General features: G+C 70.2%; 40 protein-coding genes, 1 rRNA gene and 1 pseudogene. 30 read left to right on the forward strand and 12 right to left on the reverse strand.

The features are described from left to right. Window positions 1-90 precede the first annotated feature (90 nt). Both ribH and VGB75_03875 read left to right on the forward strand, forming a co-directional pair. Window positions 91-567 (forward strand): 6,7-dimethyl-8-ribityllumazine synthase, encoded by a 477-nt coding sequence (ribH, locus tag VGB75_03870; protein ID HEY0166160.1) that lies wholly within the window; start codon window positions 91-93, stop codon window positions 565-567. Window positions 568-571: 4 nt separating this feature from the next. Continuing rightward, window positions 572-1,189, forward strand: coding sequence for a nucleotidyltransferase family protein (locus VGB75_03875; protein ID HEY0166161.1), 618 nt, complete (start codon window positions 572-574; stop codon window positions 1,187-1,189). Here the strand turns inward: VGB75_03875 and VGB75_03880 are convergent. Further along, window positions 1,168-2,580, reverse strand: coding sequence for a DUF1116 domain-containing protein (locus VGB75_03880; protein HEY0166162.1), 1,413 nt, complete (start codon window positions 2,578-2,580; stop codon window positions 1,168-1,170). The genes VGB75_03875 and VGB75_03880 overlap by 22 nt on opposite strands. Further along, entirely contained in the window at window positions 2,577-4,049 is a 1,473-nt protein-coding gene (locus tag VGB75_03885) for a hypothetical protein (GenBank protein ID HEY0166163.1), read from the reverse strand. The genes VGB75_03880 and VGB75_03885 overlap by 4 nt, the downstream gene beginning before the upstream one ends. Window positions 4,050-4,199: 150 nt before the next feature. Between VGB75_03885 and VGB75_03890 the strand changes: the two genes are divergently transcribed. Next, on the forward strand, window positions 4,200-5,891 hold the full coding sequence (locus VGB75_03890) for a PucR family transcriptional regulator ligand-binding domain-containing protein (GenBank protein HEY0166164.1): 1,692 nt from the start codon (window positions 4,200-4,202) through the stop codon (window positions 5,889-5,891). A 104-nt stretch (window positions 5,892-5,995) separates the two neighbouring features. On the opposite strand, the gene VGB75_03895 is transcribed toward VGB75_03890, so the two are convergent. Then, window positions 5,996-6,865 carry a hypothetical protein gene (locus tag VGB75_03895; GenBank protein ID HEY0166165.1) on the reverse strand — a complete coding sequence of 290 codons (870 nt, stop codon included), beginning with the start codon at window positions 6,863-6,865 and terminating at the stop codon, window positions 5,996-5,998. A gap of 186 nt (window positions 6,866-7,051) precedes the next feature. Between VGB75_03895 and VGB75_03900 the strand changes: the two genes are divergently transcribed. The 11 genes from VGB75_03900 (at window position 7,052) to VGB75_03950 (ending at window position 17,276) form a co-directional block, all read left to right on the forward strand. After that, the gene (locus VGB75_03900; GenBank protein ID HEY0166166.1) at window positions 7,052-7,435 is read left to right on the forward strand and encodes a metalloregulator ArsR/SmtB family transcription factor; all 384 of its coding nucleotides are present in this window, start codon (window positions 7,052-7,054) and stop codon (window positions 7,433-7,435) included. Then, window positions 7,416-7,904, forward strand: coding sequence for an SRPBCC family protein (locus tag VGB75_03905; protein HEY0166167.1), 489 nt, complete (start codon window positions 7,416-7,418; stop codon window positions 7,902-7,904). Before VGB75_03900 ends, VGB75_03905 begins: the two co-directional genes overlap by 20 nt. 10 nt (window positions 7,905-7,914) lie before the next feature. Further along, window positions 7,915-8,514, forward strand: coding sequence for a TIGR00725 family protein (locus tag VGB75_03910; GenBank protein ID HEY0166168.1), 600 nt, complete (start codon window positions 7,915-7,917; stop codon window positions 8,512-8,514). Window positions 8,515-8,649: 135 nt separating this feature from the next. After that, window positions 8,650-9,768, forward strand: a complete 1,119-nt coding sequence (gene speB / locus VGB75_03915) for an agmatinase (protein HEY0166169.1) — start codon at window positions 8,650-8,652, stop codon at window positions 9,766-9,768. A 140-nt stretch (window positions 9,769-9,908) separates the two neighbouring features. Continuing rightward, window positions 9,909-10,085, forward strand: a complete 177-nt coding sequence (locus VGB75_03920) for a hypothetical protein (protein ID HEY0166170.1) — start codon at window positions 9,909-9,911, stop codon at window positions 10,083-10,085. Between the two features lie 253 nt (window positions 10,086-10,338). Beyond that, a complete protein-coding gene (locus tag VGB75_03925; GenBank protein HEY0166171.1) occupies window positions 10,339-11,754 on the forward strand; it encodes a solute carrier family 23 protein in 1,416 nt (471 codons plus the stop codon). A gap of 6 nt (window positions 11,755-11,760) precedes the next feature. Continuing rightward, window positions 11,761-12,645, forward strand: a complete 885-nt coding sequence (locus VGB75_03930; GenBank protein ID HEY0166172.1) for an FAD binding domain-containing protein — start codon at window positions 11,761-11,763, stop codon at window positions 12,643-12,645. Beyond that, the gene (locus tag VGB75_03935; protein HEY0166173.1) at window positions 12,642-13,274 is read left to right on the forward strand and encodes a (2Fe-2S)-binding protein; all 633 of its coding nucleotides are present in this window, start codon (window positions 12,642-12,644) and stop codon (window positions 13,272-13,274) included. The genes VGB75_03930 and VGB75_03935 overlap by 4 nt, the downstream gene beginning before the upstream one ends. Then, window positions 13,271-15,673, forward strand: a complete 2,403-nt coding sequence (cutA, locus tag VGB75_03940; GenBank protein ID HEY0166174.1) for an aerobic carbon-monoxide dehydrogenase large subunit — start codon at window positions 13,271-13,273, stop codon at window positions 15,671-15,673. The genes VGB75_03935 and cutA overlap by 4 nt, the downstream gene beginning before the upstream one ends. Then, window positions 15,670-16,377, forward strand: a complete 708-nt coding sequence (locus tag VGB75_03945; GenBank protein HEY0166175.1) for a carbon monoxide dehydrogenase subunit G — start codon at window positions 15,670-15,672, stop codon at window positions 16,375-16,377. Before cutA ends, VGB75_03945 begins: the two co-directional genes overlap by 4 nt. Next, on the forward strand, window positions 16,377-17,276 hold the full coding sequence (locus tag VGB75_03950; protein ID HEY0166176.1) for a carbon-nitrogen hydrolase family protein: 900 nt from the start codon (window positions 16,377-16,379) through the stop codon (window positions 17,274-17,276). Before VGB75_03945 ends, VGB75_03950 begins: the two co-directional genes overlap by 1 nt. 75 nt (window positions 17,277-17,351) lie before the next feature. Here VGB75_03950 and VGB75_03955 read toward each other — a convergent pair whose 3' ends face one another. The 4 genes from VGB75_03955 to VGB75_03970 all read right to left on the reverse strand — a co-directional run bounded on the left by VGB75_03955 (window position 17,352) and on the right by VGB75_03970 (window position 23,991). Continuing rightward, window positions 17,352-18,575, reverse strand: a complete 1,224-nt coding sequence (locus tag VGB75_03955) for a beta-ketoacyl-[acyl-carrier-protein] synthase family protein (GenBank protein ID HEY0166177.1) — start codon at window positions 18,573-18,575, stop codon at window positions 17,352-17,354. Further along, window positions 18,572-18,823 (reverse strand): acyl carrier protein, encoded by a 252-nt coding sequence (locus VGB75_03960; GenBank protein ID HEY0166178.1) that lies wholly within the window; start codon window positions 18,821-18,823, stop codon window positions 18,572-18,574. The genes VGB75_03955 and VGB75_03960 overlap by 4 nt, the downstream gene beginning before the upstream one ends. A 66-nt stretch (window positions 18,824-18,889) precedes the next feature. Next, window positions 18,890-19,888, reverse strand: a complete 999-nt coding sequence (locus tag VGB75_03965; protein HEY0166179.1) for a beta-ketoacyl-ACP synthase III — start codon at window positions 19,886-19,888, stop codon at window positions 18,890-18,892. 323 nt (window positions 19,889-20,211) lie between these two features. Beyond that, the gene (locus tag VGB75_03970; protein HEY0166180.1) at window positions 20,212-23,991 is read right to left on the reverse strand and encodes a LysM peptidoglycan-binding domain-containing protein; all 3,780 of its coding nucleotides are present in this window, start codon (window positions 23,989-23,991) and stop codon (window positions 20,212-20,214) included. 142 nt (window positions 23,992-24,133) lie between these two features. Between VGB75_03970 and VGB75_03975 the strand changes: the two genes are divergently transcribed. Beyond that, window positions 24,134-25,243, forward strand: coding sequence for a TerD family protein (locus VGB75_03975; protein ID HEY0166181.1), 1,110 nt, complete (start codon window positions 24,134-24,136; stop codon window positions 25,241-25,243). 76 nt (window positions 25,244-25,319) lie between these two features. Here VGB75_03975 and VGB75_03980 read toward each other — a convergent pair whose 3' ends face one another. Beyond that, the gene (locus tag VGB75_03980) at window positions 25,320-26,408 is read right to left on the reverse strand and encodes a hypothetical protein (protein HEY0166182.1); all 1,089 of its coding nucleotides are present in this window, start codon (window positions 26,406-26,408) and stop codon (window positions 25,320-25,322) included. A gap of 143 nt (window positions 26,409-26,551) precedes the next feature. Here VGB75_03980 and VGB75_03985 point away from each other — a divergent pair, with 143 nt between their 5' ends. From VGB75_03985 to VGB75_04000, 4 genes are all read left to right on the forward strand, one after another. Further along, window positions 26,552-26,779: a hypothetical protein gene (locus tag VGB75_03985; protein ID HEY0166183.1), complete on the forward strand. Its 228-nt coding sequence runs from the start codon at window positions 26,552-26,554 to the stop codon at window positions 26,777-26,779. A gap of 38 nt (window positions 26,780-26,817) precedes the next feature. Beyond that, window positions 26,818-27,291: a hypothetical protein gene (locus tag VGB75_03990; protein HEY0166184.1), complete on the forward strand. Its 474-nt coding sequence runs from the start codon at window positions 26,818-26,820 to the stop codon at window positions 27,289-27,291. Between the two features lie 202 nt (window positions 27,292-27,493). Further along, entirely contained in the window at window positions 27,494-29,662 is a 2,169-nt protein-coding gene (locus tag VGB75_03995) for a hydantoinase/oxoprolinase family protein (GenBank protein HEY0166185.1), read from the forward strand. Between the two features lie 19 nt (window positions 29,663-29,681). Then, window positions 29,682-31,652, forward strand: coding sequence for a hydantoinase B/oxoprolinase family protein (locus VGB75_04000; GenBank protein ID HEY0166186.1), 1,971 nt, complete (start codon window positions 29,682-29,684; stop codon window positions 31,650-31,652). 4 nt (window positions 31,653-31,656) lie between these two features. Here VGB75_04000 and VGB75_04005 read toward each other — a convergent pair whose 3' ends face one another. The 4 genes and pseudogenes from VGB75_04005 to VGB75_04020 form a co-directional block, all read right to left on the reverse strand. After that, complete coding sequence (locus tag VGB75_04005; protein ID HEY0166187.1) at window positions 31,657-32,232, reverse strand: hypothetical protein; 576 nt, start codon at window positions 32,230-32,232, stop codon at window positions 31,657-31,659. A gap of 44 nt (window positions 32,233-32,276) precedes the next feature. Continuing rightward, window positions 32,277-32,501 (reverse strand): TfoX/Sxy family protein, encoded by a 225-nt coding sequence (locus VGB75_04010; GenBank protein HEY0166188.1) that lies wholly within the window; start codon window positions 32,499-32,501, stop codon window positions 32,277-32,279. Window positions 32,502-32,531: 30 nt separating this feature from the next. Then, window positions 32,532-33,737: a TerD family protein gene (locus VGB75_04015; GenBank protein ID HEY0166189.1), complete on the reverse strand. Its 1,206-nt coding sequence runs from the start codon at window positions 33,735-33,737 to the stop codon at window positions 32,532-32,534. A 28-nt stretch (window positions 33,738-33,765) separates the two neighbouring features. Continuing rightward, window positions 33,766-33,975, reverse strand: a pseudogene (locus VGB75_04020) (DUF664 domain-containing protein). Between the two features lie 182 nt (window positions 33,976-34,157). On the opposite strand from VGB75_04020, the gene argC reads away from it, so the two are divergent. The 11 genes from argC to VGB75_04075 all read left to right on the forward strand — a co-directional run. Then, window positions 34,158-35,174, forward strand: coding sequence for an N-acetyl-gamma-glutamyl-phosphate reductase (argC, locus tag VGB75_04025; GenBank protein HEY0166190.1), 1,017 nt, complete (start codon window positions 34,158-34,160; stop codon window positions 35,172-35,174). Beyond that, window positions 35,171-36,322 (forward strand): bifunctional glutamate N-acetyltransferase/amino-acid acetyltransferase ArgJ, encoded by a 1,152-nt coding sequence (gene argJ, locus VGB75_04030; protein HEY0166191.1) that lies wholly within the window; start codon window positions 35,171-35,173, stop codon window positions 36,320-36,322. Before argC ends, argJ begins: the two co-directional genes overlap by 4 nt. Next, a complete protein-coding gene (argB, locus tag VGB75_04035) occupies window positions 36,319-37,275 on the forward strand; it encodes an acetylglutamate kinase (GenBank protein ID HEY0166192.1) in 957 nt (318 codons plus the stop codon). The genes argJ and argB overlap by 4 nt, the downstream gene beginning before the upstream one ends. Further along, the gene (locus tag VGB75_04040; protein ID HEY0166193.1) at window positions 37,272-38,531 is read left to right on the forward strand and encodes an acetylornithine transaminase; all 1,260 of its coding nucleotides are present in this window, start codon (window positions 37,272-37,274) and stop codon (window positions 38,529-38,531) included. The genes argB and VGB75_04040 overlap by 4 nt, the downstream gene beginning before the upstream one ends. After that, complete coding sequence (gene argF, locus VGB75_04045; GenBank protein HEY0166194.1) at window positions 38,528-39,448, forward strand: ornithine carbamoyltransferase; 921 nt, start codon at window positions 38,528-38,530, stop codon at window positions 39,446-39,448. Before VGB75_04040 ends, argF begins: the two co-directional genes overlap by 4 nt. Continuing rightward, the gene (locus VGB75_04050; protein HEY0166195.1) at window positions 39,448-39,990 is read left to right on the forward strand and encodes an arginine repressor; all 543 of its coding nucleotides are present in this window, start codon (window positions 39,448-39,450) and stop codon (window positions 39,988-39,990) included. The genes argF and VGB75_04050 overlap by 1 nt, the downstream gene beginning before the upstream one ends. Window positions 39,991-40,015: 25 nt before the next feature. Continuing rightward, window positions 40,016-41,218 (forward strand): argininosuccinate synthase, encoded by a 1,203-nt coding sequence (locus VGB75_04055; protein ID HEY0166196.1) that lies wholly within the window; start codon window positions 40,016-40,018, stop codon window positions 41,216-41,218. Then, entirely contained in the window at window positions 41,215-42,648 is a 1,434-nt protein-coding gene (gene argH / locus VGB75_04060; GenBank protein HEY0166197.1) for an argininosuccinate lyase, read from the forward strand. The genes VGB75_04055 and argH overlap by 4 nt, the downstream gene beginning before the upstream one ends. Before the next feature lie 23 nt (window positions 42,649-42,671). Continuing rightward, window positions 42,672-43,301, forward strand: coding sequence for a DNA-3-methyladenine glycosylase (locus VGB75_04065; GenBank protein HEY0166198.1), 630 nt, complete (start codon window positions 42,672-42,674; stop codon window positions 43,299-43,301). Continuing rightward, on the forward strand, window positions 43,298-44,560 hold the full coding sequence (gene tyrS / locus VGB75_04070; protein HEY0166199.1) for a tyrosine--tRNA ligase: 1,263 nt from the start codon (window positions 43,298-43,300) through the stop codon (window positions 44,558-44,560). The genes VGB75_04065 and tyrS overlap by 4 nt, the downstream gene beginning before the upstream one ends. A 494-nt stretch (window positions 44,561-45,054) precedes the next feature. Then, window positions 45,055-45,183: ribosomal RNA gene (locus VGB75_04075) — 16S ribosomal RNA — on the forward strand; the annotation flags it as partial.

The raw sequence follows: 45,183 nt of genomic DNA on the forward strand, positions 1-45,183 counted from the left end.
CATCGAGCCCGAGACCGAGGCCGGTCCGGCCGACACCCCGGCCACCGTGCCGGGCACCGACGTGCCCCTCGGGCAGAGGGAGCAGCGGTTGTGAGTGGTTCGGGAGCGCCGGTCGTCGAGCCGGTCGACGCCGCCGGGCTGCGGCTGGGCATCGTCGCCACCACCTGGCACGCGGAGATCACCGACCAGCTGCTGGCCCGCGCCGTCGAGGCCGCGAAGGCCAGCGGCGTCGCCGACCCGACGGTCGTCCGCGCCCCGGGCGCCGTGGAGCTGCCGGTCGTCGTCCAGGCGCTGGCCGAGCGGCACGACGCCGTCGTCGCCCTGGGCGTGGTCATCCGGGGCGGCACGCCGCACTTCGAGTACGTCTGCGGCGCCGCCACCGACGGGCTGACCCAGGTGTCGGTCGGCTCCGGCGTCCCGATCGGTTTCGGGCTGCTCACCTGCGAGAACGACGAGCAGGCCCTGGACCGGGCCGGGCTGCCGGGCTCCAAGGAGGACAAGGGCTACGAGGCGGCCCAGGCCGCGCTGGCCACGGCGGTCGCGCTGGCCGGCTACCCGCGCCGCTGAGGTCATGACGGCCGAGACGCTGCCAGCGGTCACCGGCGTCGTGCTCGCCGCCGGGGCGGGGCGCCGGCTCGGCCGTCCCAAGGCCGATGTCGAGCTCGGCGGGCAACGGCTGGTCGAGCGAGCGGTCTCCACGCTGCTCGCCGGCGGCTGCGCCGAGGTGCTGGCGGTGTTGCGTCCCGAGCAGGCCGGCGCCGCCGGCGCCCGGACGGTCGTCAACCCCGATCCGGACCGGGGGATGGGCTCGTCGCTGCGGTGCGCGCTGGCAGAGCTGGTCTGCGATCAGCAGTCCCACGCCTGCGTGGTGCTGCTGGTGGACCTGGTGGGCGTGCGTCCGGCGGAGGTGGCGGCGGTGATCGAGCGACACCGGGCAGGCGCCTCGATCGTCGCGGTCCGCCGGGCCGGTCAGCGTTCCCACCCGGTTCTGGTGAGCCGCCGCTGGTACCCCGAGCTCGCCGCCGCCGCGGTGGGCGACCAGGGCGGCCGGGACTTCTTCGCCCGGCGGATTGCCGACACCAGCTTCCTCGATTACCCCGATCCGCTCGATGACATCGACACCGCCGATGACCTGCGCCGCGCGCTGGCCGCGCAGCCGTCGACGGGTCAGGCCGGCGGCGCCAGCTGAGCCAGCCGGGCCAGCGCCTTGGGAAAGATCTCGGCCGGCGGGGTGACCAGGCCGGCGCCGACCTGCCCGACCCCGGCCAGCCGACCGGCCATGCCGGTGTTGATCTGAGGCAGGATCTCGGTCCGCACCACCTTGGTGACGTCGATCCCGGTCGGCGAGCCACGGAAGTCCAGCACCGGGATCGAGTACATCGGATGCTCGCCGACGGTGATCTCATACATCCGCCGCGACGCCGCCAGCGCGTCGGACACCTCGCCGCCGACGAACCGGACGATCGCCGGGGCGGCCGCCATCGAGAAACCGCCGAGGCCGGCCGTCTCGGTGATAGCCGAGTCGCCGATGTCGGGGTTGGCGTCGGCTGGGCCGAAGCTGCCCAGGAACAACCCGTCGGCCAGCTGGGCGGGCCCGGTGAACCACTGGTCGCCTGCGCCGGAGACCTGGATGCCGAAGTCGGTCCCGTTGCGCGCCATCGCCACCACCACCGTCGAGCCGGGGATGTCGCGGGCGGCGTCCAGCGTCAGCTTGCAGGCAGGCATCGCGAGGTTGAGGAAGAAGTGGTCGTTGCCGGCCATGAACCGGACCGCCTCGGCGACGTCGGCCGACGGCGCCCCGGAGTCGATCAGCTCGGGCAGCAACTCGCGCAGCAGCATCAGGGTGCCGGCCCGGTTGCGGTTGTGGGCCTCATCGCCCATCTGCAGCATCTGGGCCAGGATCGCCTTGAGGTCGACCGGGCCGTGCCGGCGCACCGCGGTCTGCAGCAGCGGGGCAAGCACCCGCGACATCCAGCGCAGCCGGGTCAGCACCTCCGGTGAGTAGGCGCCGTAGCGAAGCACCTTGCCCAGGCCCTCGTTGAGGGTGCAGTACGTCCGCCGGCCGGTGGCCGGGTCCTCGACCACGAACACCCACATCGAGGCCGACACCACGCCTGCCATCGGGCCGACCGCCGAGTGATGGTGGCACGGGTCCAGGGAGTGCCCCGCGCCGGAGGCGAACAGCTCCTCGGCGTCCTCCGGGCGCTCGACGACCCCTTCCAGCGCGGCGGCGCCCATCAGCGCCCCGCGCAGCGGGCCGGACGCGCGCGACCACTCGATCGGCGGGCCGGCGTGCAGGAAGTCCCGGTCGGCCAGGCCCAGCGTGGCGCCGGCGGGCAGCACGTCCACCAGGTGGGCCTCGGTGGCGAAGATCCGGCTCAGCGCCTCGGCGTTGGCCGGCCGGCGGCGAGGATCGGCCATCACCCGCGCCAGATCGGCCTCGGTGCCTGGCATCGGCGGCCGCCAGTCGACCTGGCTGACTCCGCCGCCCTGGGCGGCCACCGAGTCGGCGAACAGGCCGACTCCAGCGGCGACGACCTGCGGCGCGGAGCCGGTGAACCGGTGGGTGTCGGTGCTCATGGCCGGCCTCCAGTGGCGATCAGGCTGAGTGCGTGCCGGGTGGCGGCGGCGTTCGAGGTGAACACCGACGCTCCGGCCTGGTGCAACCGTCGCGCCGAGGCCTCCAGCGACTGGGGGTCGCGGCGGGCGCCGATCAGGCTCACCACCACTGGCGTCGTCGTGCCGGCCAGCAGCGGCAGCAATTCGGCCACCGGATCAGGGTGGCTGCCATGCCCGAGCACGACGTCGAGCAGCACCACCGCGGTGTCGGGGTCCTCCAGCAGCTCGGCCAGGCGGCGGTCGCGTAGCGACGGGTCGATCATCGGGTGCGCCCGGCCCTGGGTGAGCGCGTCGTCGCCGAAGTCGATCATCAGATGCCCGGGCCAGCGCAAGGTGGCATCCAGCGCCCAGTCCGGGCGCAGCGGGATGTTCGAACGCACCTCGCCCAGTTCGGCGCTGGCGATCAGCATCGCCTCGTCGCACAGGGTGCCGCCGCAGAACAGCCCGCGCAGGGCGCCGGACCGGGCTTGGCCGCTCCCGGGAGGCTGCGCCACCCACGACGGCCAGGTCGGCGCCGGGGCGCCCAGCTCGGCCAGGACGGTCTCGGTCGCCTGGGTCAGGTCGGGCTGGCCGGGCCCCAGCAGCGCGAACCGGACCGGGGTGGCCAAGCCGTCGGCGACCTGCCGGACCCGCTCGGCCACCGAGGCCGCCGGAGGCTTGGACACCACCAGGATCAGCTCGGTGCCCGGGTCGGCGTCCAGCATTCGCAGCGCGGCCAGGGTAGAGCGCCCGGCGACCTCGGCGGACAGGTCCCGCCCGCCGACCCCGAGCGCGGCGCTGACCCCGACCCCGGCCGCGTCCAGCAGGCACAGCACCTGCTGCGCTCCGGTTCCCGAGGCCGCGACCAGCCCGACCGGGCCACGCTCAAGGGTGTGGGAGAACCCCAGGCCCAGGCCGCCGATGACCGCGGTGCCGCAGTCGGGCCCCATCACCAGCAGCCCTCGCTCGGCCGCGGCGTCCTTGAGCTGGATCTCCTGGGCGAGGCTGACATTGTCGGAGAACACCAGCACGTCACAGCCGGCTTCCAGGGCGTCCATCGCCTCGGTGAAGGCGTGCTGGCCAGGCACCGAGATGAGCGCCAGCCCGGCGCCGGTGGAGGCCGCGGCCGAGCCGATGGTGCGCGGCGGCTGCTCGGCGGCGGCAGCGCCGGTGGACCGGCTGGGTGCGCTGAGCAGCCGCTCGGCCAGCTGCGCGGCGTCCTCGACGGCCTGCTGGTCGCCGGCCCGGACGGCGATGAACAGCTCGTTCGGGGACTGGCTGGCGGGCGGCTCAAACCCCATCCCGGCCAACATCTCGAGGTTGAGCTCGGTGGCCATGCCGACCAGGGCGGCCTGAACCCCGGCGGCCTGGCCCACCTGGCGGCTGACCTGCAGCAGGGTCACCGAGTCGGCGTAGAGCCCCCGGCGCAGCAGTACCTGTTCCGAACTCATGCGCGGCCTCCAGCCGGTGTCGGGTGCCCACTGCATGCGGCCCTGGCTGGAACGTAATCAGTGAGCTACCTTCTGCCGATGGTTACAGTTGCCAACCATCAAGCTCACAACCTACGCAATCTGCCAGCAGACGGCACGGACGGGCTCAGCGTGGCGGAGCTGCTGGAGGCGCCGAGGCTGGCCGGCGCCACGGTGCTGGCGGGTGGGTCGGGCCTGAATCGGGTGGTGCGAGGGGTCGGCGTGCTGGAAGTGCCCGACATCCTGCCGGGGGTCAAGGCCCACCAGCTGCTGCTCAGCACGGCTTTCGCCCTGGACCCGGCCTCGGCCGCGGCAGCCGGCTTGGCGACCGACGCAGCCGGCGGCTTGGCGACCGACGCAGCCGCCGGTCAGCGCAGGCAGCTGCTGCGGCTGATCGAGGATCTCAACGCCCGGCAGCTGTCGGGTATCGCGGTCGAGTTGGGCGCGGCGCAGCTGCCCGCGCAGGTGATCGAGCTGGCGGACGAGCTCGGCTTTCCGGTGCTGCGGCTGGGCGACGGCGTGGTCTTCGACGAGGTGCTCACCGAGGTCTACGAGCTGTTGCTGGAGCGGCAGAGCCAGGTGCTGACCCAGTCCGACGCGCTGCACGCGGCCATCTCCAGCATCGTGCTCAACGGCGGCGGACTGCCCCAGATCGCCGACGAGGTGTCCCAGCTGCTGGACTGCGCGCTGCTGATCACCACACCGGACGGCCGGGTGCAGGCCGACGAGGGCGGCGCTGGGCATCGTCAGGCGGTCGAGGCGGCCGGGCTGTGGGACAGCAGCGGCCGGTTGCTGGTGGAGCGGCTGCGCATCGGGCTGCTGGCGGCGGAGGAGGACGAGTACGGCGGGCAGGCCGCGATGACCTCGATCGTGGCCGGCGGCCTCGATCATGGCCGGATCGTGGCCTACCGGCAGCAGCCGCTGCCGCCGGGGACCGTGCAAGCGCTGGAGCGGGTGGCGATCGTGGCGGCGCTGACCATCACCAAGGAGCTGGCAGTCTCGGCGGTCGAGGGAAAGTTCCGGGGCGACTACCTGCGCGACGTGCTGACCGGCCAGGTCGCGGTGGACGAGCCGGTCGTGCAGCACTGCCGCTCACTGGGCTGGGACATCGACCGCCCGATGGTGGTGCTGGTGGCGGAGTTGGACGCGGCCGAACCCAGCAAGCCGGGGGCGGCGCCGGCCGGGTCGGCGGTGGTGCAGCGGTCCCAGCACGAGCGCTTCGTCTCGGCCTGGCAGCAGGTGCTGCGGGCTCGTGACAAGACCGTGCCGGTGGTGGGCTTCAGCCACGAGGTCGTCGCGCTGCTTCCGGCGCGCTCCGGCGAGCAGGCTCGGATGGTGGCCGAGCTGATCGCCGCGGTGTCCGGGGACCGTGGCGGGGGCCGGCAGTCCTTCAGCGCCGGGGTGTCGCGCCGGGTGCTCGAGCCGTCTGAGATCGCCACCGGTTACGCCCAGGCCCGCAAGGCGGTCTCGGTCGGGCGGCGGGTGCACGGTCACGGCAGCGTGTCGCATTTCGACTCCCTAGGCGTGCACCGGTTGCTGTCGCTGGTGCCCGACACCGCTGAGTTGAAGTCCTTCGCCACTGAGGTGCTCGGCGTGCTGGCCTCAGACGCCGCCGACGCGGCCGATCTGCGGATGACCCTGCAGACGTTGCTCGACACCAACCTCAACGTGGCTGAGACGGCCCGGCTGCTGCACTTTCACTACAACACGCTGCGGTACCGGATCAGCAAGCTGGAACGGATCGTGGGGCCGTTCACCACCGACCCGCATCTGCGGCTAGACGTCGCGCTGGCGCTGCAGGTCGTGCAGATGCGGGGCATCTGAGGCGTTGCATCATCAGGCTTCGTTCTACCTCGGATCAGTGGCCGCTGAGCAGGGTCCATACGGCGTGTCGCCGCTGCCGCGCGGCCAACGACGGGGACGTCGAGTCACTCAGTAAACGGCGTTGGAACTGCCCTATTCGAGGCTTGGGCTAAGCGGACGATAAGCGCGCCCACAACGTGGACCATCAACCATGCGTCGGAAAGGTCCGACTCGGTGTAGTGATGTGCTTCGCCTTCGTTCCGCTCAGCCGCCGCCCATTGGGCGAATGCCGCGATTGCATCAGTCAGTCGGCTGTCGCGGGCGCTGAACAGTCCGCGACGTTTTGCGCTCGCAATCAACGGACCCAGGGTGCGGCCCTCACAGCCTAACGCTTCCAGCGTCTCTTGTAGGGCCGTTGCTGCGTCCGTAATGGCGTCACCGGCGTCGCCTACGCGAATTTCTTGGAGGGCCTTCATGTAGGCCTTCTCGCCGCTGGCGAATTCTGCATGGCCGTGTAGCAAGTACAGCGCGGGGAACACAACGGCAGCGTTCATCTCAAAAGATTCGACTGGAATAATCTGTCCTTCGACCAGGCGGAATGCCACTCGGTGAGCCTCGAAGATGCGGTTAACCTCGCTGCGGAAGAACTGCTGAGCGCTGTCGCCTTCGAGCAACCCCTCTTCGTCAAACGCCATGTCCATCGCTTCAAGCACTGAGAGGACTTCAGGCGTGCTGTTGGCGAAGCGCAGGCGCGAGCCCGCATCGTCGAGACCATTGCTCTCTAGACCGAGCGACACTTCTAGGGCTTCCGCTATCAATGTGTTCGCGGAGGTGCCGTATTGGTTGGTGGGTATCACGTCTACGCAAGCGTTCTTCCACGCTCGCTTGAGCTTGACCAGGGCCTCGGGTGGTATCTCAGCGGTCCACAGCGACTCACCACGCGCCTCGGCATCCGCCTGGGCCGCCAGCCGTAGTCGCTCTGCGTACAGCTCCATCCGCACAGTTTCGCATCACGCTCTGCGGGTTGCAGGGATGCTCAGTGATGGAGAGGGTGGACACCGTTCGTTGCGGGCAGGGGAGATCGTATCGAGGGGTGGGATCCCGAGCCGATACTTGGGGGTGAACCTGCGGAAGGTTTGAAGGCATCTTGACATATTCCCATATAGGAATATGATTTCGGCATGGCGAGAGCGGCGACGACGGCGGACGCGTTCAACGCGATAGCCGAAGCGCGCCGCCGCGAGATCCTAGACGTGCTCGCCGACGGTGAGCGCGGCGTCAACGACCTCGTCACGCTGCTGGGCCTGGCTCAGCCACTGGTGTCCAAGCACCTTCGGGTGCTGCGCGAGGTCGGCTTGGTCGACGTGCGTGAGGACGGCCGCCAGCGGGTGTACCGGCTCAATGCCCGGTCGCTCAAACCCGTACACGACTGGGTCAGCGGCTACGAGCGGTTGTGGTCTGAGCGGCTGGACCGCCTCGACGCCGTGGTGCGGGAGCTCAAGGAACTCGAAGAACAGCAGGACATCACTGAGGAGGAGCACGGAGATGACAGCAGGAACCAGTAGCGGCGCCGCCGTGATGACGCTGCCGAGCGACACCCAGATCCTGATCACCCGGGAGTTCAACGCCCCCAGGGCCCTGGTCTACCGGGCCTGGACGACGCCAGAGCTCATCAAGCGCTGGTGGGGCGCCGAGCGGGGCGAGGTCACCGAAGTCGAGGTCGACCTCCGGGTCGGCGGCCGCTGGCGCTACGTGTCGGTCACCCACGCCGGGTTCGAGTTCGCCTTCAGCGGGGAGTACCGCGAGATCGTGGAGAACGAGCGGCTGGTGTGGACCGAGGTCTATGAGCAGATGCCCGAGCACGAGGCGCTGAACACCCTCACCCTGACCGAGCAGGGGGGACGCGCCACGCTCACTATCCTGGTCGAGCACGCCAGCAAGGAGTCCCGGGACGCCCACCTCGACTCCGGCATGGAACCCGGCATGCAGGACGCGCTGAGGCTGCTCGAGCAAGTCGCGGCGTCGCTGAGGTGAACCGCACGCCATGAGCGCCGCGGACGAGGGGACCGCCGCACCGGCCGGCTCCGCGCCGGCCGGCTCCGCACCGGCTGGCTCCCTACCGGCTGGCTCCGTACCGGCTGGCTCGGCGCCGCGTGAGCAGGACCGCTACGTCGCGGTGATCGGGCCGCGGACGGCCGACGCAAGGCTCTACCAGCTGGCCTACGAGGTCGGGGCCGAGCTCGCCGGCCGGCACGCCGTCCTGCTCTGCGGCGGGCTCACCGGGGTGATGGAGGCGGCGGCCCGTGGCGCGCGTGAGGCGTCGCCGCCGGGACGTTCGATCGGCCTGCTGCCGGGAACCGACCGGCAGGAGGGCAACCCGTTCCTGGACTACACGCTGGCCACCGGCCTGGCCGAGGCCAGGGACGGGGCGCTGGTCACCAGCGCCGACGCCGTGATCGCGGTGGGCTGCAATCCGGGGACGCTGATCGAGATCGGCTATGCGCTCAAACGCCAACGCCCGCTGGCGGTGTTGGCCGGCTGGGCGGTGCTGGACGAGTCCGGCCAGCCGGTTCCCGGGTTCCGGGTGGCCCGGACTGCCGCCGAGGCGGTCACCATGGTGCTCGGCCAAGCCGGCGATGGCTGAGCCCGTCTTGCTTCCGGTGCGTCATGCTCTCAGGTGGCCATGACCACCTGAGAGCATGACGCTGACGCCCGACCACCTGAGAGCATGACGCTGACCTGGCGAGGGCTGAGCCGTGGCCGGGGCGATACTGGGTCAATGGCCACTGACGTTCCCGCTGCTGAGGATGACCGCGCCGCCGGCGCGAGCCCCTCAGCCGCCGGCGCGAGCCCCTCAGCCAGCGGCGCGAGCCCCTCAGCCGCCGGCGCGAGCCCCTCAGCCGCCGGCGCGAGCCCCTCAGCCAGCGGCGCGAGCCCCTCAGCCGCCGACGCTGCTGAAGTCAGCTCTGCGCCGGTCGGCCCGCTCGACGGCGCGGTGATCCCCAGGTACGCCGGGCTGCCGACCTTTGCGCGGCTGCCCCGCATCGAGGACGTGCCGCGATTCGACGTCGCCGTCCTAGGGATTCCCTTCGACAGCGGCGTGAGCTACCGCCCGGGCGCGCGGTTCGGCCCGGCGCACATCAGGCAGAGCTCACGGCTGCTGCGCCCGTACAACCCGGCGCTGGAGGTGGCGCCGTTCGGCGTCCAGCAGGTCGTCGACGCCGGCGACCTGGTCGTCAACCCGTTCGACATCGGCCAGGCCATCGGCCAGATCGAGGCCGGCGCCCGCCAGCTCAGCCAGAGCGGCAAGCTGCTCGTGCTGGGTGGTGACCACACGATCGCCCTGCCGGTGCTGCGGGCGATGCACGCGTTGCACGGCGAGATCGCGGTGCTGCACTTCGACGCGCATCTGGACACCTGGGACACCTATTTCGGCGAGCCCTACACGCACGGCACGCCGTTTCGCCGGGCGTCGGAGGAGGGTTTGCTGGACCGCGAGCACTGCCTGCACATCGGCATCCGCGGGCCGCTGTATGACCCCGCCGACCTGACCGACTCCTTCGACCTGGGTTTCGCCACCATTCACTGCGTGGAGCTGGAGACCCTTGGCGTGGCCGGCGTGATCGAGCGGATGCGCGCCCGGCTGGGGGACCGGCCGGTCTATGTCTCGATCGACATCGACGTGCTGGACCCGGCCCACGCGCCCGGCACCGGAACGCCCGAAGCCGGCGGGATGAGCTCCCGCGAGCTGCTCGCCGTGCTGCGCGGCCTGATGGGCGCCAACATCGTCTCCGCCGACATCGTCGAGGTGTCACCGGCCTATGACCACGCCGAGATCACCGGCATCGCGGCGGCCCATGTCGGCTTCGAGCTGCTCTCGGTGCTCGCCCTCGGCTGAGCGGGGGCCACCGGGCGAAGGCTGGTCACGCGGGGGTGACAGCTGCCGGCCAGGCATGGTTTTCACCGCCGCACCGGCCTACCGTTGAATCCAACGGCACGGCTGAGACGGGGTCCAGACGCCGGCCGGGGGGAGTCGTCATGACAGTCCATCAATGTCCCAAGTGCGAGCTGCGGTTCACCTGGAAGACCGAACTCGACGATCACTGCAACAACGACCATCCGCAGTTCCGGCACGAGTACCCGGCGCGAAAGTCGACGTCGGCGCGTCAGCAGCCGGCTGAGGACGCCAGCGCGAAGAGCCCGACCCGGCCGTAGCCCATCGCGGCGCTGCTCCTGGCGCCGAGTCAGCCGAGTCACTCGCGCCATAACGCCTCGACATCGAGGCCGCATACCTCGCATACGTCGCCCCGGCAGGCAACTGGGCTCTGCCGCCCCAGCCGCCGCGCGCTGCCGCCGCCGTGCTGCGGCGTGTCACAGCCGCCTGCCCGGCCTTTGGCTCAACACTGCACCGTGTAACGGGGCGCCGTGCGGTAATGCCGCGCGGCCGACGAAGCGCCTGGGAGGCCAGATGTCTGCGTTCGGATGGAAGACGGTCTACGACGGCAAGACCCCGCCGCCGGGCGCGGTGGTGCGCCCGGGTGAGCGATTGTCCTGGCTGCGGATGGGCGGCCTGGGCGCCCAGCACGTGGTGGCGATGTTCGGCGCCACCTTCGTCTTCCCGGCGATCATGGGGCTGAACCCGAACCTCGCGGTGATGATGTCCGGCGTCGCCACGATCCTCTTCCTGCTGATCGTCAAGGGCAAGGTGCCCTCCTACCTGGGCACCTCGGCGTCGTTCGTGGCCGCGGTCGCGGCGATCCGGCAGCAGGGCGGGGACTCGGCCCAGGTCACCGGGGCGATCCTGATCGCCGGGCTGATGCTGGCCGCGATCGGCGTGCTGGTGCACTTCGGCGGCAGCCGTTACGTCCGGGCGGTGCTGCCGCCTGCGGTGACCGGCGCCGTGGTGATGCTGATCGGCTTCAACCTGGCCGGTGTCGCCACCAGCACCTACTTCCCGTCGGGGCAGTGGATCGGCCTGCTCACCGCGGCGTTCGTGCTGGTCACCTCGGTGCTGATGCGCGGCTTCATCAGCCGGATCGCGATCTTCCTGGCGCTGATCTTCGGCTACCTCATCAGCTGGATCGCCGACCGGGTCAACGACGTGCCGGTCTGCTCCAAGACCGTCCTCGCCGGCTGCACCGCGACCGGCCACCGGATCGACTGGAGCGGGGTGCGCAGCGCCGACTGGATCGGCCTGCCCCAGGACATCGTCAGCCCCACCTTCGGAGAGCTGACCGGCCCGCACCTGCCCGGCTTCAACATCACCTTCATCCTGCTGGTGATCCCGTCGGTGATCGCGTTGCTGGCCGAGAACGCCGGGCACGTCAAGGCTGTCTCGGAGATGACCGGCGATGACCTGGACCCCTACCTCGGCCGGGCCTTCATCGGCGACGGCGTGGGCACGGCGGTGGCCTCCTTCGTCGGCGGCTCGCCCACCACCACCTACGCCGAGAACATCGGGGTGATGGCCGCGACCCGGATCTACTCGACGCTGGCCTACTACATCGCCGCGGTGGTGGCGATCCTGTTCGGGTTCTGCCCCAAGTTCGGGGCCGTGGTGGCAGCCACCCCGGGCGGGGTGCTCGGGGGCATCACGCTGGTGCTCTACGGCATGATCGGCCTGCTCGGCGCCAAGATCTGGGTCGAGAACCGCGTCGACTTCGGCAACCCGATCAACCTGGTCCCGCTGGCCGCTGGCATCATCGCCGGTATCGGCAATCTGAACATCAAGTTCAGCGACACCTTCTCCATCACCGGAATCGCGGCCGGCACGTTGATTGTGCTGATCGGCTACCACTTGGTGCATATCCTGGGACCCAGGTTCGGCGCCCTTCCGGTGACCGAAGCGACTGAGTCATCAGAGCGAGTCAAGCGGAGGTTCTAGGACACGGTGAAGCCGTCAGCGTTCGACTACAGCCGTCCGGAGTCCCTCGACGAGGCGTTGGGCCTGCTCGCCGAGTCCGGCCCGGACGCCAAAGTGCTCGCTGGCGGCCAGAGCCTGCTGCCGCTGCTGTCGATGCGGCTGATCGCGCCCGCCCGGTTGGTCGACGTGAATCGACTGGCCGAGCTGGCCTACATACGCTCCGGCCCGGACGGTGTCCGGGTCGGAGCCCTGGCACGGCACACCGCGGTGTTGCGCGACGCCGCCGCCAGGGACCGCCAGCCGCTGCTGGCCGAGGCGCTCGAGGTGGTCGCCCACCCGAGCATCCGCAACCGGGGGACCTCCGTCGGCAGCCTGGTGCACGCCGACCCCTCGGCTGAGCTGCCTGCCGTGCTGTGCCTGCTCAACGGGTCGGTGACCCTGGCCTCGGCCACCGGCCGACGCAGCGTGCCGGCGGCGCAGTTCTTCATCGGGCCGCTGGAATCGGCCGTCCGGCCGGACGAGCTGGCGATCGAGGCCACCTTTCCGGTGCTGCCGGCGGGCTCGGGTAGCGCGTTCACCGAGGTCTCCCGCCGGCACGGCGACTACGCGGTGTGCGGCGTCGCCGTGATGGTGCAGCTCGATGAGGATCTGCGGATCACCTCCGCCCGGGCCGGCTACCTCTCGGTCTCGGCCACGCCGCTGGTGCTCGACCTGAGCGAGGCGGTCGCCGGCCGCGGGCACGACGCCGACCTGTCGGCTGCGGCCGCTTTCGCCCGCGCCGCGGTGGACCCCGAGCCTGACATCCACGCCAGCGCGCAGTACCGCCGGCAGCTGGTCGGCGTCCTGACCGGACGGGCCCTGAGCCTGGCCGCGCGCCGGGCGGCTGCGAACCTCGCCGGGGTCGCCGCGTGAGAAAGGCTGCCCACTCCGAGACCCACTCCGAGACCCACCCCGAGGCTCACTTCGAGACCCACCCCGAGGCTCACTTTGAGACCCACCCCGAGGCTGACTTCGAGACCCACCCCGAGGCTCATCTTGAGACCAATCTTGAGACTCAGCACCAGATCGCCCTGACCGTCAACGGCGTCGAGCGGCGCGCGGAGGTGCCGGCCCGCCGGCTGCTGTCGGACTGCCTGCGCCATGACCTGGGTCTGACCGGCACCCACGTCGGGTGCGAGCACGGGGTGTGCGGCGCCTGCACGGTGCTGGTCGGCGGCGTGCCGATGCGGTCCTGCCTGCTGCTGGCAGTCAGCGTGGACGGCGAGCAGATCACCACCGTCGAAGGACTGGCCGGTCCCGACGGCGAGCTGTCACCGGTCCAGCAGGGCTTCGCCGACTGCCACGGCCTGCAGTGCGGGTTCTGCACGCCCGGTTTCCTCACCACCATCACCGCCGGCCTGGCCGACAACCCGGACCCGACGCCGCAGCAGGCCCGCGAGCTGATCAGCGGCAACCTGTGCCGGTGCACCGGCTACCAGAACATCGTGGCGGCGGTGCTGCGAGCCGCCGAGCTCACCCGGCAGGCCGGTGAGCAGCGATGACCACGCGGATGGTGGGCGAGCCGGTCCAGCGGGTCGAGGACCGCCGGTTGCTGCTCGGGGGCGGGCGTTACCTCGACGACCTGGGCGCCGACGCGGTCGAGGTGGCGCTGCTGCGCTCGCCGCACGCCCACGCGCGGATCCTCGACATCGACGTGACCGGCGCGTTGGAGGTCCCGGGCCTGCTGGCGATCTACACCTATGAGGACCTGACCGGCCCGCTGGCCGATCCGCTGCCGCTGTTGATCCCGCATCCGGCGCTGACCCACGGGCGCACCCAGTACCCGCTGGCCCGCGACGAGGTCAACTACGTCGGCGAGGCGGTGGCGATGGTGGTCGCCGAGAACCGCTACCTGGCCGAGGACGCCGTCGAGCGCATCGTGGTGACCTACCAGGCGCTGCCGCCGGTGGTGGGGATCGCCGCGGCCCGCGCCGCCGAGCAGCTGGTGCACCCGGACGTGCCCGGCAACGTGGCCGCCCACTTCGTCCAGGAGGTCGGCGACGCCGCCGCCGCGATCGCCGCCGCCCCGCACCGGCTGGAGCTGGAGCTGGACATCGAGCGTTCGGCCAGCACGCCGCTGGAGGGCCGGGGTGTGCTGGCCCGCTGGGACACCGACGCGCAGCGGCTGCGGATGTGGACCTCCACCCAGACCTCGACCGGGGTCCGGGCCGTCGTCGCGGTGAAGCTGGGCCTGGACCTGGGCAGCGTGGAGGTGATCACCCCGGACGTCGGCGGCGGCTTCGGCGTCAAGATCATGCACCCGTGGCCCGAAGAGGTCCTGGTGCCGATGGCGGCCCGGGCGCTGGGCCGTCCGGTGAAGTTCACCGAGGACCGCCGCGAGCATTTCATCTCATCGGCGCACGAGCGCGCCCAGCAGCAGCGGATCGAGGTCGGCTTCGACTCCGAGGGCCGGCTGCTGGGGTTGTCGGTGCGGTTCTGGCATGACCACGGCGCCTACATCCCGTACGGCTTGATCGTGCCCATCATCACCTCGACCCAGCTGCTCGGGCCGTACAAGCCCGGCGCCTACCGGGTCGAGTTCGAGTCCCTCTACACCAACACCGTGATCGTCACGCCCTACCGCGGCGCCGGCCGGCCGCAGGGCGTCTTCGCGATGGAGCGGACGATGGACGCGATCGCGGCCGAGCTGGGCCTGGACCGGGCCGAGGTGCGTGCGCGCAACTTCATCCAGCCCGAGGAGATGCCCTATGACCACGGCCTGACCTTTCAGGACGGCCGGCCGTTGATCTATGACTCCGGTGACTTCCCGGCCTCGCTGGAGAAGCTGAAGAAGCTCGTCGGCTGGGACGAGTGGTCTGCCTACCAGGCCAACGCGCGGGCCGAGGGACGCCAGGTCGGTATCGGGCTGGCCTGCTACGTCGAAGGAACCGGGGTCGGCCCCTACGAGGGCGGTCACGTCCAGGTCGAGACCACCGGCAAGGTGAAGGTCGCCACCGGCTTGACCTCCCAAGGCCAGGGCCACCAGACCGCGTTCGCCCAGATCGTCGCCGACGAGCTCGGGGTGCCGATGTCTGACATCGAGGTGGTCACCGGCGACACCCGGCGTTTTCCTTACGCCGTCGGCACATTCGCCTCCCGCGCGGCGGTGATGAGCGGGTCGGCGATCGCGCTGGCAGCCCGCGCGGCCCGCGCCAAGATCCTCAAGGTGGCGGCCGAGGCGTTGGAGGCCGAGGCCGGGGACCTGGAGATCGTCGAGGGAAAGGTGCGGGTCAAGGGCAGCCCCGGCGCGGAGATCTCGCTGGGCACCGTCGCGGTGCTGTCCAATCCGCTGCGCTACGCCTTCGACGAGGCGTCCAAGGCGGCGACCCAGTTCGCGGTGGGCCATCCGGAGCTGGCGCCGGTCGCCGAGGACGACGAGCCGGGGATCGAAGGCCGCGACTACTACTCGCCGCTGCGCTCCACCTTCGCCAACGGCATGCACGCGGTGATCGTGGAGACCGACCCCGACACCGCTGAGATCAAGATCCTGCGCTACTGCGTCGTGCACGACTGCGGCACCCTGATCAACCCGATGATCGTGGCCGGCCAGGTGCACGGCGGTGTCGCCCAGGGCATCGGCGGCGCGCTCTACGAGCGGATGGCCTATGACGAGACCGGGCAGCTGCAGAACGCCTCGTTCATGGACTTCTTGATGCCCTACGCCTCCGAGATGCCCGACGAGATCGAGATCGACCACCTGCAGACTCCGTCGCCGTTGAACCCGCTGGGCATCAAGGGCGCCGGCGAGGCAGGGGTGATTCCCGGCGCGGCGGTGTTCGCCGCGGCCATCTCCGACGCCGAGGGCTTCGAGATCACCGCGATGCCGATCTCACCCAGCGAGCTGTTCGAACTCCGGTCGGCGCGCCGCGCCGCCGGCCAGCAGAGAGGGGACCGGCCATGAAGCTGACAGGCGAGGCGGTGCTGCACGCGCCGGTGGACCGGGTGTGGGCGGCGCTGCGCGATCCGGCGGTCCTGGTGGCGACCATCCCGGGCTGCGAGCGGCTGGTCGCCACCGGCCCGGACAGCTATGACATGACGGTCACCGCGGGAGTCGCCTCGATCAAGGGCAGCTACGCCGGCACCGTGTCGCTGACCGACCTGCCCGAGCCGCACACCTTCCTGATGAAGGCATCCGGCGCCGGCTCTCCCGGCACGGTCAGCGCCGACGTCCGGGTGAGCCTGGCCGAAGCAGGTGACGCCGGTGAGGGAACCCGGCTCTGTTATGACGCCGACGCCGTTATCGGCGGGGTGATCGGCGGCGTCGGGCAGCGAATGCTGATCGGGGTGGCCAAGAAGCTGGCCGGTGAGTTCTTCAGCGGGGTGGATGACGTGCTGACCGGCGCCCGGCCGGCCGGCCCAGCCGCGGGCCGGCAGGTTCCTGGCCAGCGGGTGCCTGTCCTGGCCGCCGGTCAGGCGCCCGTCCTGGCCGCCGGTCAGCCCGGCCCGGCGGTCTTCACCGCGGCCGGCGCGGGTTCCAAGCCGGTCACCGAATCGTTCTTCGCCGGCGCGCTGTTCGGGGCGGTCACCGCCCTGCTCGGCGTGCTGGTGGGCGCCCGCACGGCGCGCGCCTCGCAGAACAGCCGAATTCCGAGGAGAATGGGCTGATGCGTGAATTCGTAGCCGCCGCCGTCCAACTGGCGCCCAGTCCAGGCCCGCTGACCGCCGCCAGCATGGCTGCCAACACCGCTCGTGCGATCGAGCTGACCAGGCAATGCCATGGCGCCACCGGCGCGGAGCTGATCGTGTTGCCCGAGTCGGTCACCACCGGCTTCACCCCCGGAATCGACACCGCTGCGCTGTGGGATCTGGTCAGCGAGCTGCCGGGCCCGGTGCTGCAGCCGTTCGCCGACCTGGCTGCCGAGCTGGGCGTCCACCTGGTGCTGGGCACCTACGAGCGCGGTCCCGAGCGCGGCGTGGTCTACAACGCGGCGGTCGTGCTGGACTCGGCCGGTGAGCTGCTGGGCGTCTACCGAAAGACCCATCCGTTCGGCGGCGAGCGGGCCGACCGGGGCGGCTGGGTGACCCCTGGTGAGGACGTCCTGGTGGTCGACACCTCGCTGGGCCGGATCGGGGTGATCATCTGTTTCGACGGCGACTACCCGGAGCTGTCCCGGATCACCGCGCTGGCCGGGGCCGAGCTGATCTGCCGGCCCTCGGCGCTGCTGCGTTCGGCTGACATCTGGGAGCTGACCAACCGGGCCCGGGCCTATGACAACCACGTCTACGTCGTCGGCTCGAACGCCACCGGCGTCGATCCTGGCGGGGTGATCTACTTCGGCAACTCGATGATCGTCACACCGATCGCCGAGGTGATCGCCCGCGCCTCGTCGCACGAGTGCTGGGTCTCGGCCAGGCTTGATCCCGACACCGCGATGCGCTCACTGACCCCGGGCTCGTCGGTGCCCCAGTCCTTCGATCACCTGGCCGACCGCAACCTGGCGCTGATCCGCAAGAACGCCGAGCTGCTGATGAGCGAGGCTCGGACGTCGTTCAAGCTCGGCTGAGCTCGCGCGAGGCCGCCCCCGCCGCCGGCTGTCCTGGCGGGGGGGCGGCGCTCGCTCCGAGCGCTGCCGCAGCGGTCAGGCAGCGCTGAAGACCAGCACCGAGTTCTGGCCGCCGAAGCCGAACGAGGTGCTCACGGCGACGTCGATCCGCTGGCTCCGGGGCGCCCCGCTGACGACGTCGAGGTCGATGGAGGGGTCCTGGTTCTCCAGGTTGGCAGTCGGCGGAATCGTCGCGTGGCACATCGACAGCACCGTCAGCGCGGCCTCGACCGCTCCGGTCGCGCCCAGACTGTGGCCCAGCACGCCCTTGGTCGAGGTGACCGTGATGCCGCTGCCCAGCACCTTGTGCAGGATCCGCGCCTCGGCCGCGTCGTTGAGCGGCGTGGAGGTGCCGTGGGCGTTGACGTGGTCCACTTCGCCGGCGCTCACACCCGCGTCAACGAGTGCGGAGTCCAGGGCCTTCAGCACCCCCGCGCCGTCCGGGTCCGGCGCCGTCATGTGATGAGCGTCCGCTGATGCCCCGTGGCCTGCCAGTCGGGCAAGCACGGTGGCGCCTCGGGCGTGGGCGTGTGACTCGCGTTCGAGCACCAGGATGCCGCTGCCTTCGCCGATGACGAAACCGTCCCTGGCCAGATCGAAGGGACGTGATGCGGCCGCCGGCTCGTCCAGCCGTCTGGAAAGCGCTCCCATCTGCGCGAACCCGGTGACGATCAGCGGAGTGACGCCCGCTTCGCTGCCACCGGCTATCACGATGTCGCAGGTTCCGTTGCGCAGTAGCTCTGAGGCGCTGGTGATGGCGGTGGCGCCGGAGGCGCAGGCGGTCGCGGTGACGAAGTTCGGGCCGGTCGCGCCGAACTCCATCGCCAGATGCCCGGCCACCATGTTCGGCACCAGCATCGGGATCAGCAACGCCGACACCGCGGTCGGCCCCTTCTCACGCATGACGTTGTGCTGACGCTCCCAGGTGGTCACCCCGCCCAGGCCGCACCCGATGACCACGCCCACCCGCGCGCCGTCCCAGCTGCGCGGGTCGAGCCCGGCGTTGGCGACCGCTTCTCGCGCGGCCACGATCGCCAGCTGCACGAACCGGTCGTGGACGAGATTGCTGCGCCGTCCGACGTGCGTGGCGGGATGGAAATCAGGCACGGTGCAGGAGATGTCCACCGGCAGGCCGGCGAGTGTGGGGTCGCGCCGTGCCGTCGACACGCCGGCGCACACGCCGTCCCAGGTCTGCTGAACTCCGATTCCCGCCGGAGTGACCAAACCCAGGCCGGTGACGACCACCCCGTGGGAACTCATGAGGGCGCTGCCGCGGCGGCCACTTGCTTGTCGATCGACTCGGCCGCGTGGCCGATGGTGTCCCCGGGAGCGGCGACGTCCTCGCTGATCTGCACACCGAGTTCGGTCTGCAAGATCAACAGCATCTCCACCATGAAGAGGGAGTCCACGCCCAGGTCGTCGAAGGTGACGTCCGGGCTGAGCTCTGAACGGTCTACCTCGAAGTGCTCGACCAGAAGATCGGCGATCCTGTCATACATCATTGTCATGTCATGCTCCTTTGAGATGCTCCTGCTGAATGAAGCGGCCTATCGGCTGACGACACGTGATCGCGGTCAGAGAGGCAGCACGGGCCACCGCAGTAAGGTCGACCCCCAGGACAGCCCGCCTCCGAAAGCGGTGAGCAGGACCCGATCTCCGGCTTTCAGCACACCTGTCGAGTGCGCCTGGTCCAGCGCGAGCGGGACGGACGCGGCGGCGGTGTTGCCGACCTCGGCGATGTTGCTGAAGACGTGCCCACGAGAGATGGTGAGCACATCGGCGAGGCTGTGCTGGATACGAAGGTTGGCCTGATGGCTGAAGAGCCAGTCGACGTCGTCGCTGCTCCATCCGGCCTGAGCCAGGACGGCCTTCGTCGACTCGGCCATGCGTTGCACTGCTCGCCAGAAGACTTCTTTGCCTTCCATGTAGAAGTACTGATCTCGCGGCTCCGCGGGGACACCGGAGAGCCGCTGTCGCGAGCCGGGGGCGCGAACGGTGATCATGTGGCTTCCTTCACCGTCGCTGCCGAGGTCGAAGGGGCCCAGGGCGCCTGGTTCCTCGGCGTCACCGGCCCGCAGCACCACCGCTCCCGCGCCGTCACCGAAGATCACCGAAGTCGTGCGGTCCTGAAAGTCAAGGACGCTCGAGTAGGTGTCTGCGCCGATGACCAGCACTCGGTCCGCCGCGCCGATCGCGATCATTCCGGCTGCCGAGGCCAGAGCGTAGACAAAGCCACTGCAGACCGCGGCGAGATCATAAGCGCCGACCCCGGTGAGCCCGAGCTTGGTCGCGATCAGCGGCGCGGTCGCCGGCGAGGGGTGATCGGGAGTGGCGGTCGCCAGCACCACGGAATCGACCGAGGAGTCCCCGGATGACTTCAGCGCCCGCGCGCCGGCCTCCACCGCAAGGTCAGAGGTCGCCATGCCGGTGGTGGCGAAGTACCGCTGGGTGATGCCGGTGCGCGAGCGGATCCACTCGTCTGAACTGCCGACGCGGGCAGCCAGTTCTTCGTTACTGACAAGATTCGGCGGTAGATAGCTTCCTACCCCACATACGACAGCTGCCCGGCTCACCCCGCGACGCCGTTATAGCCAGAGGCCAGTGGATCTCTCACCACGAGCGACTGCTCGACGATCTGTCTGCCAACCGGGACCACGGCAAGAATATCGATGTGCATGATGCTCCTGAATCCGATCAAGTGGCCGGTCCTGAGTTCATAACGCCACCAGATTGTCCTTTATAAATAGATTAACAGAGTGTGCGAGTGTAGCCAATGGGTTTTGAGCACCCAGTGTGATCGGCCGATTGCGCTGAGCAGACAAAATTGACTAATTCGTACACAGCTGCAGTCAGCTGATTTGTTGACAGCATGCTCAGTTGCGGCGTGAGGCCCTGATCAGCCCGGGATGTCATAGACCAGCTGGTCAAAGGCCAGCAGCGGCGGCTCGCCGGGTGTCGACAGCAGGGCCAGCCGCACGCGCCACTGGGCGCCGGCTGCCGCTGGCTGATTCTCCTGCCGCCATGCCTCCAGCGTGGCGGCGAGGGTCGTCGCCGAGTCCGGCGCCAGCAGCAGCTCAGGCGCCATCAGCACCGGCAGCACCAAGGTCGACCCGCCGGCCTCGCCTGCCGGGGCACTGGCCTGGATCGGAGCCGCGTAGCTCACCTCGATGCTCACCCGATAACCGTCGGGCTGCTCGCCGAAGAGGGCGTCGAAGCCGTTCTGCAGCGCCTGGGCGACGTCGACGCCGGTCAGCGGCAGCTGCTCGGTCCACCGCAGGCTCGGGCGGGCCACGTCGAGCTGGCTCACTGGCGACCTGAGCACCAGCGCCGGCGAGGTCACCGTCCCAGCCCGCAGCTCGGCGTTGCGCTCGACCCTGACGCTGACTCGAGCGTCAGGACGAGGCGCCGCGCGGACACCCGGCCACTCCAGCCGCAACGTCATCGGACCCGGCGCTGCCGGGCGGTCGGCAGCGGTGTACTCGCGACTTCCCGCGGTGACCGGTCCCGGCGTGAGCGGCGCCTGCTCGTCCCCGTCGACCAGGGTGATCACCGGCCAGCCGTCCTCGACGCCGTCTCGGCGCACCACCAGCCGGTCAAGCAGCCGCCGTCCGTCGAGGTCGGTGGCATAGACCGCGCGCAGCAGGCAGCAATCGGTCGGCTCGGCGCTGGCCGGTTCGGCGCTGACCGGGTACCCGGTCCCATGCCCGGTCCAGGCCGCGGCCACCGCTGCGGCGAGTTCGACGAGCGAGGCCGCGGCGTTACCGCGCAGGACCTCGACGGCGGCAACCGCAGGCTGGACGCCGGCGCCGATCAGCGCGGCCAGGTCGCAGGCGGCGGCGGTGTAGGCCGCGAGCGCTTCAGCCAGCGCTGTGCCGCCCACCGCTGTGCTGCCGCCCACCGCTGTGCCCGCCCCTGGCGCTGGGGGCGCGTGCGGAACCGACACCCGCACCACGTCCTGAGCGGCGTGCTCATGGGTGTAGCAGAGTCCCGCCGTCCACTGGGTCGCCGCGTCCAGCGTGGGCTGTCCCGGGCCTGAGAACGTCGGCGTGGCGGTCATGGCCCGCAGCGACGGCGGGCTCGGGTGCGCGCGCAGCGGCACCGGCACGTCGACCGGCGGCAGTAGCGCAGAGACGGCGGCCTCGGGGTGGTAGCCGCCGGTCAGCGGGCGGAGGAACCGAAGCAGAACCGGTTCGGCGCCCGACCCACCCAGGCCGGGGGAGTCGAGCTCGAAGGCGTCGAAGACGTGGTCAGGGCGCACCGACGTGGTGCTGGCGCCGGTCGCGTCGGCGCTGGTCAGCGCGAAGACGCACCAGCCTTCAGAGGGCCCCAGCCCGGTCCGACTCCGACTGAGCTCAAGGTCAGCCCGGCCAGGCGCGGCCACCGTGCCATGCAGCCAGGCCGCAGGCAGGCCGTCACGGCCGTACGGCGAAACCACCACGGCTCGGTGCTGGGCGGTCACCGTGGCGTACGCCGAGGCCAGGCTGCTCCGGCCTATCCCGGTCAGCGCGGCCCGAGCGCTCAGCAGTCCCGGGTCAGCCGCCGGGCTCTCCGGCTCGCCTGGCGTCAGCGGCGTCAAGCCGCCGGCGACGGCAGCGGCCAGACGCCGTCGGATGCCCGACAGCTCCGCGCCAGCGGCGTCGGGCACTCGGGCGCTGAGCGGCTGGCAGAGATAGCGGTCAAGGTCGGTGAGCAACGACCGCGCCCAGGACTCGACGTCCACCTGGTGAAATCTCTGCAGGACCGGCACGCCGAGGCTGCCGAGCTCGGTGACCGGTCTGATCTCGGCGCTGAAGTCGATGAGATCGGGGTAGAGCGGGCGCAACGCGAACACGCGCGGGCCGCGGGCCTCCGGCGCTGCGGCGTCCGGCAGCGGCGCCTCGATGCGCACGCTGGAGATGCCCTGGCTGCCGAAGGACACAGCCCACAGCTGGTTGCCGGCGTCGGTGGCAAGCCGGATGGTCGGTAGGGCCAGCAGGCAGGCGTCGATGAAGGCGTCGAAGCCCGCGCCGTCCAGGCCGGGTTCGTGAGGGGGGACCACCGTGTCAGCCCGTTCGAGCGTCGGCGTCGCGCCGGGTTCTGCGACCGGAGCCGATGACGCAGCCGGAACCTCGGAGGCCGCCGGCCGCTCCAGCCGCAGGGTCACCGCCAGCTCGAAGGCTGGTGCGGCCGTCGTCCCCGCGACCTGCCCGGACGCGCTGAGCACGACCGGTGGTGGCGGCAGCAGCGCCCGCGCGCCGGACCTGAACAGTGACGCGGAGGCGTTGTCGGCCATCAGCTGTGCGATCGAGGGGGTGAGCCCTGCCTCGGCGAACCGGCCGAGCACCGCGTTGAGAGTGTCGTGCTGCGCCGTGGTGACAGTGGCGCCGCCGCTCAGGCTGAGCTGGACTCCCGGCTGCAGGACGCCGAGCACCGCGGCGTTGGCGGCGGCGAACGAGGCGGGCGAGCAGCCGTACTCGGCCTGGATCTGGGCGGCTGTCAACGCGGCGGCGCCGTCCACACCCGAATCGCCGCCCTGGTCGAGATCGCTGTCCTGACCGCTCCCCAGCACAGCGAGCGGGCAGCTGAGCACCGTGCCGGCGGCGAGCGGGGCGCCCAGCCGGTCAAGGGCGTCGGCGACCGCGTCTAGCGTGATGTCGGCGTTCTGCGCGGCCAGCCTTGCGCGCACGGCCTCGAAGGAGTCGCCCTCGATCGTGACGGTGCTCGCCGCGGCGACCTCGTCCGGCGCCTCGTCCGCGGCAGCCTCGTCCGGCGCCTCATCCGGCGCCTCGACCGGCGCCTCGACCTGAATCCCCGGCGGCAAGGCGGCGCTGCGGGTGGCGTTGTCGGCGACGATCGCCCGCGGCGTGCTGGCGAATCGCCGCGCCAGCGTCGCCAAGGTGTCACCGGCGCGCACCTGGTACGGCGTGCGGGCGGCCTCAGGCAGCGCTGCGACCCCTGGCAGCGCGAAGGCCGGCTCAGCGGCTAGCCGTAGGCCGCGGTTGTCCTGCAGCAGCCGTTCCGGCGTGCTGGACAGTCGGCCTGCCACCTCGGCCAAGGTGGCCGTGCCGGCCGGAGTCTCTGCCGGCCCGGTCTGATCTGCAGACGCGGCCAGGGTTTGGCCGGCCGCCAGCAGGCTGCTCAGCGGCAGCTCGGCGTTGGCCGGGGCGAGGTGCTGGGGGAGCAGGCCGTAGCAGTCCAGCAACTGGCCAAGGGTCGTGATTCCGGTGAGCTTCGGTGGCGTGGCCGTCGCCGCAGCCGCCGCGAACAGCTCGGCGGCCGCGGCGTGGCGCCTCAGCGACGGCGCCCCGTCGAGGACCGGCAGGGCCAGGCCCGAGTTGAGCGTGCTCTGCAGCCAGACGCTGAGCCCTGGGCTATCGAGCTGGGAGCGGATCAGCTGGTACCGCTCAGCCTGCGCGGCGGCCTGGGGCGCGGTGATGCCCGCCAAGCCGGCACGACCGGGCAGCCAGTGCCCACCCTGAGTCGACAGCGTGACGGCGAGCGTCAGCAGCCCCTCGGGGGCGCTGGAATCGCGGGCGTCGGGTCCGCTGGCGCTGGGCTCACTGGCGCTGGGCTCGCTGGCGCTGAGCAGGTAGGAGGTGACGGCGTCTGGCCACGCTCCGACGCCGATCAGCGACTCCTGCCCTACGGAAGGGGGTTCTTCAGCGTCACTGGACGGCGTTTTCCACTCCGCTTTCACGGACCGAACGATAGCCCGGCCCACCCGCGTCAGGCTGCCGAATGGCCGCACGCGTAGGCCGACGTCGGCTTGCGTCCGGGCGCGCACCTGCGCATGCGACCGGGTCGAGAAGCTCGTGTGACAGCATCTGCCCGTGACCGAGATGCAGATGGGCAGCAACATCCCGGTGGACGCCCCCGCCGTGGAGCTGACGTTGCGCTGGTCGCACGCCCCAGGGGCGGCCGATCTGGACCTCTCCGCTCTGCTGCTGCGGGCCGATGGCAAGGTCGGCGCAGATGAAGACTTCGTCTTCTACAACCAGCGCCGGCATCCGTCCGGCGCCGTGGTGCACCTTGCCAGGTCGCAGACGGGCCAGGAGTTCGACCGGATCGACGTCCAGCTGGACCAGGTGCCTGCCGATGTCGCCCGGGTCATGATCACCGCTTCAGTCACCGGGGCGACCTTCGGGCAGATCTCTGGTCTGGAGCTGTCCATGGCCGCTGCGCTGACTGGTCAGCGCTTGGCGCGCTTTCGGATGCGGGCAAACGCCGAGACCGCCTTCATCTGCGGCGAGCTCTACCGCCGAGCCGGCACGTGGAAGTTCCGTGCGGTGGGCCAGGGATACCGGGCAGGCCTGGCCGGGATAGCGACCGATTTCGGCATCACCGTCGAGGAGGCGCCCGCGCCGCCACCCCCACCGCCCCCGGCGCCCACGCGGCCACCGCCGCCCGCGCCGTCGGCTGAGCCGACGCCGACGCCGATGCCGCCGCCTCCTCCGTCGACGCGGCGCGAGGCGCCAGTGCTCGATGACTCCGCAGCCACCGGCCAGCGGACCGGGGACATCACCAGTCAGGTGCGGCAGGCGTTCCAGCCGCCTCCGCCGCAGCAGAAGTCGCAGCGACGATCAGCTGAGCGCGACTTCGGCAAGGAGGCCCAGGCGATCGGCAGAATCCTGGCGGCCCGTGGAGAAGTTCCTCTGGCCATCGCTCAGGACACCGCCTTCAACACCCGCGTCGTGGTCGTCACCGACAAGAGGACGTTCCAGATAAAGGGCGGAAAGATCCGCATGGAGCTGGCGCACAGCCAGGTGCAGCTCACGCGGCTTCGCCCTCTCTTCGACGGTGTTCTCGTGATCGTCGAATCCTTTACGGCCAATCAGGATTTCCAGCCGGCCGACCCTCGACGCGACGAGCACATCCTGCAGGCGAAGGTGGCTACGCCAGACCTCGCGGACCTCATCCGCGGTCAGATCGACCGCATGATCGGCGCCTGAGCTTTCGGTGGCGTGGCCGGCCGATGCTTATCCTTCAGGGAATCTTCCGCGACACTGGGCCTCGCGGCATTGAGAGTCAGTTGCGAGAATTGGCGCTGATCAGAAATCCGGTGTTGACGGCAGCGCCGGCGTTGGTGAAGCAGTTGACGTTACGCACGATGACGTCGGCGCCGCTGTGGAACCAGACCCCACTCAGGCCGCAGAACTCCGAGCCCGATCCGGCTGCGGTCACCTCGACGTTGTCCGGCGGAGCGGCCAGCATCGGGAATTGGACGAGAGACAATCCGACACCGCCGCTGGAGATCGTGTTGGCGCCCGGACCGACTTGGCTGTTGAAGTCAGTTGACGGCGGTCCCAGTGGCGGGGTGTTCCACAGGTAACCGAAGTACTTCGGTGGCGCGACTGCCCCATACAGGGATCGCTGGTACTGGTAGGTCAGGGTGAACTGGGTGTCCAGCGGCGCGCCGCCGGCGTTGAAACAGCTCACCTTGACCGTTTGACCGCTGAGGGAAGAGGACCAGGCGGCCACCTTGCAGCGGGCCGGTGTCTGAGGGTTGACCGCGGTGCTCTGCAGGCTGCCGTCGACTGGGCCGGGGGTGGCCAAGCCGGGGAACTTGACCAGCCATTGCCCGACGGCGGTGTGGCTCACGGTGTTACCGGCTCCTGCCGAGTTGTACTGGCTGACCAGGGCGCCGCTGGGCTGGGAGTCGACGTAGCCGAACCGCCCGATCGAAGACGCCGGGCCGCCGGAGCTGCTGCTGAAGACAGCGCTGAACGCAGAAGCGTCGAGCGCGCCGCCGACCCGGTAGCAACTGATCAGCGCCTTCTCATCGGAGCCCGACGGGCCGAAGCTGTCCACCTGGCACCAGTGCGGGGCGGGATTGACCGCCGTCACATGGACTACCCCGCCGGCGGCAGCCTGTCCGGGAAATATCACCGCGTACCGGCCCACTGAAAGGACGGTCACCGTGGTCGCCGCAGGCGAGGTGCCAGAAGCCACCGGCGCGCTGCCATTCCACAGCACGAAGCCATACCTGTCGGGGACGGCAGCCTGGGCTGGGCCCCCTGGGCTGGCTACGGCCAGGCCGGCCGCCAGGACGGCGAGGGCAGCTCCACCCGCCCACCACCGTCGTGCTGCCAACCGGGTGAGTTCTTCACTGATCATCTGTTCCTCCGGCCAATGCGGGCGAGTAATGCTTAAAGCACAGAATGGCATGAAAACGTCCTTTAACCCACTAGTCAGACAGTGCGATCTAGGTATAACTTCGTGTTCCACCTCAAACCTTGTAAATGCCCCAAGGAGACGCGATGAACACTCGGAAAGCCGTCGTCGGAGCCGCAGCCGTCCTGGCTGCCGGGGTGGGCGGGGTGGCGACGGCCAGCACTGTCACCGCCCAGCCGCAGAGCAGTGAGCGGATCACCTCGATCGAGCAGTTGAAGACACACCTCCACCACGCGGTAGTGATCGAAGCGCAGAACACCAGCGCCATCTCTTGCTGCCCCGCGGGTGAGGCCATCGACCAGGCGAGCGTCTGAGCGCTGAGACAGCCTTGTCTCCGACGAACAGCACTGAGATGAGCGAACCGGAGGCCGGCAAGCCGGTCCAGACCTGGTGTCCGAGCGGTGTGGCGAAGGCTCCTGAGTCGGTCGTGCTCGGCGTGCGGTCAGCGGCGACCGGAGGACTGGCCTATCTGGCCGAGCCGGTGCCAGCCGGTGAGGTGCTCGGCGAGATACCCGAGGGCATTGAACCGACCCGGGTGCTCCGATTCGCCGCGCACTGCAGCACCAGTTGCCACAACCGCCGAGGTGCGGACTGCAGTCTGGTCGAGCGGGTGGTCCTCGCGGTCCCGACGCTCGACACGGCCGCGGTCCCGCGCTGCCACCTCAGGGCTAAATGCCAGTGGTGGCACCAGAAGGGCGTCGAGGCCTGCCGTCGATGCCCGGCCGTGTCCACCGCGTTCGAGGCGGACGACGCGCTGACCTCGTTGGTGGCCGACCCCTCGACCAGCCTGGCCCAGCTCGAGGCATGGATCGCCGCCTCAGCCTGAGCCGGCCGTCACTCCTGAGCGGGCCGTCTCGCCTTGTCCTGGCCGTCTCGCCTTGCCCTGGCCACGCGGCCGTCCTCGGGTGCGCGGCCAGCGCAGGCCGCAGACGCATCGGGCTGCGCCGGGGGACACGTGCCAACGGATCAGTCAGTTATAGGCAGAATGCGCCGAAGCAACGGGCAGGCCGGCACAGTTGACTTCAGGCATGTCTGGGCAGCGGAGTATCCGGGTCGGCATCGACACCGGAGGCACGTTCACCGACGTGGTGGCCTTCGACGAGGAGTCCGGCGAGCTGGTCAGCACCAAGGTCGCCTCCACCCCGGCCGATCCGGCGCAGGGCTTTCTGGCCGGCATCGACAAGGTGCTCGACATCCTCGGCATCCCGCGTGAGCAGGCCAGCCGAGCGCTCAGCGCGGTCTGCCATGGCACCACGGTGGCCACCAACCAACTGCTCGAAGGCAAGGTGGGGGTGCTCGGCTTCATCGCCTCCGAGGGTTATGAGTTCATTCTCGAGATCGCCCGGCAGTCGGTGCCCGACGGCTACGGCAACAGTTACTTCTGGGTCAAGCCCGAGCGGATCGTCCCGGCCGACCGGGTCAAGACCGTCGGCGGCCGGCTCGACCACACCGGCGTGGAGGTCCGGCCCTTCGATGAGGCCGGCGCGGTCGAGATCGCCCGATGGTTCAAAGGCAAAGGCATCGACACGATCGGGGTCTGCCTCCTGCACTCCTACGCTGACCCCGCGCACGAGCAGCGGATGCGCGACATCCTCGCCGCCGAGCACCCCGCCGCCGTCGTCTCGATCTCCTCAGAGGTGCTGCGTGAGTACCGGGAGTACGAGCGGTCGATGACCACGCTGGTGGACGCGGCGGTCAAGCCTAAGGTGGCCGGTTATGTCGGCGCCATCAAGCGGCGCCTGGACGCCCTCACCGACGGGCGTGAAGTCCCGTTCTACGTCATGAAGTCCAACGGCGGGGTGTTGTCGGCGGCCGAGGTGGTGCACCAGCCCATCACCACGGTGCTGTCCGGCCCGGCCGCCGGCGCGCTGGGCGCGGCGATGATCGCCCGCAACGCCGGCTTCGCCCAGGTGCTCACCTGTGACGGCGGCGGCACCTCGACCGACGTCTCGGTGGTGCTGGACGGCGAGCCGACCCTGACCACCGAGGGCGCCGTGGGCGCCTACCCGTCCAAGATCCCGATGATCGATGTGGTGACGGTCGGCGCCGGCGGCGGCTCGATCGCCTGGATCTCACCGGAGGGCGCGCTGAAGGTCGGCCCGAAGTCGGCCGGCGCCGATCCGGGCCCGCTGTGCTACGGCGCCGGGGGCGCCGACGTCACCATCACCGACGCGCATCTGGTGCTGGGCCGGATACCGCCGCACCTGCTGGGCGGCGAGATCCCGCTCGACACCGCTGCCGCCCAGGCCGGGCTCACCAAGCTGGCCGCCGAGCTGGGGCTGGAGCTGGCGGCCTGCGCCAACGGGGTCCTGGAGATCTCGGCCTGGAACCAGGCCAACGCGCTGCGGCAGATCACCGTCCAGCGAGGGTTGGACGTCCGCGAGTTCACCCTGACCACCTTCGGCGGGTCCGGCTCGCTGCTGCTCTGCCGGCTGATCGACATCCTCAACCTGCGCGGTGTGCTGGTGCCACCTGATCCGGGCAACGTCTCGGCGTTCGGGCTGCTCACCGTGGACGTCAAGAACGACTACGTGCAGACCGCGGTCGCCAAGCACGCCGAGCTCGACCCGGCCGAGGTCAGCGCCAGCTTCGCCGCGCTCACCGGCCAGGCCGCCGCCGCGCTGGAGCGTGAGGGCTTCGCCCAGCCGCAGCACCGGTTCCTCCGCTCGGCCGACCTGCGCTACTTCGGCCAGGCCTTCGAGGTCCGGGTTCCGGTGGAAGAGGGCGAGCTGACCGACCAGGCGCTGGCAGGCGTCGCGGCGGCCTTCCACGACGCGCACCGCGGCCTGTACGGCTATGACTTCCGTGGACAGGCCAGCCAGCAGGTGGAGTGGGTCAACCTGCGGGTCTCAGGCATCGGGCCGATCCGGCGTCCCGAGCTGCGCCGGCACGCCGCGCCGGCCGGCGACGTCGAGCGGGCCCGCACCGGCACCCGCGACGTCTGCTTCGACGGACGGGACTACCTGCCGACGCCGCTGTACTGGCGCGCGGACCTCGGGCCCGGCGACGTGCTGGCCGGTCCGGCGGTGATCGAGGAGTTCGGCTCGACGGTGCCCCTGCATCCTGGGTTCAGCGCCAGGCTGGACGACTACGCCAACCTGCTGATCACCCGCGAGGCGACAGCGAGTGAGCATCGCGGGGCCGTCAGCGCCGAGCGGCCGAGCGAGCGCGGAGCTGGCACGGAGCCGACCGCATGACCCGGACGGAGCAGCCAGTATGAGCGCAGCAGGCACGAACGCGGCGAGCGTCAGCTCGGCTGTGCCAGCCGCCGACTCGCTGACCGCTGACCGCGGCGCGACGGTGGACCCGATCGTCCTGGAGATCGTGCAGGGCAGCCTGGCCGCAGTCGAGCAGGAGGTCGAGACGGCCATCGGGCGCACCTCGCGCTCGCCGATGATCCGCGACGCGCACGACTTCCGGGCCGGCATCCATGACCGGTTGCTGCGCAAGCTGACCGGGCGCAGTTACTCCGCGCTGGTGCACCCGATCGCCAGGGACTTCCCGCTTGCCCAGATGCGCCCGGGTGACGTGTTCTTCCACAACGACGTCTACCTATCCGAAGGCGGCATCGGCCACCTGCCCGACCTGTGCGTGACGGTTCCGGTGTTCGTGCAAGGCGAAACGGGGCCCGAGGTGGTGGCGTTCGTGCAGGCATTCGGTCACCACGACGACATCGGCGGCGCGGTTCCCGGGTCGATGCCCAGCTCTGCCACCAGTGTCTTCGAAGAGGGCTTGATGGTGCCGCCGATCAAGCTCTGGGACGCAGGCGTGCCCAACCGCGCCGCGCTGGCCATCATGACCCGCAACTCGCGGATGCCGGACTCGCTGGCGGCCGACCTGGACGCCGAGTGCTCGGCGTGCCTGATGGGCTCGCGCCGGCTGTCGGAGCTGTTCGAGCGTTATGGCCGCGACACCGTCGAGGCGTGCTTCGACCAGATCGTCGACCGCACCACCGAGACCTACCGGCGCGAGATCCTCACCAAGATCCCGGTCGGCAGCTGGACCTGGGAGGACTACGCCGAGCATGACGGCGTGGAGCCGCCGAAGCTGCACACCCAGCGCATCACGCTCACCCGGACCGGCGCGCAAGACTCCGGCGGGGAAAGGCTGATCCTGGACTTCAACGGCACCGCGCCGCAGGCCAAGGGCCCGATCAACCACTGCGGCGACTACGCCGACGGCAACTTCTTGAAGAAGTGGTTGGCGCCGGTGCTGCGCAATCTCGCCGACAGCCCCGAGCGGATGGCCGAGCTCGACGTCAACGAGGGGGTGGTGCCGCTGATCGAGATGCGGTTCCCGCCTCCGGGCACGCTGCTCACCCCGGTGTTCCCGGCGCCGACGAACGCCCGGACGTTCGTCATCCTGCGGCTGCTGGGAGTGCTGGCCGGGGTGCTGGCCAAGGCGGTCGACGGCCGGATGCCGGCCGACCAGGAGACGATCCGCTACACCGGGGTCTACGGCGAGGACTTCGACGGCCAGCCCTACCTGATGCGCGAGGTGCTCGGCGGCGGTTCGGGCGGGCGGTACTACGCCGACGGCGAAGACACGATCCATGTGGTGCCGGACTCGCGCAACCTGCCGACCGAGTTCACCGAAGCCCGATTCCCTTTCCTGGTCGAGCGACTGGGCTTGGCGGTGGACTCCGGCGGCCCGGGTGAGTTCCGCGGCGGCCTCGGCTACGACAAGCACATCCGGATGCTCAAGGACGGCCATTTCATGTCGATCGCGGACCGGTCGATCCTGGCCTGCTGGGGAGTCAAGGGCGGCAAGGCCGGTCAGCCGTTCTCGGTCCTGATCGACCCTGGCGGCCCCAACGAGCGGGTGGTGGACGCCCTGGCCGACGCCGAGCCGGTCCGCGCCGGTGAGGTGATCCGCATCCGCACCACCGGCGGCGGCGGATGGGGCGATCCGCTGCGGCGGGCGCCCGAGGCGGTGCTGCGTGACGTCCAGTGGGGCAAGGTCTCGGCAGCGGCGGCCCGGACGGATTACGGCGTGGTGCTGACCGGCGCGGACGGCGAGCTGGAGGATCTCGCCGTCGACGCCGCAGCCACCACCGAGCTGCGGGCTCAGCTGGCCGCGGCCAGGCCGGCCGACCCGCCGTTCTTCGACCGAGGTCCCGGCTACGCCACGCTGTCCGGCGGCGCGCAGTCCTCGGCCTATGACCACCTGGCTCCTGGAACCGTCTGAGGACCTACTCCGTCGGCGACGGCCACCCCTCACGAGGGGGGAGCCGCCACCCCCACTGCCAGGGCCAGAGGAACCTGCGCCCGCGGTGCGCCAGCTCGTCGTAGGCGAAGGCGGCCACGCGTCGGTAGGCGTCAGCGAAGACAGCCTCGTACTGGGCGCGGTCGAAGACGAGGGGCTGGTCGAGGCGCTCCTCGCGGCGGGAGTCGGAGTAGCCGTCCTCCCACCGGAAGTCAGACCAGGAGACCTCCGCTGCCCCGATGTCGAGTAAAGCGGTGAGCTGTCCACACCAGAGGTCCCCGTCCATCGGGCAGACCAGCAACGCGATGCGCCCCGGCGCGAGGTCCTCGTCAGGACGGCGACCGAGGAACCTGTCCACCGTGTTGGCCACGTCGGCCAGCCAAGGCCGGTTCAGCTCTGTCACGAAGTCGTCAGCCGGCTGGGTGGCCAGTGAGCGCACCGACCGGCCGTCGACCACCAGGTCCAGAAAGGGCGACTCGGGGTACCGCGTTCTGTTGCCGTCGATGAAGACGCGGGCCATGACGGCGGGCTCGAGTCGCAGCGTCGCCCTGTCTGAGGTCATGGCAGAAGTATGGCTGTGGCAGAAGGACATCTCGTCATGGCCGGCTAGCGCCGCCTGCCGCGCCCGGAGCCGCCTGGCGGCTGCCGCAGGAGGGCTTCGGTCTCTGCCGGGTCTACCCGAAGCAATAGGCCGCCCTTGCTGCTGACGCTGACGGCGAGATTGCCGTTGACCAGGAACGCCAGGCCGCCGAACATGTGCTTCTCGGACACGCCATGCTCGCCTTGGACCTCCTGCCGGAGGCGGTCGGCCAGGTCCTCGTCGTAGGCCACCGCAGAATTATGGCTCGCGCCGCAGACGGATCACAGGCGTCGTAGCGCCGCTGTGGCTGGGTCCACCATGGCGCGCACTGTCTTGCCGTCACAGAATTCACCCAACGCCTGCATGTCCCAGACGCCTGTCGGTGTGCGTGACAACGCCACCATCAACACGCCGGTGTTCGGCTGGGAGTCGGACAGGTCGAAGCGGACCAGTTCGGTGTTGGTCCGCTCCTCGACCAGGCGGCAGAAGGCCCGCTCGATCTCGGTGAACTTCTGCCCGAGGAAAGAGTTGATGGTGAACATCAGGTGCGTCACCGTCGACGGCAACTTGCCTAGGTTGATCTTGATCTGCTCATCGTCGCCTGCGCCCTGGCCGGTGAGGTTGTCGCCGGAGTGCTTTATCGCGCCGCCGAAGGCCTTCTTGTGGCTGAACCACACCATCTCCAGCGCCTGGAACTGCGAGTCGAACGCGATGACGGAGGCGTCGAGGTCGATGTTGCGCCGCCCGGGCGCCGGGTCCCAGCCCAAGCCCATGACGACCGAGCTCAGCGGCGGCGCGCCGGTCTTGACGAGGCTGACGCGCTGATTCTTGCGAAGGTCGACCCTGCCCTTGTCGAGGTTGACCGGGACGGCAGCGGCCGGCGGCGGCGCGGGGGGCGTAGGCGGGGCCGCAGGCCTGGTTGGCGCTGCTGGCGCTGCGGACGCGACAGGCGTGGGTGGCGCCGCGACCGGTGTGGGCTGGTCGTCGACCGTGATGCCGAAATCGGTGGCCAGGCCGGCGAGGCCGCTGGAGTAACCCTGCCCGATCGCCCGGAACTTCCACTGCCCGTTGCGGCGGTACAGCTCACCGCCGATGAACGCGGTCTCGGAGGTGGCGGTCATGGCGAACACGGCCAGCTCGGCGCCCGTGTCGGCGTCACTGAGCCGTAGCGCGAACTGCGGGACTTGCCCGAATGTGCCGCCGTCGGCGGAGGCGGCCAGGACGATCCGGTCGATGACGGTCTCGATGCCGGACAACCGGATCTCCAGGGTGTCGGCGCCGGGCGCCTTTCCGACGTGCCGAATCGCGGACGCGGCGTGCTGCGGCTGGTTGTAGAAGACGAAATCGGCGTCGGAGCGGACCTTGCCCGCTTGGGTCAACAGCAGCGCCGAGGCGTCAAGGTCGACCGGGCCGCCAGCCCAGGTGAGCGTCGCGCGGACAGCGGCGGCGCCGACCGCGATGTTGGAGCCCATGCTCATGTTCGTCATGAGTGCTCATGATGCCGTAGTCGTCTGCTCAGCGGCCGGTGACGCCGTCGATCAGCTCACGGAGGATGTCGGCGTGGCCGGCATGCCGGGTGGCCTCGCCGGTGGCGTGCGCGATCACCCAGCGCAGGCTGAGGTGTTCGCCGTCGATCGGCGCCACGACAGGCGATTCGGGATCACCGAGGCGGCGGATCAGCTCGTTGCTCTCCTCGATCGCGGCGCGGTAGTCGGCGATGACCTCGGCCGCGCTGCTGGGGTCTCAAAGTCCGGCGGCAAGCTCGATGCGGTGTCGTCCATGCGGCCACGCTAACCGGAGATCGCCGCGGACTTGTCCTCGCCGGTGGGGGCTCGGCGCTCAGCCCGCGCGAAAGTCGCCCTTGATCATCTTCGCATTTTGATGCGTGACCATGCATAATTTTGCACATGGGGATCTCCGTCGCCGTCGCAGGCGCCAGTGGCTATGCCGGTGGTGAGCTGCTGCGGCTGCTTGCCGGCCATCCTGACTTCGAGGTGGTCGCCGCCACCGCTCACGGCAACGCCGGCCAGCCGGTCACCGACATCCATCCGCAGCTGGTCAGCTACCGCGACCTGGTCTTCACCGGCACCTCGGCCGCGGTGCTGGCCGATGCGGATCTGATCTTCCTGGCGTTGCCGCACGGCGCCTCGGCCGCGCTGGTCGCCCAGCTGCCCAGCCAGTCCAAGGTGCTCGACCTGGGCGCCGATTTTCGGCTGGCCGACGCCGGTGCCTGGCAGCGGTACTACGGCGGCGCGCACGCCGGGACCTGGACCTACGGCCTGCCGGAACTGCCTGGTCAGCGAGCGGCGATCGCGGCCAGTGACCGGGTGGCCAACACCGGCTGCTACGCGGTCTCGGTCATCACAGCGCTGGCTCCGCTGATCGCCGCCGGCGTGGTCGAAGCCGACGACGTGGTGGTGGTGGCGGCCTCGGGCACCTCGGGCGCCGGTCGCTCGGCCAAGCTCGCGCTGCTGGGCAGCGAGGTGATGGCCGACCTGTCGGCCTACAAGGTCGGCGCGCACCAGCACGTGCCCGAGATGCTGCAGGCCACCGGCGCCCGGACGCTGTCGATGACGCCGCTGCTGGCGCCGATGGCCCGGGGCATCCTGTCCACCGTGACCGCCCGGCCCAGCTCAACGGGGCTCGGGGTGGAGCAGGTGCGCGAGGTGCTGCGCCAGGCCTACGACGGCGAGCCGTTCGTGCACCTGCTGCCCGCCGACCGCCAGCCGCACACCGCCGCCACCCTCGGATCGAACTCGGTGCAGCTACAGGCAGCGGTGGACCTCGACTCCGGACGGGTGATCATCACCAGCGCGCTGGACAACCTCGGCAAGGGCGCGGCCGGTCAGGCGATCCAGAACGCCAACCTGATGCTGGGCCTGGATGAGACCGCCGGCCTGTCCGCCAACGGGGTAGCTCCGTGAGCGTCACCGCGGCCCGCGGTTTCCGGGCCGCCGGGATCGCGGCCGGCATCAAGGCCACCGGGCCCGACCTGGCGCTGGTGGTCAACGACGGCCCGCTGAGCACCGCCGCGGCGGTGTTCACCGCCAACCGGGTCAAGGCCGCGCCGGTGCTCTGGTCGGCGCAGGTGGTCGGTGACGGCGCCGCCCGCGCGGTGCTGCTCAACTCCGGCGGCGCCAACGCCTGCACCGGCCCGGCCGGAATGGCCGACACCCGGGTCAGCGCCGAGCGGGTCGCGCAGTTGCTGGACGGCGAGGCGGCCGACGTGCTGGTCTGCTCGACCGGCCTGATCGGCGAGCGGCTGCCGATGGACAAGCTGCTGCCGGGCATCGAGCAGGCCGTCACCGCCTTGCGGCCTGCCGGTGGCTTGGACGCGGCCGAGGCGATCCGCACCACCGACTCGGTGGCCAAGACGGCGACCGCCCGGCACGCCGACGGCTGGACCGTCGGCGGAATGGCCAAGGGCGCTGGAATGCTGGCGCCGAGCCTGGCCACGATGCTGTGCGTCCTGACCACCGACGCCGCGGTGGACGCCGCGATGGCCGACGCCGCCCTGCGGGCCGCGGTCGCCGTCACCTTCGACCGGCTGGACGCCGACGGCTGCATGTCCACCAACGACACGGTGGTGCTGATGGCAAGCGGCGCCTCCGAGATGGCGCCGTCGCAGGCCGAGCTGGCACAGGCGGTGCGGGCCGTGTGCGCCGAGCTCGCCGGGCAGCTGCTGGCCGATGCCGAGGGCGCCACCAAGGAGATCGAGATCGTGGTCTCAGGGGCGGCCGACGAGGACGACGCGGTGCAGGTGGGACGGGCGATCGCCCGCAACAACTTGCTCAAGTGCGCCCTGTTCGGCAACGACCCGAACTGGGGGCGGGTGCTCGCGGCGATCGGCGTCACCACCGCGGCGTTCGAGGCCGACCGGCTCGACGTCAGCATGAACGGCGTCGAAGTCTGCCGCGCCGGCGCGGCCGGCGAGAGTCGGGACAAGGTCGATCTCAGCGGGCGCCTGATCCGAATCGACGTCGCGCTGCACGCGGGCGCGGCCAGCGCCACCATCTACACCAACGACCTCTCCCACGCCTACGTCGAAGAGAACTCGGCGTACTCCTCATGAGCCAGCCGTCACAGCCCTTCAAGCCGGCGGCGACTCATGAGGTGGCCGCACAGCAGGCCGCCACCCTGATCGACGCGCTGCCCTGGTTGCGGCGCTTCTCGGGCAAGGTCGTGGTGATCAAGTACGGCGGCAACGCCATGCTCACGCCGCAGTTGCAGCGCGGCTTCGCCGAGGATGTGACGTTCCTGCGCTACGCCGGAGTGCGGCCGGTAGTCGTGCACGGCGGTGGCCCGCAGATCACCGAGCACCTGCGGCTGCTGGGCATCCCGAGCGAGTTCCGAGGCGGCCTGCGGGTCACCACACCCGAGGCGATGCGGGTGGTGCGAATGGTGCTGGTCGGGCAGGTCAACGGCGACGTCGTGAATCTGATCAATGAGCACGGCCCATTCGCCGTCGGGCTGTCCGGTGAGGACGCCGGCATGCTCAGAGCCGAGCGGCGGCCGGCTCTGGTCGACGGCGTGCCGGTGGACGTCGGACAGGTCGGCGATGTGGTGGCGGTCGATCCCAGCGCGGTGACCGCGCTGCTGGACGCCGGCCGGATCCCGGTGATCGCCAGCGTGGCGCGAGGTTCGGACGGGTTGTCCTACAACGTCAATGCCGACACCGCCGCCGCCTCGCTGGCAGCCGCGCTGGGCGCTGAGAAGTTGGTCGTGCTCACCGACGTCGCCGGGCTGTACGCGGACTGGCCGCACAGCAGCGAGGTCATCAGCCAGATCAGCGCCGGCCAGCTGAAGGCGCTGCTGCCCAGCCTGACCGCCGGGATGGCGCCGAAGATGGAGGCCTGCCTGCGGGCGGTCCAGGCCGGCGTGCCGGCGGCGACCGTCATGGACGGACGTACGCCGCACGCGTTGCTGTTGGAGATCTTCACCACCGAGGGGACAGGAACCATGGTGCTGCCAGACTCGGCCCCGACCCGACCGGACGCCGTTGCCGCGGACCGGGCGCGCTCATGACCAACCGATTGCTGGCCAAGCGCTGGGCCGGGGTGATGATGGACAACTACGGCACGCCGCGGCTGGCGATCGCGGCCGGCCGCGGGGTCCGGGTGAGCGACGTCGAGGGCGCCAGCTACCTCGACTTCTACGCCGGCGTCGCGGTCTCCTCATTGGGTCACGCCCATCCCGCGGTCGTGGCGGCGGTCAGCGAGCAAGTGGCCGCGGTGGCGCACACCTCGAACCTGATGATGCACGAGCCGGGCATCCGGCTGGCCGAGCGGCTGCAGTCTCTGACGGGTGACCCGACAGCCCGGGTGTTCTTCGCCAACGACGGCGCCGCGGCCAACGAGTGCGCCCTGAAGCTGAGCAGGCTCTACGGCCGGTCAATGGACCCCGGCGGTGCCCGGCTGGGCTTGGTGGCCGCCCGCGGCAGCTTTCACGGCCGCACCATGGGAGCGCTGTCGGTCACCGGCAATCCGGCCAAGCGCGAGCCGTTCGAGCCGCTGCCGGGACCGGTCGCCTTCGTCGACTACGGCGACGTCCAGGCATTGCGGGCGGCGGTGGACGGCAGCGTCGCGGCGGTCTTCTTGGAGCCCACCCTGGGCGAGGGCGGGGTGGTCCCCGCGCCGGAGGGCTACCTGCGGGCGGCCCGTCAGATCTGCGACGAGGCCGGCGCTCTGCTGGTGATCGATGAGGTCCAGTCCGGCATCGGGCGCACCGGGCAGTGGTTCGCCAGCATCGCGGCCGGAGTGGTCCCCGACATCCTCACCCTGGCCAAGGGCCTCGGCGGCGGGTTGCCGATTGGCGCCTGCATCGGTTTCGGCAAGGCGGCCGGGCTGTTCATCCCGGGCGCCCACGGCAGCACCTTCGGAGGCAACCCGGTGTGCTGCGCGGCTGCGCTGGCGGTGCTGGACACCATCGAGCGGGACGACCTGCTGCGCAACGTCCAGCGTTGCGGCGCGGCTCTGGAGGCAGGGCTGCGCGCCCTGGACAGCCCACTGATCCAGCACGTGCGAGGCAGCGGCCTGTGGTTCGGGGTGGTGCTCACCTGCGACAGCGCGGCAGCAGTCGAGCAGGCCGCTCAGGAGCGAGGCCTGCTGGTGAACCCGGTCCAGCCGAATGTCGTGCGGCTGGCGCCGCCGCTGATCGTCACCGAGTCCGAGGTGCAGGAGGCGTTGCAGGCGCTGCGTGGCGCGCTTGAGGCCGTGCACGCCGACCAGCAGGCTGATAAGCGCGCCGACAAGCGCGCCGATGAGGCAGACTCCCGCGAATGACCCGGCATTTTCTACGCGATGACGACCTGAGTCCCGACGAGCTGATCGAGGTGCTCGATCTGGCAGACGAGCTGAAGGCCGACCGGTTCTCCCGCCGTCCGCTGGCCGGTCCACGGGCGGTGGCGGTCATCTTCGACAAGCCTTCGACCCGGACGCGGGTCTCTTTCAGCGTCGGCATCGCCGAGCTCGGCGGCTACCCGCTGATCATCGAGTCCGTGGACAGCCAGCTCGGCCGCGGTGAGCCGATCGAAGACACCGCGCGGGTGCTGGACCGGCAGGTGGCCTGCATCGTGTGGCGGACCTTCGAGCAGGCCAGGTTGAGCGCGCTGGCGGCCGCCAGCGCGGTGCCGGTCGTCAACGGCCTGACCGACGACTTCCATCCGTGCCAGATCCTGGCCGACCTGCAGACCATCCGGCAGCACAAGGGAGTACTGGCCGGGTTGACGGTGAGCTACGTGGGGGATGCCTCCAACAACATGGGAAATTCCTACCTCCTGGGCAGCGCCGCGGCCGGCATTCACATCCGCATCGGCGGCCCGGCTGGCCACCTGCCTGATCCGGTGGTCGCCGATCGGGCCCGAGCGATCGCGGCCGGAACCGGCGGCTCGGTGACGATCACGTCGGATCCGGTGGCCGCCGTCGAGGGCGCCGATGTGTTGATCACCGACACCTGGGTGTCGATGGGGCAGGAGCGTGAGCCCCGCTCCGATGACGCGCTGCGGCCGTTCGCGGTCACCTCGCGAACCCTTGACCATGCCGCGACCGGCGCGATCGTGCTGCACTGCCTGCCTGCCTACCGAGGCAAGGAGATCACGGCCGAGGTCATCGACGGACCGCGGAGCGTGGTGTGGGACGAGGCGGAGAACCGGTTGCACACCCAGAAGGCTCTGCTCACCTGGCTGTTGGAAAAGTCCTGATGGCGCGCACCGCACGACGGGAGCGGGTGGCGGCTACCGGGCACCAGCATGACCTGCCCAGCCGGGCGGTGCGGCATGCGCGGATCCTGAGACTGTTGTCGGAGCGGCCGGTTCGCTCGCAGAGTGAGCTCGCCGCACTGCTCGCCGCAGACGGCGTGCCGGTCACTCAGGCGACTCTGAGCCGGGACCTCGACGAGCTCGGGGCAGTGAAGCTTCGCACCCCTGACGGTGGCCAACCGGTGTACGTGGTGCCGCAGGACGGCGCGCCGCTGGCGGCTCGCCAGGCGCATGACGCGCCGCCGCAGCGATTGGCGCGGTTGCTCGGTGAGCTGTTGGTCTCGGCAGAGGCCAGTGCCAACATGGTGGTGCTGCGCACGCCGCCGGGCGCTTCGAACTTCCTCGCCAGCGCGCTGGACCGGGCCGGCCTGCCCGCCGTGCTGGGCACCATCGCCGGCGACGACACGATCCTGGTGGTCAGCCGGGACCCTCTCGGCGGACCGGCGTTGGCCGCGCAGCTGCTCGAACTTTCTAATTCCAATTAACGCTTAACCACAAGGGAGACATCGAATGACCAAGCGGGTAGTGCTCGCCTATTCCGGCGGTCTGGACACCTCGGTGGCCATCGGCTGGATCGCCGCCGAAACCGGCGCCGAGGTGATCTGCGTGGCCGCCGATGTCGGTCAGGGCGGCGAGGACATGGAGGACATCCGCCAGCGGGCGCTCGATTGCGGCGCCGTGGAGTCGGTGGTGCTCGATCTCAAGACCGAGTTCGCCGAGGAGTACTGCCTGCCGGCGCTGCGGGCCAACGCCCTGTACCTGGAGCGTTATCCGTTGGTTTCGGCGCTGTCACGGCCGGTGATCGCCAAGCACCTGGCGCTGGCTGCCAACCAGTACGGCGCGGACACCGTCGCCCACGGTTGCACCGGCAAGGGCAATGACCAGGTCCGGTTCGAGGTCGGCATCGGCGCGATCGCCCCTGATCTGAAGGTGATCGCGCCGGTCCGCGACAGCGGCATGACCCGGGACAAGGCGATCCAGTTCGCCGAGGACCGGGGATTGCCGATCGACCAGTCCAAGCGCTCGCCGTACTCGGTCGACCAGAACTTCTGGGGACGCGCCGTGGAGACCGGTTTCCTGGAGGATCCGTGGCAGGCGCCGATCGAGGACGTCTACTCCTACACCGCCGACCCGGCTCTGAGCCGGGAGCCGGATGAGGTGCTGATCAGTTTCGAGAACGGCGTTCCCACCGCGGTCGACGGCCGGTCGGTCACCGTGCTGGAGGCGATCCTGGAGTTGAACAAGCGGGCCGGCGCTCAGGGCGTGGGCCGGCTGGACATGGTCGAGGACCGCCTCGTCGGCATCAAGAGTCGCGAGGTGTACGAGGCTCCGGGCGCCATCGCCCTGATCACGGCTCATCAGGAGCTGGAGGATCTGACGGTCGAGCGGGATCTGCGGCGGTTCAAGTTCTCGGTGGAGCAGCGCTGGACGGAGCTGGTGTACGACGGGCTGTGGTTCTCGCCGCTGCGGCAGGCACTGGACGAGTTCGTCGAGGCCTCCCAGCAGTACGTCACCGGTGACATCCGGTTGCGGCTGCACGGTGGCCGGGCGGTGCCGACCGGGCGGCGCGGGGCGGGCTCGCTGTACGACTTCAATCTGGCCACCTACGACACCGGCGACACCTTCGACCAGACCCTGGCCAAAGGCTTTGTCCAGCTCTGGGGCCTACCCAGCCGGATCGCGGCGCGGCGGCAGCAGCGACTGGGCAAGTGAGCGACGCCGGACCGCCCGTCGGGGACCGTCACGGCGGGCAGTTGTGGGGCGGTCGATTCGCCGGGGGTCCCGCCGATGCGCTGGCGGCGCTGTCGGTCTCGACTCACTTCGACTGGCGGCTGGCCGGTCATGACATCGCCGGTTCCCGAGCGCACGCCCGGGTCCTGCACCGTGCCGGACTGCTGAGCTCCGACGAGCTGGCCGGCATGCTCGCGGCCCTGGAGTCACTGGCCGCCGACGTCCGGACCGGCGCGTTCGCCCCCGGCCCTGGCGACGAGGACGTGCACAGCGCCCTGGAGCGCGGACTGCTGGAGCGGGCCGGGTCAGACCTGGGTGGCCGGTTGCGGGCCGGACGCTCGCGCAACGACCAGATCGCCACCCTGATCCGGATGTACCTGCGCGAGCAGGCGCGGATGTTGGCAGGCCGGGTGTGCGAGCTGGTGGGCGCGCTGGCCGGGCAGGCGCAGCGGCACCTGGGGGTGGCGATGCCCGGGCGCACCCACCTGCAGCATGCCCAGCCGATCCTGCTGTCCCATCACCTGCTGGCGCATTGCTGGGCGCTGCTGCGCGACGTGGACCGGTTGCGGGACTGGGACTGCCGGGCCGCGGTCAGCCCGTACGGCTCCGGCGCGCTGGCCGGCTCGTCGTTGGGCCTGGACCCTCAGTCGGTGGCGGCCGAGCTCGGCTTCGACTCGGCGGCGGAGAACTCCGTCGACGCCACCTCGGCCCGCGACGTGGTGGCCGAGTTCTGCTTCATCACCGCGATGCTGGCGGTGGACCTGTCCCGACTGGCCGAGGAGGTCATCCTGTGGGCCACGAAGGAGTTCTCGTTCGTGACGCTGGACGACGCTTACTCCACGGGCTCGTCGATCATGCCGCAGAAGAAGAATCCGGACGTGGCGGAGTTGACCCGGGGCAAGGCCGGCCGGCTGATCGGCAATCTGACCGGCCTGCTGGCGACCTTGAAGGGCCTGCCGCTGGCCTACAACCGCGACCTGCAAGAGGACAAGGAGCCGGCCTTCGACTCGATAGACAACCTCTCGCTGTTGCTGCCGGCGCTCACCGGCATGATCGCCACGCTGGTCTTCGACACCCAGCGGCTGGAGTCCCTGGCGCCCCAGGGCTTCTCGCTGGCCACCGACGTGGCTGAGTGGCTGGTCAGGCAGGGGGTCGCCTTCCGGGTGGCTCACGAGTTGGCGGGGGAGTGCGTCCGGGTGTGCGAGTCCCGGGGCGTGGAGTTGGCCGACCTGTCGGATGAGGACTTCGCCGCGATCTCGGAGCATCTCACCCCGCAGGTCCGCTCGGTCTTGAGCGTCGCCGGATCGCTGAGCAGCCGCTCGGCTCACGGCGGCACCGCGCCGGACCGGGTCGCCGAGCAGCTCGGCCGGCTGCGCGAGGTGCTGGCCGGCCACCAGGAGTGGGCCCGATAGCGCCGGTTGGCACACTGTCGGACGTGGGCATCGATCGCGAACTGCTGGCCGGGCCAGCGCTGCAGGTGGCGCCGACGTTGCTGGGCGCGACGCTGCTCAGCAGGCTCGAGGGCGCTGAGGTGCTGGTCCGGGTCACCGAGGTCGAAGCCTACGAGGGCGCCCTCGATCCCGCCTCGCACGCTTTTCGAGGCCCGACCAAGCGCAACGCGGTGATGTTCGGCGAGGCCGGCCGGTTGTACTGCTACTTCGTCTACGGCATGCACTGGTGCGCCAACGTGACCTGTGGGCGGCCTGGCGCCGCCGCAGCCGTGTTGTTCCGGGCAGCGGAGATCCTTGACGGCGAATCGGTCGCACAGGCTCGCACCACGACCCGGCTCAGCGCGGTGAAGCTGGCCAGCGGGCCGGCTCGGCTGGCCCGCGCGCTCGGGTTGACCGGCGAGTGCACGGGATTGGATCTGCTCGATCCCCGCTCGCCCGTCCAGCTCACCGCGCTCGGGCCGCCGGCTGACTACCTCAGCGGCCCACGGGTCGGGGTCGCGGCCGCCGCCGAGCACCCTTGGCGGTTCTGGCTGCCCGACCAGCCCAGCGTGTCGTCTTACCGCCCGGGCGGTAAGAAAAGGATTACCGGCACCCGGCAGACTGAACCATTGTGAGCATCGAACCCGAAGAGTCGCTGATCGGCTCGCTGCCGCCCGAGTTGAGCGCGGCCCATGAGGTGCTCGCTGCCGGCGCCGCGCAGATCCTGCCCGCGACCGGCTTGGCGGAGCGCCTACTGGCAGCCAGTAGGGAGCACCGGCCGTTGCGGGTGAAGCTGGGCATCGACCCCAGCGGAAGCGACCTCACCCTGGGCCACGCGGTGGTGCTGCGCAAGCTGCGTCAGTTCCAGGATCTCGGGCATGTGGCCGTGCTGGTGGTCGGCGGCTTCACCGGCCAGGTCGGCGATCCGTCCGGCAAGACCGCGACCCGGTCGGCGCAGAGCGCCGCACAGGTGATCGCCAACTCCCAGAGCTACTTCGACCAGCTGATGAAGATCCTGGATCCCGATCGCACCGAAGTCTGCGACAACGCCGACTGGCTGGGCTCGATGAGCCTGACGGGACTGCTGGAGTACACCCGTCAGCTGACCGTGGCGCAGTTGCTCGAGCGCGACGACTTCGCCAAACGGTTCGCCGCCAACACCCCGATCACGCTGTCGGAGTTCTTCTACCCGTTGCTGCAGGGGATCGACTCGGTAGAGGTCCGTGCCGACGTCGAACTCGGCGGCACCGATCAGACCTTCAACAACTTGGTGGGCAGGGTGCTGCAGAAGGCGGCGGGCCAGCCGCCGCAGGCAGTGCTCACGCTGCCGCTGCTGGTGGGGATCGACGGCGTGGAGAAGATGGGCAAGTCCCTCAACAACTTCGTGGCGATCGCCGAGCCGGCTACCGAGCAGTTCGGCAAGTTGATGCGCATCCCGGACCCGGTCGTGGAGCTGTACGCGAGCCTGTGCACCGCGCTGCACCCGTCCGAGGTGCGCGGCGTCGCCGCCGAGGTCGCCGCCGGAGGGTCGCGGGCCAATCAGGCCAAGCGCCGGGTGGCACGCGAGATAGTCACGCTCTACCACGGCGCGCAGGCCGCTGACGACGCCGAGGAGCGCTTCAATTCGATCTTCCGCGACCATCAGCTGCCCACCGACGCGCCGGCTTTCACCACCCGCCTGGAGGACACGGTGCACCTGCCTGCCCTGCTGGCCGCCGCGGGCTTGGCCGACAGCACCTCGGCCGCGCGACGGCTCATCGACGCCGGCGCGGTCAAAATCGACGGCCTCCCGGTGGCGCGCGGCGGCTACGAGCTCCCGGCGGACACGTTGGCCGGCCGGCTGCTCGCTGTCGGCAAGCGAAAAGTGGTCCGGGTCACTCCCGAGTCGCACTGAATCAAGGGCGGGTCAGGGGCTTGCAGAGCCGAACATATGGGGGTTTCAAGCCCCTGACACCCGGGATTTGACCAGCGTTTACCCGTGAGCTAATGTTCCTTCTGCACGGCGAACGGAGCCCGAAAGCGGGGGCCGGCCGGGCAGGCCGCCAGGTAGCAGATCCTCGGATCGAAGGCTAGACTGGTTGGGCGCGGGACGAGCAGGTCGGTTTGACACTGCGAAACGGACCGTCTAACGTTACATAGGTTGCCCCGGACAGAGCCGAAAGGTTCCCGAAGGTGTGCGTCCGCTCCTTGAGAACTCAACAGTGTGCCGAAAGTTAGTGCCATAAAAAGCATTACCTCGTCCGTGTTCACCCGCTTCGGTTGGTGGCCATGTACGAATTTCTTTGATTGATTACGAGCAAGCTAGCTCGGATTGGTCAGCTATCAAATGGCTACTTCGGTAGCTTTTCTGTGTCGACAATGCCGCTAAAGCGGCGAAGTCATAAAACATTCACGGAGAGTTTGATTCTGGCTCAGGACGAACGCTGGCGGCGTGCTTAACACATGCAAGTCGAGCGACGCTCCTCCTTCGGGAGGATGACGGAGCGGCGAACGGGTGAGTAACACGTGGGCAACCTG

This window comes from Jatrophihabitans sp. (genome assembly GCA_036399055.1).
Taxonomy (GTDB): Bacteria; Actinomycetota; Actinomycetes; order Mycobacteriales; family Jatrophihabitantaceae; genus Jatrophihabitans_A.

Excerpts from the sequence above, each read along its gene's own strand:
- VGB75_03950 (HEY0166176.1), top strand. The coding sequence starts at position 16,377 with ATGCGTGAATTCGTAGCCGCCGCCGTCCAACTGGCGCCCAGTCCAGGC.
- VGB75_03895 (HEY0166165.1), bottom strand. The coding sequence starts at position 6,865 with ATGGAGCTGTACGCAGAGCGACTACGGCTGGCGGCCCAGGCGGATGCC.
- speB (HEY0166169.1), top strand. The coding sequence starts at position 8,650 with ATGGCCACTGACGTTCCCGCTGCTGAGGATGACCGCGCCGCCGGCGCG.
- VGB75_04000 (HEY0166186.1), top strand. The coding sequence starts at position 29,682 with ATGAGCGCAGCAGGCACGAACGCGGCGAGCGTCAGCTCGGCTGTGCCA.
- VGB75_03985 (HEY0166183.1), top strand. The coding sequence starts at position 26,552 with ATGAACACTCGGAAAGCCGTCGTCGGAGCCGCAGCCGTCCTGGCTGCC.
- VGB75_04015 (HEY0166189.1), bottom strand. The coding sequence starts at position 33,737 with ATGACGAACATGAGCATGGGCTCCAACATCGCGGTCGGCGCCGCCGCT.
- VGB75_03875 (HEY0166161.1), top strand. The coding sequence starts at position 572 with ATGACGGCCGAGACGCTGCCAGCGGTCACCGGCGTCGTGCTCGCCGCC.
- argC (HEY0166190.1), top strand. The coding sequence starts at position 34,158 with ATGGGGATCTCCGTCGCCGTCGCAGGCGCCAGTGGCTATGCCGGTGGT.
- VGB75_04050 (HEY0166195.1), top strand. The coding sequence starts at position 39,448 with ATGGCGCGCACCGCACGACGGGAGCGGGTGGCGGCTACCGGGCACCAG.
- VGB75_03880 (HEY0166162.1), bottom strand. The coding sequence starts at position 2,580 with ATGAGCACCGACACCCACCGGTTCACCGGCTCCGCGCCGCAGGTCGTC.
- VGB75_03910 (HEY0166168.1), top strand. The coding sequence starts at position 7,915 with ATGAGCGCCGCGGACGAGGGGACCGCCGCACCGGCCGGCTCCGCGCCG.
- VGB75_03925 (HEY0166171.1), top strand. The coding sequence starts at position 10,339 with ATGTCTGCGTTCGGATGGAAGACGGTCTACGACGGCAAGACCCCGCCG.
- VGB75_03980 (HEY0166182.1), bottom strand. The coding sequence starts at position 26,408 with ATGATCAGTGAAGAACTCACCCGGTTGGCAGCACGACGGTGGTGGGCG.
- cutA (HEY0166174.1), top strand. The coding sequence starts at position 13,271 with ATGACCACGCGGATGGTGGGCGAGCCGGTCCAGCGGGTCGAGGACCGC.
- VGB75_03920 (HEY0166170.1), top strand. The coding sequence starts at position 9,909 with ATGACAGTCCATCAATGTCCCAAGTGCGAGCTGCGGTTCACCTGGAAG.
- VGB75_03995 (HEY0166185.1), top strand. The coding sequence starts at position 27,494 with ATGTCTGGGCAGCGGAGTATCCGGGTCGGCATCGACACCGGAGGCACG.
- argF (HEY0166194.1), top strand. The coding sequence starts at position 38,528 with ATGACCCGGCATTTTCTACGCGATGACGACCTGAGTCCCGACGAGCTG.
- VGB75_03990 (HEY0166184.1), top strand. The coding sequence starts at position 26,818 with ATGAGCGAACCGGAGGCCGGCAAGCCGGTCCAGACCTGGTGTCCGAGC.
- VGB75_03975 (HEY0166181.1), top strand. The coding sequence starts at position 24,134 with ATGCAGATGGGCAGCAACATCCCGGTGGACGCCCCCGCCGTGGAGCTG.
- VGB75_04055 (HEY0166196.1), top strand. The coding sequence starts at position 40,016 with ATGACCAAGCGGGTAGTGCTCGCCTATTCCGGCGGTCTGGACACCTCG.
- VGB75_03945 (HEY0166175.1), top strand. The coding sequence starts at position 15,670 with ATGAAGCTGACAGGCGAGGCGGTGCTGCACGCGCCGGTGGACCGGGTG.
- VGB75_03885 (HEY0166163.1), bottom strand. The coding sequence starts at position 4,049 with ATGAGTTCGGAACAGGTACTGCTGCGCCGGGGGCTCTACGCCGACTCG.
- argB (HEY0166192.1), top strand. The coding sequence starts at position 36,319 with ATGAGCCAGCCGTCACAGCCCTTCAAGCCGGCGGCGACTCATGAGGTG.
- VGB75_04040 (HEY0166193.1), top strand. The coding sequence starts at position 37,272 with ATGACCAACCGATTGCTGGCCAAGCGCTGGGCCGGGGTGATGATGGAC.
- VGB75_03905 (HEY0166167.1), top strand. The coding sequence starts at position 7,416 with ATGACAGCAGGAACCAGTAGCGGCGCCGCCGTGATGACGCTGCCGAGC.
- VGB75_04005 (HEY0166187.1), bottom strand. The coding sequence starts at position 32,232 with ATGACCTCAGACAGGGCGACGCTGCGACTCGAGCCCGCCGTCATGGCC.
- VGB75_03900 (HEY0166166.1), top strand. The coding sequence starts at position 7,052 with ATGGCGAGAGCGGCGACGACGGCGGACGCGTTCAACGCGATAGCCGAA.
- VGB75_03960 (HEY0166178.1), bottom strand. The coding sequence starts at position 18,823 with ATGACAATGATGTATGACAGGATCGCCGATCTTCTGGTCGAGCACTTC.
- VGB75_03955 (HEY0166177.1), bottom strand. The coding sequence starts at position 18,575 with ATGAGTTCCCACGGGGTGGTCGTCACCGGCCTGGGTTTGGTCACTCCG.